Raw genomic sequence first — 57671 nt, forward strand, 5'->3', positions numbered from 1 at the left:
TGATCCTATCTCTTATCGTTGTCAGGTCAACGTGATTCTGGGTATTGGCGATACCAATACGCATTACGATAAAAATCTGCCGGGTAATGGCAGCAATCTCACTGGCGAGCCAAGTAAGCCGCCGGAAGTGGCGAGCGACACCTCGGTCGACGTGCTGGCACGTATGCGCCAGATATGGCGCAAGGAAGGCTTCAACGCGACTGATGCTGCGAGCCGGGCGGTTACCAGTTCGTTCAACGGTAACGGCAATTCCGCCTATATCGCGGCACTCGCCTACGATGCGCACACCAAGGATTTGCGTCCCGACACTGCTAGCGACGGATTGCCTGGCAAGCAGACCCTGTCTACGCACTGGGTCGACGTGGTGGAGTATGGTGATTACAAGGCGCCAAATACTAATCAGTACTGGTTGACTGCGAAATATGGCGGTTTTCAGGTGCCAGAAGGTTACGATCCGGATACCAATCTTGATGCTTTAGCTGACTCCACCTGGTGGGACGGTAACTCCTACGTCAATGGCAGTGCCAGCTACAAGCAGCCGAACAATTATTACATCGCTGCCGACGCGGAAAAGATGGTGGCCAGCCTGCGCCAGGCGTTCGAGCGCATCCTGGAGGAGATGAAGGGGTCTGCGGCGTCCCTCGCCAGCAACACGACCAAGCTGGAAGCGGGCGCGCGGACGTACCAGTCGGTGTTCTACAGCGGTACCTGGCGTGGCGACGTGGTGGCGTACGACGTCAACCAGACCACCGGCGCCCTGACGCAAGCGTGGAGCGCGAGCGCGCAGTTCCCGGCCTGGGATGCCCGGACGATCAAGTTCGTCAACTCGAGCGGGAATCTGGACAATTTCGCTTACGGAAGGCTTTCCGGAACACCGTTGTCGTCCGCGACGCAGAACCAGATCAACTATCTGCGTGGCGACCGTTCGCAGGAGAAGGCCAACGGTGGCATTCTGCGTACCCGTACCGGCATCCTGGGCGACATCGTCAATTCGCAGCCGGTCTACGTGGGAGCGCCCAACCCGCGCCTGTACACGACCGCGACGTTCAACGGTGCCAGCACCTACGCCTCCTTCGCCGCGGCCAAGTCGACGCGCGCGCCGATGATCTATGTCGGTGCCAATGACGGCATGCTGCATGGGTTCGATGCCAGCACCGGTGCGGAAAAGTTCGCCTTCGTGCCGAAGGCGGCGATGACCGGGTTGCTCGACTACACCGATCCGAACTACCAGCACCGCTATTACGTGGACGGCGAGCTCACCGTGTCGGACGTCTACTCCGGGAGCGGCTGGCGCTCGGTGCTGGTCGGCACCATGGGGCGGGGCGGCAAGGGCATGTTCGCGCTGGATGTCACCGACCCCAACAACATCACCGTGCTGTGGGACAAGACCTCCACGACCACCGACCTCGTCGGGCTGGGCAACAATCTCGGCAAGCCGATCATCGGGCAGCTCGCCAACGGCCAGTGGTACGCGATGCTCGGCAATGGCCCCAACAGCACTGGCGATTCGGCCGATCTCATCCTGGTGAATGCCATGACCGGCGTGTCGAGCCGCATCCAGACCGGGTCGAGCGGCAACAATGGCCTGTCCGGTGTATTGGCCTGGTCGTCCAACAACGATTTCATCGTCGATCGTCTGTATGCAGGCGATCTCAACGGCAATCTTTGGCGGTTCGACATGACCGGCGCGAACGGGACGCCGCGCAGGCTGTTCTCCGCCAGCTATGGGGCCAAGGCGCAGCCGATCACCGCTGCGCCCACGGCGGCGAAGGATCCCGCGACGGGATTGACCTGGGTGTTCTTCGGGACCGGCAAATACCTGTCCAGCGGCGATCTTGGCAACAAGGACGTGCAGAGCTGGTATGGCCTGATCGATCGCGGCAACACCATTCCCTCCAATCGCGCCAGCCTGAACAAGGTGAACATCCTGCAGGAAGGCACGGTCAATGGCTTTGCCGTGCGCGTCATCGAGGACAAGCCCAGCGCCGGGACGGACGGCTGGTACATGGACCTGGTGTCGCCGCCAGGCACGACGCCGCAGGGCGAGCGCATGGTGGTCTCCAACTTCTTCCAGGGCACGGCGTTGATCGGCACGACGCGCATCCCGGATTCGGGCGACGTGTGCAGCCCCAGCGGCAAGGGCTTCGTGATGGCGATCAATCCGTTCACCGGTGGCCGGCTGTCGCAATCCTTCTTCGATTTGGACGGCAGCGGCGGATCCAGCACCGGCGATACACTGAATGGCACCCCCGTCTCCGGCATCGGCCTGGACAGCAGCCCCAACAGCCCGATCTTCATCGGCAACCAGATGCAGATCGCATTGGACAACGCCAGTACGACCACACTCGGTACCAACAGCAGCGCGCTCAGCATGAAGCGTGTGTCCTGGCGTGAACTCCTGAGGAACAATTGATGCGACATTTCTCCTTTCCGGCCCGCCGGCAGCGCGGCTTCACCCTGATCGAGCTGATGATCGTGGTCGCGATCGTGGGCGTTCTGGCGGCGATCGCCTTCGCCAGCTATCAGTCGCATATCGTCAAATCGCGCCGCTCCGCCGCGTCCGTGTGCCTGCAGCAAGGCGCGCAGGTGATCGAGCGTTACTACACGACCAACATGACCTACGTGGGCGTCCCCAGGCCTCAATGCGGAACCGATGCCGTGCAGTTCTACAACGTCGATTTCACCGGGACGCCAACCGCCAATGCGTTCAAGCTGACCGCAACGCCGACCGGTCCGCAGTTGGCCAAGGACACACAGTGCGGTTCGCTGAGCATCGACCAGAAGGGTGCGCGTACTACATCCACCGGTGCGGGCGAGGGCACCTGCTGGTAAGCCGGTCGGCGCGGGGGCCAAGGCGGTGAAGATCTGGCCCCAGGCCCTTGCCATGCCCGACAGGCCTCTATACAATGCGCCTCCCCGCCCGAATAGCTCAGCCGGTTAGAGCACTTGACTGTTAATCAGGGGGTCGTTGGTTCGAGTCCAACTTCGGGCGCCAAATCCGCAAAGGCCGCGAGCAATCGCGGCCTTTGCTTTTGTGCGTCAGTCCGGCGTCCGGCAGGGCATCGGTTCCGTCGCTTTTCGCGTGCGGATACGTCCAGTGTTGTTCACCACCACCGCGGCGCGTAGCCAGCCCCGCTCGCAGATGTTGACGGTCAGGTTGCTGCCGGCGCTGCGGCCATCGGGGAGGAAGCGGATCGAGGGCCGGCCTTGGTTGGAGCGCAGGACCAGGTCGCCGGCGCCCGGTGCGCTGCCTTCGCTGAGGATGCTGTCCGGCGCGGTGGGCTGGCCTTGCCGTTCCGGGTCGCGGAACACCAGCCAGCCGTGGCTCCAGTCGCTGTCGCTGCGGCAACTGCCGTCTCCATTGGACGGGCAGGCGCTGACCGGGACGCCGAAACTGATGGCGCTGCTGCGTGCCAGGGCGAAGTGCGCGCTCAGTTGGTGCGTGGCGGCCGTCAAGCGCTGGTTCGCCAACAGTTCGCGGAATGCCGGCAGGCCGATGCCCGCGACCAGGCAGATCACCACCATCACGATCATCGCCTCGAGCAATGTGTAGCCTTTGACCGCAGCGTTCCGCATGTCCGTCGTCTCCCAGTGCGAGGCCGCCAGTCTCGCGGCGGGGCGTCAGGGCTTGAATGAGGGGGTTGTGCGTTCCCATGTAGGAAATCTCCCTGGCGCGGGGTCGGCCGACACTGTCGGCCTCGCTCTTCACCTTGAGGCTTGTGCATGTCCGACCGTTTCCAACTCGTATCGCCGTATTCGCCGGCCGGTGACCAGCCGCAGGCGATCGAGAAGCTGGTGGCCGGTTTCGAGGCCGGCCTGGCCAAGCAGACCCTGCTCGGCGTGACCGGCTCGGGCAAGACCTACACCATCGCCAACGTGGTCCAGGCGATCCAGAAGCCGACCCTGGTGATGGCGCCGAACAAGACCCTGGCCGCGCAGCTGTACGGCGAGTTCAAGGCGTTCTTCCCCAACAATGCGGTCGAGTATTTCGTCAGCTACTACGACTACTACCAGCCAGAGGCCTACGTGCCGTCTTCGGACACCTTCATCGAGAAGGACAGTTCGATCAACGAGCACATCGAGCAGATGCGCCTGGCCGCGACCAAGACCCTGCTGTCGCGGCGCGATGCGCTGGTGGTGGCCACGGTCTCGGCGATCTACGGCCTCGGCGCGCCGGAGGACTACCTGTCGCTGCGGCTGATCCTGTCGATCGGCGAGCACGTCGAGCAGCGCCAGCTGATCCGCCACCTGACCGACCTGCAGTACACCCGCAACGAGTACGAACTGCACCGCGGCAGCTTCCGCGTGCGTGGCGAGGTGATCGACGTGTTCCCGGCCGAATCCGACAGCGAAGCCTTGCGCATCGAGCTGTTCGACGGCGACGTGGAGCAGCTGACCCTGTTCGATCCGCTGACTGGCGAGACCCTGCGCAAGCTGCAGCGCTACACGATCTACCCCAAGACCCACTACGCCACCACCCGTGAGCGCACCCTCAGCGCGGTGGACACGATCAAGCAGGAGTTGAAGGACCGGCTCGAGCAGCTGTATGCGCAGAACAAGCTGGTCGAGGCGCAGCGGCTGGCGCAGCGCACCCAGTTCGATCTGGAAATGATGGCCGAGGTGGGCTTCTGCAACGGCATCGAGAACTACTCGCGGCACCTCACCGGCAAGGCGCCGGGCGAGCCGCCGCCGACCCTGTTCGACTACCTGCCGCCGGACGCGTTGCTGGTGGTGGACGAATCGCATGTCACCGTGCCGCAGATCGGCGCGATGTACAAAGGCGACCGCTCGCGCAAGGAAACCCTGGTGGAGTTCGGCTTCCGTCTGCCGTCGGCGCTGGACAACCGGCCGCTGCGCTTCGAGGAATGGGAGGCGCGCTCGCCGCGCAGCATCTACGTCTCGGCCACGCCGGGGCCCTACGAATTGCGCGAATCGGCCGGGGAGATCACCGAGCTGGTGGTGCGCCCGACCGGGCTGATCGACCCGGAAGTGGAGATCCGCCCGGTGGCCACCCAGGTCGACGACCTGCTCTCGGAGATCAACCTGCGCGTGGCCGATGGCGACCGCGTGCTGGTCACCACGCTGACCAAGCGCATGGCCGAGAACCTCACCGAGTACCTGGGCGAGCACGGGGTGAAGGTGCGCTACCTGCACTCGGACATCGACACGGTCGAGCGCGTGGAGATCATCCGCGACCTGCGCCTGGGCAAGTTCGACGTGCTGGTCGGCATCAACCTGCTGCGCGAGGGCCTGGACATGCCCGAGGTTTCGCTGGTCGCGATCCTGGATGCCGACAAGGAGGGCTTTCTGCGCTCCACCGGCTCGCTGATCCAGACCATCGGTCGCGCCGCGCGCAACCTGCGCGGCAAGGCGATCCTCTACGCGGACAAGATGACGCGTTCGATGCAGGCCGCGATCGACGAGACCGGGCGCCGCCGCGAGAAGCAGGTGGAGTACAACCTGGAGCATGGGATCGTCCCGAAGTCGGTGGCGCGCCCGATCGTGGACATCCTGGAGGGCGCGCGCGAGGATGCAGCCGAGGCCAAGTCGGGCAAGGGCAAAGGCAAGGGCAAGACGCGCCGGGTCGCGGAAGAGCCGGCCGACTACCGGACGTTGGCGCCGGCGGAGATCGCCACGCGGCTCAAGGCGCTGGAGCAGGAGATGTACCAGCACGCGCGCGATCTGGAGTTCGAGGACGCGGCGCGGGTACGCGACCAGATCAAGAAGCTGCGCGACGCCAGCCTGGTCGGCTAGGCGAGCCGCAGCGGCCGATACGTGGACGGGTATTGTTCTTGTGCGCCAGGTGGGCTAAGATTCGCGCCCCTGCAGCGGTGCGCCGCGGCAGAGAAGGGCGGTTAGCTCAGCGGTAGAGCACTACCTTGACATGGTAGGGGTCACAGGTTCGAACCCTGTACCGCCCACCACTTGAAACCCATGAAGCACAGCGGTTTCGGTGGATAGATCATCACTTCGCACATTCTTGATTGACCCCGCACTGACCTCAAGTCACGCAGTGGGTCAATTCGTGAGCTAGGCGTTTTACAAGGTAGGTTAATTCGACCCTGCACCGCTCGCTACAACGCGAGAAGCGAACGTGGACACGACGAAGCCGGCGCAAGCCGGCTTTTTTGTGCCTGAGGCGCGGCCACGAGTGGCCCGGAGGCAGGCCGCTGGCCGCGCGGCCGGGCTTGCTTTAGCATCCGAGCGAATGATCAGGCGAGGAGGCCAGGCGCATGGTGGAATACCATCATACGGTGCAAGTCAAAGGACGCTACCAGCTCGTGGCGTTGACCCGGGAGCCGGAATACAGCCCGGCCAACGTGGTGGGCTATGCGGTGACCACCGACGGCGGCGCGCGCGTGGATCCGCACGACATGTCCTGGGACGAGGCGCGGGTCTTCCTGGATACCCTGGTCGAGCGCGATCGGGACGCGGTCAGCGCGGAAAAGAAGCCGTCGCGGAACAAGCCGAGCACGCGGCAGCGCCGATAGAACGCAAGATGCGCGTCGAGGCAAGGGCGCCGCCCGTCTGGGTCATGGACGAGGCGGGCCGGAGCCATGGTGGTGCCCAGCCCCATCGGGGCCATGGCATCCGTGGCGGCGCAGCCCGCCAATCGTGGGCCGGCTCCGGGCCGAGGCTGCACCCCACACCCGATCTCGCCATGCAGACTGCCTGCGCAGGTCGTCGCAAAGTGCGGAACTCGCTCTAGAATATTCGCCAGGATGGATCAGGGAGGATAGGGCTTGTCGAATCGTAAACTCGTTGCGGCGGCGCTCGTCGTCGTGCTCACGGCCGTCTGCGGCTATTTCCTGTCCGGCTATCTGGTCCTGCTGTTGCTGAAGCTGGACACGCGGATGTTCGGGCTCGGCACCTACTACCAGTACGTCCACGCCATTGGCTTGCCGGAGGTGGCCCCTTACGTCGGCAAGATCAAATGGGCCGGCTATCTCGGCTTCGGCTTGCCCGGCTTGCTGGCCCTGCTGATCCTGGTGCTGATGTTCAAGCCGCCCAAGCGCAGCCTGCATGGCGACGCGCGCTTCGCCGGCGCGGCCGACCTGTCCAAGCATGGGCTGTTCAAGACCAGCGGCGACGGCATCGTGGTCGGCAAGTTCCGCGGCAAGCTGGTACGCCTCAGCGGCCAGCAGTTCGTGATCCTCGCGGCCCCGACCCGGTCGGGCAAGGGTGTCGGCGTGGTCATTCCGAACCTGCTCGAGTACCAGGAATCGGTGGTGGTGCTGGATATCAAGCAGGAGAACTTCGATCTGACCAGCGGCTGGCGCGCCAGCCAGGGCCAGGAGGTGTTCCTGTTCAATCCCTTCGCCGAGGACCGCCGTACCCATCGCTGGAACCCGCTCAGCTACGTCTCCGATGATCCGGCGTTCCGCGTCTCGGACCTGATGAGCATCGCCGCCATGCTGTACCCGGACGGCTCCGACGACCAGAAGTTCTGGGTCAGCCAGGCGCGCAACGCGTTCATGGCGTTCTCGCTGTACCTGTTCGAGAACTGGGACGACGAGCGCAACATCGGTTTCCCCGGCGGTCTCGGCACGCCGACACTGGGTGCGATCTACCGCCTGTCTTCCGGCGACGGCACCGATCTGAAGAAGTACCTGAAGTCGCTGTCGGAGCGGCGCTTCCTCAGCGGCAACGCCAAGTCGGCGTTCTCCAACATGCTGTCGCAGGCGGACGAAACCTTCGCCTCGATCATGGGCACGCTCAAGGAGCCGCTCAACGCCTGGATCAACCCGGTGCTGGATGCGGCCACCAGCGACAACGACTTCCTGCTGACCGACCTGCGCAAGAAGAAGATGACCATCTACATCGGCATCCAGCCCAACAAGCTGGCCGAGAGCCGCCTGATCATCAACCTGTTCTTCAGCCAGATCATCAACCTCAACACCAAGGAACTGCCCAAGAGCAATCCGGCGTTGAAGTACCAGTGCCTGCTGTTGATGGACGAGTTCACCGCGATCGGCAAGGTCGACATCATCGCCTCGGCAGTGTCATATATGGCGGGCTACAATGTTCGCCTTCTGCCGATCATCCAGAGCATGGCCCAGCTCGATGCCACCTATGGCAAAGACGTCTCGCGGACCATCATCACGAATCATGCACTGCAGATTCTCTACGCTCCGCGCGAGCAGCAGGACGCCAACGACTACTCCGAGATGCTCGGCTACACCACCTTCCGCAAGAAGAACGTCACCCGCGGCAAGGATGTGACCCGCAGCGTGTCGGAGGAGAAGCGGGCGCTGATGCTGCCGCAGGAGTTGAAGGCAATGGGGAACGATCAGGAAGTGTTCTTGTACGAGGGCATTCCGCATCCGGTGAAGTGCGACAAGATCAAGTACTACAAGGATCGCCACTTCACTGCGCGGCTGCTGCCGAAAGTCGATATTCCGACACTCTCGATCTGAAAGTGTGACGAAAAACACCTATTTTTTGGGCGTACTTATCAGTTGAACGTTTTTTTGCCAAATGCTTGACGTGAGCATGCCCCTGCGGCACATTCTCGCGAGTATGGCGGTGCATTGGTAACAGAAACAGGAACAGGGGCGTGGGTCGAACAGACGCACGTAAGGGGTGACATGGAAGGTTTGCTGTCAAATTCCGTTTTCTTCGGCGCTGATCGCGCGGCCTCGGGTGCCTTCCGTCGCCCGCCGCAGGTCTGCGTCCGCGCCGTTCCCGGCGCCTTCCTGGCCGCGACGCACCTGTCGCGTCGTCGTGTCGAACTCCGCCATCCAGCAGTGGGCTGCCTGCGTGCCGCCCGCTCTCAATACGTTTCCGTAATTCAGAGGCTCGCGTGAAAAGAACGCATATGTTTCGGCTGATCGCTACGTTGAGTGCCGTCGCGCTGTTGAGCGCCTGTGCAACCCGGCCGGCACCCGATTTCCGCGGCAAGTGGAAGCCGGTCAATCGTTTCTCCGAGTCGACCATGGAGATCCCGCTGTACTCGTCGTACGTGTACCAGGCGATCCCGATGGACGGCACGCTGAAGACGATGCTCGAGCGCTGGGCCAAGGATTCGAACATGCAGCTGTCCTACAGCATCCAGTCCGATTACACGCTGTATGCGCCGGTCGCCAAGATCAACACCACCAGCATCCAGCAGGCGGTCGCCGAGTTGAGTGTGGTCTATGCGCAGGAGGGGCTGAGCGTGACTGCAGCAGGCAATCGCATTCTGGTGCAGCCGTCGTCGTCGCTGAGCGGTGCGCCTGCGGCCAGCGGCAGCACGAAGTGACGTCACCGTCGGCGTGCACGCTGTACGCCGGCAGCCACATTACGAAACCTGGTGAAGTCTGATGTTCGGTAAAAAGCCGGTCGAAAGCGAAAACGTCAACAAAGCGGTAGCGAAGGCGGTCAACTACGAAATCAGCATCGCTGATCTGGCGCGCCGCAGCGAGCGCCGTGCGTGGTGGGTCGCGTTCGGCGCCATCATCATGTGCCTGCTGCTCGGCGGCGGGTACTACTACATGCTGCCGTTGAAGGAGAAAGTGCCGTACCTGGTGATGGCGGATGCGTATACCGGCAACTCCTCGGTGACGGTATTGCGCAACAGCGGCGATGTGCAGAGTGTCACCAACAGCGAAGCGCTGGCCAAGAGCAACGTTGCGCGCTTCATTACCGCACGTGAGTCCTACGATTCGGAGATGATGGGGCTCAACGACTGGAATACGGTGTTCTCGATGGCGCCCAGGAATACCGCGGTGGGAGCCGAGTATTTCAATCTGCACGCGCCGAACAACCCCTCGGCTCCGTATTACACCTACGGCAAGGCGCGCTCGATTCGGGTCAAGATTCTGAGCATCAACCTGCTTGGCGGCGGCGGTAAGCCCTATACCGGTGCCAATGTGCGCTTCCAGCGCAGCATCTACGACAAGAAGACGGGGCAATCCACGTTTCTCGACAACAAGTTCGCCATTCTTGGCTTCAAGTACAACAGCAATCTAGCCATGGAAGACGATCTGCGGGTGCAGAACCCGTTGGGGTTCCTGGTGACTGATTACCGGGTCGACAACGACTACTCGGCCATGCCGGTTCCGCCGTCGTCCGCCGTGCAAACCCCTGCAACCGGCACGGTTCAGCAACCGGCCGCCGCACAGATGCAGGGAGCTGCGGGACAAATGCCCGTGCAGCAGCAGGTGCCGGGTCAGCCGATGATGCCGGGTGCGAACGGCACGATGCCGGTCCCGCAGCAGGAGCCGATGTCCAATCCGGTAAACGCGCCGGTCTATCCGGGAGCGCAGCCCGCCGCAGCGCCTCCCGCACCCAACGTTGCACCTCAGCACAATGGTAATGGAGCGAACGTTCGATGAGTTTCCTGACGAAAACCGGTGCGGCGCATGTCGCGTTGCTGGCTCTGGGCCTGTTCGCGCCGATCGCGTCGGCGCAGGTGGTCCAGCAGTACGAGTACGAGCCTGACAAGATCTATCAGGTGCGTACCGGCCTGGGTATCACCACCCAGATCGAACTGAGCCCGAACGAGAAGATCCTCGATTACAGCACCGGCTTCACCAGTGGCTGGGAACTCAGCCGTCGCGAGAACGTCTTCTACCTGAAGCCGAAGAACGTCGACGTCGATACCAACATGATGATCCGCACCGCCACCCATTCCTACATCCTGGAATTGAAGGTGGTGGCGACGGATTGGCAGCGGCTGGAGCAGGCCAAGCAGGCCGGCGTGCAGTACAAGGTGACCTTCACGTATCCGAAGGACACCAGCTTTGCCGCGGCGAGCGACGAGGTGAAGGATGAGTCGCAGCTCGATACGCGGCTGACCAAGGACCGCCATTACTACTTCGATTACGACTATTCCACCCGTTCCAAGCAGATGTGGATCGTGCCGAGCAGCGTCTACGACGATGGCAAGTTCACCTACATCAAAATGGATCTGACGCGTTTCCCGACGGGCAATTTCCCGGCCGTGTTCGGTCGCGAGAAGGAAAGCGATGAGGATTTCCTGGTCAATACCACAGTCGAGGGCAATACCCTGATTGTCCACGGGACCTATCCCTTCCTGGTCATCCGCCACGGCAAGAATGTTGTCGGCTTGCGTAGGAACAAGCAAAAGTGAACTCGAATCTACCTCCGTCTGACGAAAACTACGGCCGCGACAACGGTCAGCCGCGCAATCCGCAAGCGGACGACGCGCCGCGCGAGAATCCCTATTTCGCTCGCCAGCAGCAGACCGCCGATCCGGATCTGGACGCCAACGAGCCGGTGCTGCGTTCCAGCGACCTGAAGAAGCTCAATCGCAAGGCGCTGGTGTTCCTGGCCGGTATTGCGGCGCTGCTGATCCTGGCGATCTTCTGGCTGGTGAGCGGCAACAGCACGCCCGAACCGGCGCCGAAGCCGCGCCAGGAAGCGGTGGTGGCGCCTGCGTTGCCGCAGACCGCCGCGCCGCCACCGGTGCAACCGGCCGAACCGGTGCAACTGGCCGAGCAGCCGAGCCTGCCGCCGTTGCCGCCGATGCCCACCGATGCCGACGCGCAGATGCAGTCGGCGCCGCGACAGGAGCGTGGGCCGTCCCTGCTGGAGCGGCGCATGGCCGGCCTGCAACAGGACGCCGGCGGCCAGGGCCTTGGCGGCATGATGCCGGGACAGGAGCAGGGTGGGGCGCCGATGCAGCAGGAGCAGGAGACCTCCGCCAAGCCGATCGCCAATCCGGACGGTCTGCTGGTGCGCGGTACCTATATCCGCTGCGTGCTGGAGACCCGGATCATCACCGATTTCCCGGGCTTCACCTCCTGCATCATCACCGAGCCGGTCTACTCCATCAACGGCCGCCGCCTGTTGCTGCCGAAGGGGTCGAAGATCCTCGGCCAGTACGGTTCCGCGGAGCCGACCGGCCCGCGCATGCAGGTGGTCTGGGATCGCATTACCACGCCGACCGGCATCGACGTGACCCTGCTTGGCCCTGGCGTCGACAACCTCGGCAGCGCCGGCCATCCGGGCCAATACAATGCGCACTGGGCGAGCCGTATTTCGTCCGCGCTGATGATCAGCATGCTCAGCGACGCCTTCAAGTGGGCGGCAGCCGAGCACGGCCCGAAGACCACGACCACCGGCCTCAACTCCGGCGTGGTCACCGAGCAGCCGTTCGAGAGCAACACGGCGCAGTCCATCCAGCGTCTGGCCGACCAGGCACTGGATCGCCGGCGTCCCGCCACCGTGACCATCAACCAGGGCACCATCGTGAACGTCTACGTCGCCAAGGACGTCGACTTCACGGCCGTGTTGCCGCGTTGACCGAGATCGAGACAGCGACGTGACGTTCGACGACTCTCCGACCGCGCAGATCTCCACGGATTTCCTGGATTACCAGTACTCGGTACTGGGCATCCTGGATTACCTGAACTCGCCCGAAGTGACGGAAATCTGCATCAACCGTCCCGGCGAGCTGTACCTGGAGACGCTGCGCGGCTGGCAGCGGATGGACATTCCGTCGCTGACCTTCGACCGTGCGCGGCAGTTCTGCACGGCGGTGGTCAACGAGAGCAATACCGGTCAGCGCATCACCGATGCCGACCCGGTGGTGTCGCTGACGTTTCCGACAGGTCAGCGCGCGCAGTTCGTCATCCCGCCGGCCTGCGATGCCGGCAAGGTGTCGATCACCATCCGACTGCCGTCCAAGCACACCAAGACGCTGGAGCAGTACAAGGAAGACGGCTTCTTCCAGGAGATCCTGGAAGTACAGTCGGGCCTCAGCGAACAGGATCGCGAGTTGCTCGAGCTGCGGCGGCAGCGCGATTACGCCGAGTTCTTCAAGAAGGCGGTGCTGTTCAAGAAGAACGTCGTCGTTGCGGGCGCCACCGGTAGCGGCAAGACCACCTTCATGAAGTCGCTGGTGAATCACATCCCGCACGAAGAGCGCCTGGTGACCATCGAGGACGCGCGCGAGCTTTTCATTAGCCAGCCCAATTCCGTGCATTTGCTCTATTCGAAAGGTGGACAAAGCACGAGCAACGTCACCGCGAAGAGCTGCATGGAAGCCTGCCTGCGCATGAAGCCCGATCGCATCATCCTGGCCGAGCTGCGCGGCGACGAGTCGTTCTACTTCATTCGCAACTGCGCCTCCGGTCATCCGGGTTCCATCACCAGCTGCCACGCTGGCAGCATCGGGCAGACCTGGGACCAGCTCGCGTTGATGGTCAAGGCATCGGCCGAAGGCTCAGGCCTTGAGTTCGCCGTCATCAAACGGTTGCTGATGATGACCATCGACATCGTTGTCCATATCAAATCGCATGCGGGCCGGCGCTATATCACCGGGATCGATTTCGATCCGGAGCGCACGCACTCGGGCGGAGGGTGAATATGTTCATTGAAGTGATAAGGCGGAACGACGCCGATTGACTTTGAATTTTTCTTCCAACACGATTGATTTGCGACATCTGCGGCGTTTCGGACCAGTTGCCGGGAAGCCGATGCATAAGGAGTAACCACGGCATGTTGCCAGGCATGGAACTACTGAGCTGTCCCGAAATGGCGGTTCCGGCTGAAGTCATGCAGCACGTTGTGCGCGTCGAGTCGTCGCACAATCCGTTCGCGATCGGCGTGGTCGGCGGCCGCCTGGTGCGCCAGCCGCAGAACCTGCCCGAAGCGGTCGCCACCGCGCGGATGCTGGAAGAGAAGGGCTACAACTTCTCCCTTGGTCTGGGGCAGGTCAATCGCTACAACCTGATCAAGTACGGTCTGGATACCTACGAGAAAGCGTTCAAGACCTGTCCGAATCTGCAGGCCGCGTCCAAGATCCTGGCCGAGTGCTACAGCCGTTCCGGTGGCAATTGGGGCAAGTCGTTCAGTTGCTACTACTCCGGCAACTTCGAGACCGGGTATCGGCATGGCTACGTGCAGAAGGTCTATGCGTCGATCAACCAGGGCAGGGCGCTCGCCGCGTCCACCGCGGGTGCGATTCCGGTGATCCCGGCAGGCGGCGTGCGCCGCATGGTCGCCGACTCGGCGAAGGCCGCGGCGGTGCGCGAGGTCGATTCGATCGTGTCGCGGCGTATCGATGCTGCGGCAGGCCAGCTCGCCAGCGGCCTCGCCGCGCAAAGCCAGTTGTCGGTGCGTCCCCAGGCTGCCGTTGCGGCGCCGGCGCCGCAGACCGCTGGCGCAGTAGCGGCCGCATCGGCACAGCCGACCGCGGCAGATTCCGATCTCTTTGTGATACGACCTACAGGCGCCGGCAAAGGAGTGGCGGTTCCTGCAGGTGGCGGAGCGCCCCCAGCTCCGCACGTTGCCGCACACGCGCCGCAGGCCGTGGCGGGAGCGGCCGTTCCTGGCACAAGTACGCCGCCGCCGACGTCTGGCGACGGGGCCTTCGTATTCTAGCCAGATGCAGTAGCGCGGCCATGCAAGTGGCTTTTTGATCACCCCCTGTTTTCCAGTCAAGGAGATACTCACGATGTTCAAGAACAATCAATTGAAGTCGAATGCCAAGGTCGTCGGTACGGCGGCGCTGCAGGCGGCGGTGTTCACCGTGGCCCTGCTCGCGTCCAGCTTTGCGATGGCGCAGGACTATGCCGGTGCCGACCAGAAGGTGTGCGGTTTCCTCGGCAAGACCAACAACATCCTGAACATGGCGTCGGTCGTCGTGGTGACCATCGCGGTCGTTTTCGCCGGCTACCAGATCGCGTTCGCGCACAAGCGCGTGGCCGAAGTGGCGCCGGTGCTGCTGGGCGGCGTGCTGATCGGCGCGGCCGGTCAGTTGGCCAAGATGCTGATCGGCGATACCGGCCAGACCGAGTGCAAGGCCACCGCAGCGATTCAGATGATCCAGCACGTTCTGCACTATGCATAAGAATGTACTTTTCCGGGGCTGCACCCGGCCGGCGATGTTTTTCGGGGTGCCGTACATCCCGTTCTTCATCGGCGCGGGCGGCGGCTTCCTGATGGGTATCTATTTCGATATGTGGCTGCTGCTGCTCATTCCGGTCATCGTCTTCGTCATGCAACAGATGACCAAGCGGGACGAGATGATCTTCCGCATGCTCGGGTTGCGCTGGATGATGAGGATGCGCGTGCGCAACCTGCAGCGCTATTCCGGCATGTGGGTGTTCTCGCCGAATGAGTACAGGAAAGAGGTGCCGGGCGCCAAGCGTTAGCTTGGAACCTGTCGCCGGGTCTCGACCCCATGCACGGCGTCTCTGTCGTGCATGGGGTTGTTCGGTTTTTCGTGTCGGCGCGGTGCTGGTGTGAGCGCGGTCGACGGTTCCCGGGGCATGTGCGCCGGGCCTTGGCAAGACGAAACGGATTCTGAGTTATTCCCTTATGTTCATCCCGGATACTTCAATCAGCGAATTCATCTCCATCTCCACGCATGTGGCGCCGTCCGTGCTGAAGACGACGGGAGGAGATTTCATGCTGATCTGGCACTTGGGCGGGCTTCCGTTCGTGGGCCGCGAAGAGTGGGAGATCGAACACCGGCACAACACCTTCAACCGCATGCTGCAGACGCTGCGCGCCCCGGATTTCGCCAACGTGGCGTTCTGGGTACACGACGTGCGTCGCCGCCGCCGCATCAAGAACGCAGGCAAGTTCAAGCAGGCGTTCAACCAGGAGCTGTCGGACCAGTACTACGGCACCTTGTCCTCGCAGAAGATCATGCAGAACGAGCTGTACATGACCATGATCTATCGCCCGGTGGTGACGGGTAAGCGGCTCATGGACAAGTCGTCGAGCATTCCGCAGTTGCAGTCCGAACAGGACCAGGCGATCGCCAAGGTGCTCGAACTCGCCGGCAACGTCGAAGCCGTACTCAAGGACTACTCGCCTTACCGGCTGAGCATGTACGAAGCCAGCAATGGCGTGGTGTTCTCCGAGGCGCTGGAGTTCTTCGGCTATCTCATCAACCGCATCGATGAGCCGGTGCCGGTGCTGCAGGCCCCGGTGCCGGCCTATCTGCCGGTCAGCAAGCACATGTTCGCCAACAAGACCGGCGACTTCGTGATCAAGACCCCGGAGGGCGTCAATCATTTCGGCGCCATCCTGAACATCAAGGAATACACCGACGGGACCTATCCCGGCATTCTCAATGGTTTGAAGTATCTCGACTTCGAGTACGTGGTGACCCACTCCTTCAGTCCGATGGGGCGGCACGATGCGCTGAAGGTGCTCGACCGCACCAAGGGCATGATGGTGTCCTCCGGCGACAAGGCGGTGAGCCAGATCCACGAGCTCGACCTGGCGATGGATCAGCTGTCGTCGGGCAATTTCGTGTTGGGCGAGTACCACTTCACCATTGCGGTCTACGCCGAGACCCAGGAAAAGCTCTCACAGCAGGTGGCGACCACGCGCGCGGAACTGTCCAATGCCGGTTTCGTCTCGACCAAGGAGGATCTGGCGGTTGCGTCCTCCTTCTATGCCCAGTTGCCAGGCAACTGGCGTTATCGCACGCGCATCGCCAGTGTCAGCTCGCTGAACTTCCTCGGCCTGTCGCCGCTGCACAACTTCGCCCAGGGCAAGCGCGAGAACAATCCTTGGGGCGAATGCGTCACCACCTTGCAGACCACCAACGGCAAGCCGTACTACTTCAATTTCCACGCCACGCATCCGGCGGAGAACTCGCTGGGCGAGAAGGCGATCGCCAACACCATGGTGATCGGCAAGTCGGGTACCGGTAAGACCGCGTTGATCAACTTCCTGCTCAGCCAGGTGCAGAAGTTCGATCCGATCCCGACCATCTTCTTCTTCGACAAGGATCGCGGCGCCGAGATCTTCGTGCGCGCCTGCGGCGGCAACTACCTGGCGCTGGAGAACGGCAAGCCCACCGGCTTCAACCCCTTCCAGTGCGAGCGCACCGAGGCGAACGTGCAGTTCCTGGCCGACCTGATCAAGGTCCTGGCCGGCAAGATCGAGTACACCTCGCGCGAGGAGGAGGACATCTTCCGCGGCGTGGAAGGCATGCTCGATACGCCCATGCATCTGCGCAGCATGACCAACTTCCGCAAGAGCCTGCCCAACATGGGCGACGACGGCCTGTACGCGCGCATGCGCAAGTGGACCGCAGGCAATTCGCATGGTTGGGTGTTCGACAACCCGGTCGATACGATCGACCTGGAGAAGGCGAGCATCATCGGCTTCGACTACACCGACGTCATCGACAACCCGGAAGTGCGCGTTCCGGTCATCAACTACTTGCTGCATCGGCTGGAGGCCCTGATCGACGGCCGGCCGCTGATCTACGTGATGGACGAGTTCTGGAAGATCCTCGATGGCAAGGGTGGCCTGAAGGAATTCGCCAAGAACAAGCAGAAGACCATCCGTAAGCAGAACGGCCTGGGCATCTTCGCCACCCAGAGCCCGGAGGATGCGCTCGCCAGCGACATCTCCGCGGCGTTGGTCGAACAGACCGCGACCATGATCCTGCTGCCCAATCCCAATGCCAGCAAGGAAGACTACATGGACGGCCTCAAGCTCACCGAGGCCGAGTACCAGGTCGTGGTCAGTCTGGACGAGCGCTCGCGCTGCTTCCTGGTCAAGCAGGGCCACGGGTCGTCGGTGTGCCAGCTGAATCTGCGCGGCATGGACGATGCGCTGTCGGTCATTTCGGCGTCGACCGACAATATCGAAATCATGCACCAGGTGCTGGAGCGCAAGGCCAAGGAGCATGGCGTCGCGCCGGACGATCTGACGCCCGAGCAGTGGTTGAACGAGTTCTACGCACGGCGCAAGGGTTCCGGAAAATCGGGCCCGGCGAGGGCGGTGTCTTCGGATAATCGGGGGGCGGCGGCGGTCAACTGACCGCTTCGCCCAGTCACGCGTGGCAATGTTTCTACAAGATCTGTGTTGAGGTGTTTATGGACAAGACGATGAAATCCTCCAATCGCGTTCGTGTCGTTGCTGTAGCTGCGCTGCTCATGCTGGTGCCAGCGACTGCTTTTGCGCAGTGGAAAGTGATCGACAATAAACAAATTGACGAGAACAAAACCAATACCAATACGCTGGATAAGAAGCTCGACAAGATCCGTGAAGACCACCAGGTCGGCAAGGCCGAGAAGGAAAAGTCCAGCGGCGATGAGGTCGACAAGCCGAAGGAGAAGTTGGTCAAGGTCGATGACAACTATGGCGTCTCCGATTGCGCCGCCAAGACCTCGGGAACGCCGGTGTCGCAGGAACAGCAGCAGACCTGCGAATTGATCCAGCGCACGCGCAATTCGCAGTTCAATTACATGGTGGCGATGTACGACATCACCGAGAAGCGGTTGCAGCGCCTGCGCGACCTGGAACAGCAGCGTGCGAAAATCAGCACGAACCAGATCGGCTTGCTGGAAGACAACACCAACAAGCTGATTGCCCTGCGGGCGCTGATGGACATCGATCGGCAGCAGACCGAAGCGGCGATGTTCGCCTACGAGAAGCGCCTGTCCTATCTCACGCAGGTGCAGTCCGCTGGTGCCTGGGCCGCGATGCGCGGCAAAAAGGCGCCGTCGGCGACCGATACCGGAAGCAGTGGCAGCCTGTTCGACGGTTTCTCCGGATTGAGCGACTTTGCGAGCAAGATCGCTGCAGGCGCGGCCATGGGCGTCGCGCTGGAAGCGGTCAAGTCGTCTCGTCCCCAGAATCTCGAGCGTTTGAGCATCGCGAAGTAATACCCACGTGTCGCCGCTTCCGCCTGATCGGAGCGGCGACACCTGCTAGAGCTCAGTGATGAGCGTGCGCGTTATGGAGCAGTCATGGATTTTTTGCAGAACTACGCCAATTACCAGTTCTTCATCCTCATCAACAATTTCTTGCGCGATGAGATCGACTATTTTCAGTGGGCCTTGTTGATCCGCATGTCGTGGTGGGTGACGGTGACGGCGATGAGCGCGCTGACGCTGTGGATCCTGCTCAAGGGGTACCGCGTCGCCACCGGCCAATCGCGTGAATCGGCAATGGAACTGGTGGTGAGCTCGCTGCGCTCCGCGCTCATCATTGGCGTGGCCATGAGCATGGTGTCCGCCGCCAGGCCTGGGGCCACCACGGGCGATCAGCAGATGAACGGCCTCTATTGGCGGCTCACCGACGGGCTCAGCAGCGCCATCGTGGAGACCGTGACAGGCGACTCGGAGAGCGCCTATCAGGCCATCGACAAGAATCTGGCGTTGATGCAGATCGCGATGACGAGCATCGATCAGATCGACACGGCGAGCAACCCGCAGCTGGAAGACGAAAAAAGCCGCGCGCGTTGGTTCACTGGCTTGGGGATGGCAGGCCCTGGCGTGGTGGGCGGATCGTTGTTGCTGCTGAACAAACTGGCGATGGCGCTGTTCGTCGGCTTTGGGCCGTTGTTCATCCTGTGTCTGCTATTTGATGCAACCAAGTCCTTGTTCCAGAAGTGGCTGATGTACGGGATCGGGACGGTCTTCTCGCTAGCCGTGCTGAGCTTCACGGTCGGCCTGGCGACGAAGGTGGTCGCGGCAGTGGCGGCCGGGTTCCTGGCCAAGTGGGCGCTTCCCGGCGGCTCGACCGAGGGTGTCAGCAGCATGGCATTGCAGCAAGGAGGAATCGGCTTGGTGTTGAGTACGCTGATCATCACGGCACCACCAATGGCGGCCTCGTTCTTCCAGGGCACGCTGGGCCAGTTCTCGCCGTACTCTGGATTCGGTGCGGTTGGCAAGGATCCGGCGACTGGTAGGCCTTACACGCCACAGGCTCCGAACCCTACGAACGTGTCGAAGAACGAGCTATCTACCACCACCAATGCCACTGGTAATTTCGTCGGTAGTCAGGGAACTGGCGCTCAACAGCAACCGGGTTGGCTTGGCAAGGCGAATACCCCTAATGCTTGATGAGCTTGTTTTGAGAGTAGCTTGAGATCAGTTAAATGAGATTATCAAATTTGCCATTTTTGACGCTAATCATGGGGCTGGCTGCAAACCCATCTGCATCTTTGGCTCAAACCGCTTGCCCAGTTGGCACTGCGGCTGGTTCGGCGACTTGTGGTCCATCTAGTGCTGATGAAATTTCTGCGCCACCTCGTCCTACTGGCGAATGGATAAAAACGTGGGGCGCTATTGCAACGTCTCCTAGTGGAAATGGTGGAGTAAGTTCTGGTAGAGCTTCGAAAAAAGAAGCTGAGGATGTCGCCTTCAAGAATTGTCAGAGTGCGGGTGCGCAAAGCTGCAAGGTTGAGTTTGTATATCACAATCAATGTGTAGCCTTGGCGCATCCAGTTGGTGCTAGCGGTGCTGCCTTTAGTACAGCTGCTACCGTAAGTGATGCAGTAGCACGAGCAAAGTCCCAGTGCAGCGGTTTGGGTAAGGGCGAATGTCAAATTGCTATCGCAGAGTGCTCTGAGCCAATTTTCAGGAAATATTGAGACTTTCCTGCCGAGCTTGTTTTTTTGAATTTTATGTTGTCGTTAAATTTTTGTAATTTCACTATTAAAAATAAAGATGCATTTATAGACTCTTTTTTGGTTATGAGTGCGGCTGATTTAAGTTGGTGCTTGTGAATACGTATGCAAGCATGACTCACATTCCTGCATCAACGCTACTCTAACGCAGCGTTTCGCGTGCCCGTCGCACGCGCGATCTCTGCCCGAAGGGGGGCGTTGCATGTCTCAGGCTCCATGGTGGCGCGGTGCCGTCATCTATCAGATCTATCCGCGTAGCTTTCTCGACGCCAACGGCGACGGTATCGGCGACTTGCCGGGCATCGTGCGCAAGCTGGACTACATCGCGGCATTGGGCGTCGATGCGATCTGGATCTCGCCGTTCTTCAAGTCGCCGATGGCCGATTTCGGCTATGACATCGCCGACTATCGCGAGGTCGATCCGCTGTTCGGCACGATGGCCGACTTCGATACCCTGCTGGCCAAGGCGCATGCGCTGGGCCTGAAGGTGATGATCGACCAGGTGCTCAGCCACACCTCGGTGGCGCACGACTGGTTCAAGGAGAGCCGGCAGAGCCGCGATAATCCGAAGGCCGATTGGTACGTATGGGCCGATGCGCGTGAGGATGGCGCTCCGCCGAACAACTGGCTGTCGATCTTCGGGGGCGTGGCGTGGCAGTGGGAGCCGCGCCGTGGGCAGTACTATCTGCACAACTTCCTGGCGTCGCAGCCGGATCTGAACTTCCACAATCCGCAGGTGCAGCAGGCGACGCTGGACAACGTGGAGTTCTGGCTGGCGCGCGGCGTCGACGGCTTCCGGCTGGATGCGATCAATTTCTGCTTCCACGATCCGCAGCTGCGCGACAACCCGCCCAAGCCCCCGGAAAAGCGAGTCGGCCGCGGCTTCAGCCCGGACAATCCGTACGCGTTCCAGTACCACTACTACAACAACACGCAGGCGGAGAATCTGCCGTTCCTGCAGCAGCTGCGCGGCCTGCTCGACCGCTATCCGGGCACGGTGAGCCTGGGCGAGATCTCGTCGGAGGATTCCCTGGCGACCACGGCCGAGTACACGCGCGCCGGGCACCTGCACATGGGCTACAGCTTCGAACTGCTGACCGACGATTTCAGCGCCGGCTACATCCGTGAGACGGTCTCGCGCCTGGAAGCGGCGATGACCGAAGGCTGGCCGTGCTGGGCGATTTCCAATCATGACGTGCAGCGCGCGGTGACGCGCTGGGGGCAGGGCGCGGAGACGCCGGCGTTCGCGCGCCTGCTGATCGCGATGCTGTGCTCGCTGCGCGGCTCGGTTTGCGTCTACCAGGGCGAGGAGTTGGGCCTGGGTGAGGCGGAGGTGCCGTTCGAGGCGCTGCAGGATCCCTATGGCATTGCGTTCTGGCCGAACTTCAAGGGCCGCGATGGATGCCGGACACCGCTGCCGTGGGATGCCGGCGCGCAAGCCGGTTTCAGCACTGGCACGCCCTGGCTACCGGTCGCACCCGCGCACCGCGCGCAGTCGGTGGCCGCGCAGGAGGCCGATCCACAGTCGGTCCTGCATGCGATCCGCCAGTTCCTGGCCTGGCGCAAGCAGCATCCGGCGCTGCGCGAGGGCGACATCGTGTTCCACGAGACCGCCGAGCCCGTGCTGATGTTCGAGCGTCGCCATGCCGGGCAAACGCTGTTGCTGGCGTTCAATCTGTCGGCCGAGTCTGTGGACGTGGCGGTGCCGGAGGGCGCCTGGCAAGCGCTGGAGGTACCAGGCGTGCAGCCTGGCACGCTCGGCGAGCGCTTGCGTTTGCCTGGCCATGCGATGGCTTGCCTGCAGAGTGCCTGAGCGCCGGCTGGGTGATTGCTGTCGATGGATCTGCCGCATCGCTGCTGATGCGGCTGCGGCACTGCAGAAGGTGCCGATCGTTGAAGATGCAGTCCGACCTGCATCGTGCCGGCTAGCGTCGCGTACGCCGATGGCGCTCGATTGGACGGTGGCGATCGAGCGACAGTGACCGCGCCCATCAGTGGCCTGTTGCGGTGACCACGACGTCACGACGTCTTGGCAGTTGGTGCGCCCGCTAATCAGTGCATGTGTGGTCGCCGACACGAATCCCGTCCTGAAATCAGAAGGGCGGGGCGTGGACTTTGCCGTGCTGGTCCACACCACAGACAGTTCCATTCCTCCGCCTTCTCGAGCCGGCGACGCGGCCACGCATCCGCCATGCGCGCTGCGCTGGCGTGCATTGCCATGATCGCGACGCCCGTGCGTGTGCCAACCTCGGCGATCTGGAACGCTGGCTTTTCGCTTGCTGGCAGCTCCGTGCTCTCGCGGCCTTCAGGCTGAAAGCCGTTGTCGACTATGGTCGAGCCGGTCTCGATCCATCGCGGCCGGACCGCTTTGTCGCGGCTCCATCTCCCGCAATACGCCCGGATGGGGCGGTTCGGGGGAGCGAATCGGATGCGCTGGCGTGGCTCTTCCTCGTATGCGGGAAGGTGGGCATGCGCTCTCCAAATCGCTCGTTTTCATCCCGATCGAAAAAGACCAGCGGCGCTGCACGCTCCTGATCCCATCGTTTTGTTGCCCGGCTTCCTGCATCCGGCATTCCGGCACTCGCCACTGCCGGATGCTGCAATCGCCTCAACGAAAACGCCCGCCGGTTGCGCCGGCGGGCGTGTCGTCTGAATCCGTTACGCGTGGCTCAGAACTTGTAGTTCACGCCCAGCATGTAGGTGCGTCCCCATTCGATGTATTCCAGCGGACGGTCCTTGGTGCCGGCGTACGTGCGGTAGGGCGAGTTGGTCAGGTTGCTCGCCTGCAACAGCAGGCTCAGCCCCGCCAGGGTGCTGCCGTCGGCGAAGGTGTAGCTGACCTGGGCATCGGTGACGTTCTCGCCGACCACATAGCGCAGCGTGCGGTTGCCGTTGAAGTTGCCGATCTCGCCGATGAAGTCCGAACGCCGCCGCTGGCTGACGCGCGCTTCGAAACCGTTGCGCTCGTAGTAGGCGGTGAAGTTGTACACGCGCTTGGACAGGCCGGGCAGGTCGATCGGCGCCGAGCCGACGCTGGAGGCGCTTTCGGGATCGACGACCTTGATGTCGCTGTCGTTGAACGTGGCGCTGGCCTGGATGCCGAAGCCGCGCAGGCTGTCGGTGAACATGTCCAGTGGCAGCGAGGCGGTCAGCTCCAGGCCGCGCAGGGTGCCGCCCTTGCCGTTCTGCGGCGAGGAGAAGGTACCGGTGGTCTGCACCGGCACGGTCATGTTGGGCGGGCGCACGTAGCTGGCGAGCAGGGCGGAGAAATCGTAGTCGTCGCGCGATTGCGTGTAGATGTAGCTCTTCAGGTCCTTGTAGAACACCGCGGCGGCCACATACGCCTTCTCGCCGAAATATTTCTCGTACGACAGGTCCAGCGCGTTGGCCCGCCACGGGTCGAGCAGGGGATTGCCGCCACTGCCGCCGGGCTTGCCGGTGGACGTGTCGACGCCGAAGTCCAGGCCGGCGCGCATCTGGTCCACGCGCGGCCGCGCCACCTGCTTGGCCGCGGCGAAGCGCAGGGTCTGCTGGTGCGGGAACAGGAAGGCCAGGTTGAGGCTGGGAAGCCAGTCGTTGTAGGTCTTGCCGGCATCGATCGGCAGCACGTTCTGGCCTGCAGGACGGGACTGGTCGAAGTAGCTGGACTGCGAGCTCTGGTCGGCATGCTGCAGCTGCACGCCGATGTTGCCGCGCACGCCGACCTCTCCGATGTCGGTGTTGATGTTGGCGCGGACCCAGGCCGTGGTGATCTTCTCCTGCACGGTCCACGATTTCGGGATCAGGTAGTCCAGGTTGGTGACCGGATTGAAGGTCATGTAGCGCGAGACCGCCGCCGGCACGTTCCAGGCCGGGATCGTGCCGATGCCGGCGAAGCCGAGGTTGACCGGGTCGTACTGCAGGTCGCTGGCAATGCTGGTATCGCCCTGCGCGCCGAGCAGGATGTTGCCTTCGGCCTGAGTCTTCTGCTTGCGGCGGTCGGCGTAGTTGACGCCCACGTCGATGTCCGAGAACCAGGTCAGCGCTTGCGGCGCCGGCAGCGTCGCCGCCAGGCGGCCACCCTTCAGACGGTCCTCGACCTCAGGCACCTTGCCGTAGCCGGAGCCGTAGATGGTGTTGGTCAGGAACAGGTTGTTCGGGTCGGAGTAGTCGCGGCCGGGCGTGATCTGCGAGAAGTCGTTGGGCCTGATCACGAGGCCGACCGTGTCCAGCTGCGGCATCGGCACCAGTTGCAGGTTGTTCTCCAGGTTCAGCTCCTTGCGGGTGGCCTTGGAGTAGTTGAGGTCGGCCATCAGGCGCACGCTGCCGAGGTTGAACTCGTTGTTCCAGCCGAACGCGTCGATCTTGTCCTTGCGCTTGTTGTACATGCCGCGTACCAGCGGATACACGCCGCTGGCGGTGCCGCCGGTGAAGCTGCCGCTGGCGTCGACCTGCGGATTGGTGATCAGCAGGCCCGGCGTGTAGCCGCCGTTGTAGTTGCTGAGATTGACCTCGAACTGATTGGCGGTGTCGATCTGCTCGGCTTCGGTATGGAACGCGTCGAAGGTGCTGGTCCAACTGCTGGACGGGCGGAACTGCACGGTGGCCATCACGCCGTCGCGCTTGTTGTTGCCGGTGCGGCGCAGCGCCTTGATGCCGTCGGAGAAGTAGGTGCCCGCGGCCACGCCGGGACGGCTGCCGCTGTCGGTGTTCTGCGTGGTCCACGGCTCGTACAGGCCGACCTGGTTCTCCTGGATCGGCATGTCGCTGTGGGCATAGCCGATCGACACGCCCAGGGTGTTGTCCAGAAACTGGTCGATGTAGCTGGCGCTGAAGCGATTGCCGAAGGCGTCGACATCGGCGGCCTTGCCGAGCGAGCTCTTCTGCAGGCGGCCGCTGATGGCGATCACCCGGTCCGGGAAGCTCAGCGGACGCGCGGTCTGCATGTCGATGGTGCCGGACAGGCCCTGGCCGACCAGGCCTGCATCGGGCGTCTTGTACACGGTCACGCCGTTGACCAGTTCCGAGGGGTACTGGTCGAACTCGACGCTGCGGTTGTCGCCGGTGCTGACCACTTCGCGGCCGTTGAGCAGGGTGGTGGCGAAGTCGGGCGACAGGCCGCGCACGCTGATCACCTGGGCGCGGCCGGCGACGCGCTGCGCGGCCAGGCCGGGCAGGCGGCCGAGCGATTCGGCGATGCTCACGTCCGGCAGCTTGCCGATGTCCTCGGCCGAGATCGCCTCGACGATGGACGTGGAATCCTGCTTGATCGCGATGGCGTTCTCGATGCCGCGGCGGATGCCGGTCACCTGGACCTTGTCCAGTTCGGTGACCGGATCCTTGGACGTGGTGGCGGTGGTATCGGACTGTGCGGCGGCCAGCATCGGCGTCATCGCGACGGCCAGCGCCAGCGTCAGCGCGTTGCGCTTGTGGTTCAACATTTTCCCCTCCCAGGCAATGTTGTCTTGCGAATGTCTGAACCGGCGAAGCGGCCGGATGTGCGTGTCGCGCAGCCGCAGGGCGGTGTCGCGATTGCGCTGTATGGTAGACACGCGGCTTCGTCGCGAACGCCCGCTGCATACGTATTCACTGGAACGCATCGCATTGGAAGCGCTTTCAGGATCGCAATGTCGTGTGCGGATGGCTACGCCGGCGGCTCTTTGAACATGCGAGTCGATGCTGCCGAGCTTGTCCGTCACGAACGCTCGGCGCTACGGGCTGCGGCGATGTGGTTGCGCATAGGTCTGCGCGTTCCTGGTCGCGCTGCCGAGGCGTGGCGCAGTCCCTGGCCGAGACAGTGCCGATGCCGTGCGCAGCGGTGCCGCCTTCACGCACGCTGGCGCGGCGGCGGATACGCGAGGTCAGTGACCAGATACCGAGCGCCTCCGCCGCCGGTGCTGCCGGCGGAACAGTGCCGCGTTAGCGCGATGCAGCCGAGCCAGCGGCGGCCGGCGCCGGGTCCAGCGGGACGAAGCGGATCGCCTGGCCGCCACCGGGGGCCAGCTTCAGCTGCAGCTGATCGCGGCTGGTGACCTCGCGCTGTTCGCGCACGAAGTCGAACGGATTGTGCTGGTAGTCGGCGGCGTCGCCGTCGCGGTAGATCTCGGCGCGGTAGCGTACGCCCGGTTCGAGGAAGCCCAGCGCGATCGGCAGCACGCGGCCGTGCGCGTCGGTGATGCTGCCGAGGAACCAGTCGCGGCTGTGGCGGTCCTTGCGCACGATGGTCACGTACTCGCCGATCTCGCCGTCGAGCACGCGGCTGTCGTCCCAGTCCACTGCCACGTCCTCGATGAAGCGGAAGGCGTCGCGGTGCTGCAGATAGTGTTCGGGCAGGTCGGCCGCCATCTGGATCGGGCTGTACAAGGTCACGTACAGCGCCAGTTGCCGCGCCAGCGTGCTGGGAATCGCGCGTCCGCCGCGGCCCTTGAGGCTGAGGATGCCGGGGGTGTAGTCCATCGGCCCGGCCAGCATCCGCGTGAACACCAGGTTCACTTCGTGCTCCGGCGGGTTCGGCGGCTCGCCCCAGGCGTTGTACTCCATGCCGCGCGCACCCTCGCGCGAGAGCCAGTTCGGGTAGGTGCGGCGCAGGCCGGTGTCCTTGATCGGCTCGTGGGCGTTGACCGACAGGTGGCGCTTGGCCGCTTCCTGCACCACCTTCAGATGGTGGCGGGCCATGAACTGGCCGTCGTGCCATTCGCGCCACAGCGGGCCGCCGGCCGGATTACGCCGGTCCACCTGGCCGTCGTCGCAGACGTAGCCGGTCTTGAAGGTGTCCACGCCCAGCCGCGCGTACAGATCCAGGGCCGCATCGAGCTGGTCTTCATAGTGCTCCACCGCGCAGCCGGTCTCGTGGTGGCCGATCAGGTGCACACCTTTCTTCGCCGCGTAGGCACTCAGGGCTTGGATGTCGAAGTCCGCGGTGGCGCGGGTGAAGTCGAAGTCGTTTCCATTGCCGACCCAGTTGCCGTCCCAGCCGGGGTTCCAGCCTTCGACCAGCACGCCACGGAAGCCGTGCGCCGCGGCGAAGTCGATGTAGCGGCGGGTGTTGGCGGTAGTGGCGGCATGCTTGGGGCCGCGCGCCCAGGTTTCCTGGTTTAGGTGCATCGACCACCACACGCCGACGTACTTGGCCGGGTGCACCCAGCTCACGTCGCCCAGCGCATTGGGCTCGTTGAGGTTGAGGATCAGGTTGGAATCGACCAGGCCGCCGGCGGTGTCGCTGATCTGCAGCGTGCGCCACGGCGTGTCAAAGGGCAGGGAACGACGCACCTTTCCGCCTTCCGCCGACGGCGACAGTTGCGCGTGCAGGCGCTGGCCTTCGCCCCGGCGCAGCCACATCCCGGCGTAATCGACCAGGGCGGCTTCGTGGATGGCCAGGTGCAGGCCGTCCTGGCTGCGCAGGATGAACGGCGTGTGCGCCAGCGGCACTTCGCGCAACGGCGTGCGCCGGTACAGGTACTCGTAGTGGATGGGGGCGCCAGCGGGAATCCACCAGGCGGTCGCCTCGGGGACGATGTCGAACTCGGTGAGCTCTTCGTCGATGACGGCCTCCTGCATGCCGGCTTGTTGCGGAAAGCTGTAGCGGAAGCCGAGCCCGTCGTCGTAGACGCGAAATACCACGGCGAAGCGACGCTGACGGCCGCCGCGCTCGCCCAGGTCCACGCGCAGCTCGTTGTAGTGGTTGCGCACGTAGCGGCGCTCGCCCCATGGCTGTTCCCAGGTCTCGTCGACGCTGCGGCTGCGCTGGTCGAGCAGCGTCAGGTCGCGATCCAGGCTGCGGTCGCGCAACTGGAAGCCGAGCCGCGATTCGCCGATCACCGGCTCGCCCAGGCGCAGCACGCGATAGCTGGGGCGGCCGTCGTCCAGTTGCACGGACACGCGCAGGATCTTGCCCGGCGAGTCCACACTTGCCACCATCTGCGGAGCGGCGTGCAGGCATGGCGCAACGCACCACAACACGCTCGCCAGCAACGACGGCAGACGCAGGCGCGACAAGACATCAAACAGCGGCATATCCCCTCCCAGGGCGACCGTGGCAGCGCATCGACTATAGCGACGCGGTCCGGGGCCGCCGTGGCGCATGCGATGAATACGTATGCACCTGTACGCGCCACAGTGCCGTCCGTCTACCATGTCCACAGCGCCCCGCGATGCGGAGGCGGCGACCGCAGCGCCGACATGCCGGCCTGCGCTTCCACCATGCAGGCAAAGAGGGAGGGAGGTCGATCGGTGCGAGCCGGTCTGCCGCTTCGATGCTGAAGATGATCTGCTTGGCCGCCACCTTGGGTGCTGCGGCGTCGGCGTCTGCTGGACAGACGTCATTGCAATGGCGCGGCCAGACCGCGCAGGCCGAGGCCAGCGCCGACGGCGGCTTCGTGCTGCGCGCGGCGTCGGGCACGCATACCGTGCCGGCGCAGCCGCTGCGCAGCGAGACCGACAGCCCGCTGTTCGATGCGCTGTTCGCGCTGGCGCAGCAGGAACTGCGCGACGACCAGGTGCAGGCGATCCGCGACCCGGCGTTCGATCACGGCAAACCGTTGCCGTGCGATTGCTACCAGACCGGCGAGCGCTGGCCGTACGTGTGGACCCGCGATGTCAGCTACGCCGCCGACCTGGCCCTGGCGCGGCTGGATCCGGAGCGCACGCGCCGCTCGCTGCGCTTCAAGCTGTCGCCGATGCGCGGCGCCGACGCGCTGCCGGGGCTGTTCGTGGCCCAGGACACCGGGTCGGGCGGCAGCTGGCCGGTGAGCAGCGACCGCGTGGTGTGGTTCCTGGCCGCGCGCCACCTGCTGGACGACCCAGGCTTCGCCGCCGACACACGCGCCGCACTCACCGCCACGCTGGCGCAGGATCGCGCATTCGCGTTCGACCCGCGCATCGGCCTGTACCGCGGCGAGACCTCGTTCCTGGATTGGCGCGAGCAGACCTATCCGGCCTGGACTCGCGAGGATGTCGGCTTCATCGCCAGTTCCTTCGCGCTCTCCACCAACGTGCTGCACTACCAGGCGCTGCGCCTGGGCGAGCGCCTGGCCCGTGCGCAGGGCGACACGCAGGCGGCCGCGCGCTACGCTGGCTGGGCCGATGCGCTGCGCCAGGCGATCGCGCAGCGTTTCTGGCGCGAGGACCGCGGCACCTATGTCGGCTACATCGGCACCGCCGAGCATCCGGTGCGCTACGAAAGCTACGATCTGCTGGGCCTGTCGCTGGCGGTGCTGGCCGACGTGTTGCCTGCCGAGCGCGCGCGCCAGGCGCTGGCGCGCTATCCGGCGGTGGAGGCGGGCAGCCCGGTGGTATGGCCGCAGCAGCGCGACGTGCCGATCTACCACAATCGGGCGATCTGGCCGTTCGTCAGCGCCTATGCGCTGCGTGCGGCGCGGCAGACCGACGACAGTGCGCGCATCGATCTGGAAGTGCGCTCGCTGCTGCGCGGTGCCGCGCTGGCCGGCTCGAACATGGAGAACTACGAGTTCCTGAGCCAGGCCGTGCAAGTCGACGACGGCCCGCTCAGCGGCCCGGTGGTCAATTCGCCGCGGCAGCTGTGGTCGGTCGCCGGCTACCTGGCGATGGTGATCGAGGGCGTGTTCGGCGTGGAGGACGACGGCCGCGTGCTACCCAAGCTGCCGACCAGCCTGGTGCCGCTGCTGTTCGGCGAGCGCCAGGAGATCGCATTGCAACTGCAGGACCGGCGCATCGTGCTGCGGCGTCCGGCGCAACTGCAGGGCGATCTGCTGGTTGCTGGCAAGACCCACAGCCAGGACGGCGTGACCACCGTCGATCTGGTGCCGCACCACAGCGGCAGTGCGCCCCTGGAAATGCTCACGGCCGCGGACGCCTTCGCACCGCTGGCACCGCCGGCGCCGCAGGTGCGGCGCGAGGCGCAGGGCTGGCGTGTGCAGGCGGATGCGGACACGGTGCTGTACGTCGATGGGCAGGCGCGACCCGGAAGCGCTGACCGCGCGCTGTTGCCGCTGGCCGAGCGCGTGCAATGCCTGAGCCTGACCCGGCAGGGCGCGCGTTGGGAGTCGTTGCATAGCCCCACCGTCTGCGTCGGCGACGTGGCGCGCGTGGACGGCGCCGATGACTGGGCCTGGACGGCGCCGCACGACGGCATGTACCGGCTGAGCCTGCGCTACGTCAATGCGCATGGCCCGATCAATACCGGCGTCACCGCGGCGGTGAAGCGCCTGCAGGTGCAGTGCGGTGCGGCGTTGCCGCAGTCGCAGCCGCTGGTGATGCCGCACAGCGTCGGCGAGCAGACCTCCACGGCGGCGGTGTTCGCGCTGCAGGCGGGGCAACGTTGCGTCGCGCGATTGCTGCCGGCGGCGAACATGAGCGCACTGCAACACTTCGCGCGCTATACCGGCGGGCAGGGCGGCGCCGATGGCGTGGGCAATGCCGCCGACGTCGCCGCGCTGCTGATCGCGCCGGCCGGCTCGATCGAGGAGCGCCCATGAGCGCCGTGCCACGCGCCAAGCCGGCGCTGTCGTTCTGGCAGATCTGGAACATGTGCTTCGGCTTCCTGGGCATCCAGTTCGGCTTCGCGCTGCAGAACGCCAACGCCAGCCGCATCTTCCAGACCCTGGGCGCGGACATGGAGCAGGTGCCGGGGCTGTGGATCGCCGCACCGCTGACCGGCCTGATCGTGCAGCCCATCGTCGGCTACCTGTCCGACCGCACCTGGAACCGTTTTGGGCGGCGCCGGCCGTACTTCATGGTCGGCGCGCTGTTCACCACGCTGGCATTGCTGGTGATGCCGAACTCGCCGGCGCTGTGGGTGGCGGCCGGGACGCTGTGGGTGCTGGATGCCTCGATCAACATCTCGATGGAGCCGTTCCGTGCCTTCGTCGGCGACCAGTTGCCGACGCGCCAGCGCGCCACTGGCTACGCCATGCAGAGCTTCTTCATCGGCGTCGGTGCGGTGGTGGCGAGCATGCTGCCGTGGCTGCTGGCGCACTGGGGGGTGAGCAACACCGCGGGACCCGGCGAGGTGCCGGCGACGGTGCGCTACGCGTTCTATCTCGGCGGCGCGGTGCTGTTCCTGTCCATCGGCTGGACCGTGCTGCGCACCCGCGAGTATCCGCCCGAGGATCTGCACGGCTTCGACGACGCCACGCCGGCCGTCACCGCCGCGCAGCCGCGTCGTGTCGATGGTGCCGCCGCGCTGTGGTGCGCGGTGGGCATTGCCGGGGCGGCGGCGATCGCCTTCAGTGGCGGCGACCGCATGCTGTATTTGCTGGCCGGGCTATGCATCGGCTACGGCATGCTGCAGGGCGTGGCGCCGCGCCTGCGCCGCGGGCATATGCTGGCGGCGATCGTGTGCGATCTGCAGACCATGCCGCGGGCGATGCGGCGCCTGGCTGGGGTGCAGTTCTTCTCGTGGTTCGCGTTGTTCGTGATGTGGATCAATACCACCGCCGCGGTGACCCAGACCCACTACGGCACCCAGGACGTCACCTCGGCCGCGTACAACGAGGGCGCCAACTGGGTCGGCGTGCTGTTCGCCGCCTACAACGGCTTCGCTGCACTGGCGGCGATCGCGATCCCGCTGCTGGTGCGCGCCTGCGGGCTGCGCGTGAGCCACCTGCTCAACCTGTGCCTGGGCGCGGCTGGCCTACTGTCGTTCCTGTGGATCCGCGATCCGCAATGGCTGCTGCTGTCGATGGTCGGGGTGGGCTTCGCCTGGGCCTCGATCCTGTCGCTGCCTTACGCCTTGCTGTCGGACAGCGTGCCGGCGGCGAAGATGGGCGTGTACATGGGCATCTTCAATTTCTTCATCGTGATCCCGCAGTTGGTCGCGGTCAGCTCGCTCGGCTTCGTGCTGACGCACTGGCTTGGCGGCCGGCCGCTGTATGCGCTGGCGATCGGCGGCGGCAGCCTGCTGGTCGCCGCGCTATGCGTGCTGTGGGTGCCGTCGGATTCGGGAGCGAACGCATGATCGATCGGATGTCGCTGTTGGCGCTGGCCCTGCTCGGTGCCTGTGCTGGGTCGGCGCAGGCCCAGGCGCCGGCGCAGGAGGAGTTCTACGGCACGCTGGAGCCGTTCGCCAGCGAGGCGGTGTACTTCGTGGTCACCGACCGCTTCGTCAACGGCGACCCGGGCAACGATCATCGTGACCAGGGCGGCGCGCATCGCACCTTCGACATCCCGATCCCGGCGCCGCCGGGCGAGAGCGACAACATCGGCTACCTCGGCGGCGACTTCAAGGGCGTGGTCGACAACGCCGGCTACATCCGCGACCTGGGCTTCGGCGCGGTGTGGATCACGCCGATCGTCGACAACCCGGACGAGGCCTTCACCGGCGGCAAGCCGATCACCTGGGGCAGCTCACTGAGCGACCGCGGCAAGACCGGCTACCACGGCTACTGGGGCGTCAACTTCTACAAGCTCGACGAGCATCTGCCGAGCCCAGGGCTGGATTTCGCCGGCTTCACCCAGTCCATGCACGCGCAGCAGCTGAAGGTGGTGCTGGACATCGTCGGCAATCACGGCTCGCCGGCCTGGACCATGCCCAAGCGGCAGCCGATGTTCGGCCAAGTGTTCGACCGCGACGGCAAGCTCATCGCCGACCACCAGAACCTGCCGCCCTCCAAGCTGGACCCGGCGCACAACCCGCTGCACGCGTTCTACAACACCGGCGGCAACCTGGCACAGCTGTCCGACTTCAACGAGCGCAATCCGGCGGTGATGGAGTACCTGGTCGGCGCCTATTCGCAATGGCTGGGGCAGGGCGCCGATGCGTTCCGCATCGACACCATCGGCTGGATGCCCGACAGCTTCTGGCACGAATTCGTGCGCCGCATCCGCGCGCAGCGCCCGGGCATGTTCATGTTCGGCGAGGACTTCGACTACAACGCGCGCAAGATCGCCGGCCACACCTGGGCCAGCAACGCCGGCGTCAGCGTGCTGGATTTCCCGCTCAAGCAGGCGCTGGCGTCGACGTTCGGCCACGCCCAGCGCGGCTACGAGACGCTGCAGCCGGCGCTGTACCTGGAGCGCGGCCCGTACGCCAATCCGTACGAGCTGATGACCTTCTACGACAACCACGACATGGCGCGGCTGGACGCCAGCGACGCCGGCTTCATCGACGCGCACAACTGGCTGTTCACCGCGCGCGGTATCCCGGTGATCTACTACGGCTCGGAAACCGGCTTCATGCGCGGCCGCGCCGAACACGCCGGCAACCGCAACTACTTCGGCCAGGAGCGGGTGAATGCTGCGCCGAGCAGCCCGATCTTCGCACCGCTGCGGCGCATCGCCACGCTGCGCCAACGCAGTCCGGCGCTGCAGCGCGGCCTGCAGCTGAACCTGCAGTTGTCCGGCGACGAGGCGGTGTTCTACCGGGTGTTCCAACACGCGGGCAGCACCCAGACCGCGCTGGTGCTGCTCAACAAGAGCGATGTGCCACGCACGCTGGAGGTGCGCCGCTACCTGCAGCCCGGCACCTGGCACGACGGCTTCGACGGCAGCGCCATCGAGGTGAGCGATGCGCTGCGCGCCGATGTGCCGGCGCACGGCGTGCGCGTGTTCCTGTCCGATGCGCCGATCGTGCGGCCAGACCTGCGTGCACGGCTGCGCTGGCTGATGGCGGCCAAGGACGGGGTGGCACCGGCGCCCTGAGCGTGGTGCGTGCGTGCCTGCGTCGGCTCTCTGAGGTCTAGGGCTGCCGACAGGCGGTTGTGCTGCCGTGACGCAGTCCGGCCCCGTCAGCTGCGCAGCGAGGAGCCGCGCAGCGCCAGCGTCACTGGCAGGGTGCGGCTGCTCACCGGCTGCCCGGCGATCTGCGCCAGCAAGGTGTCCACCAGCACCGCCCCGGCCAGTTTGGTGTCCTGCTGTACCGTCGACAGCGCCGGATCGACGCTGGCGGCCACCGGGATGTCGTCGAAGCCGGCCAGGGCCACGTCCTCGGGCACGCGCAGGCCCTGCTCGCGCAAGGCCTTGAGCGCGCCGATCGCGATCAGGTCGCTGGCCGCGAACAGCGCATCGAAGCGCTCGCCGCGGCCGAGCAAGGCCAGGGCGGCCTCGTAGCCGGACTGCTCGGTGGTGATCGCATCGACCTGCAGCGCCGGCGTGGCCTCGGCGCCGGCCGCGCGCAGCGCCTGCAGATGGCCGCGGTAGCGTTCCAGGAACTCGGGGTAATGGTTGGAGGCGTCGCCGAGGAAGGCGATGCGGCGGCGGCCCTGCGCCAGCAGGTGCGCGGTGATGTCATGGCCGCCCTGAAAGTTGTCGCTGCCGATCGACACCCCGGGCTGCCCGGGCAGCACCGCGCCCCAGCGCACGAAATGGGTGCCTTGGTCGACCAGGTGCTGCAGCCGCTGCTGCGCCTGCAGATAGTCGCCGTAGCCGAGCAGGATCAACCCGTCGGCCTTCTGGCTGTCGCCGTAGTCGGCGCGCCAGTTGTCCGACAGTTGCTGGAACGACACCAGCAGGTCGTAGCCATGGCGGGCGCACGCGCGGGTGATCGATCCCAGCATCGAGTGGAAGAACGGGTTGATCAGCGAGTCGTCCGTGGTCGGATCTTCGAAGAACAGCAGCGCCAGGGTGCCGGCATTGCGCAGGCGCAGGCTGGAGGCGTGCTTGTCGACCTTGTAGTTCAGCTCGCGCGCGATCGCCAGGATCTTGCGCCGGGTCTGCTCGTTGACCGCCGGGCTGCCGCGCAGCGCGCGCGAGACCGTGGGTTGCGATACGCCTGCCAGGTAGGCGATGTCCAGCGATGTGGCCTTGCCTTTGATGGCGGCGCGTCCGGTGCGGAGAAAACGTCGGCGAAGCATGCCATGGCGCCCGCCGCAGCTCTTGCTGCGGCGCAGCGTAGGCCTTGGAGGCGCATCAGGAATGACCGATTTGGTAAAAAACGCATTTACCGTTTTGGTAAAGATTGGTTTACCATCTTGCCCTACCACAAGATCCGGACATGGGTGGCCCGCGGCGACGCCGGCCGAGCGTGCGACATGAGCACTACCACCGCCCTCGCTTGATTTCCCGCCCAAGGCTGTCCGAGCAGGCGCCCTGGTGGCGCCTTCTTTCTGTCCCGCGCCCCGCCACGACTGCCACCACGGTGGCGTGGACGCCGTCCCCCCGTTTCCCTTTTCGCCGACTCCCATGATCACGATCACGCTCCCCGACGGCAGCCGCCGCGAATTCGAACACCCCGTCAGCCCCATGGACGTGGCCCAGTCCATCGGCCCCGGCCTGGCCAAGGCCACCATCGCCGGCCAGGTCGACGGCCGCCTGGTCGACGCCTGCGATGTCATCGACCACGACGCCAGCCTGCGCCTGATCACCGCCAAGGACGCCGAGGGTGTGGAGATCATCCGCCACTCCTGCGCGCACCTGGTCGGTCACGCGGTCAAGCAGCTGTATCCCGAGGTCAAGATGGTGATCGGCCCGGTCATCGCCGAGGGCTTCTACTACGACATCTACAGCGAGCGCCCGTTCACCCCCGAGGACATGGCGGCGATCGAGAAGCGCATGCAGGAACTGATCGCGCAGGACTACGACGTGATCAAGAAGGTCACTCCGCGCGCCGAGGTGATCGAACTGTTTAAGCAGCGCGGCGAGGACTACAAGCTGCGCCTGATCGAGGACATGCCCGACGACGTCACCGCGATGGGTCTGTACTACCACCAGGAATACGTGGACATGTGCCGCGGCCCGCACGTGCCGAACACGCGCTTCCTCAAGGCCTTCAAGCTGACCCGCATCTCCGGCGCCTACTGGCGCGGCGACGCCAAGAACGAACAGCTGCAGCGCATCTACGGCACCGCCTGGGCCGACAAGAAGCAGCTCGAGGCCTACATCCTGCGCATGGAGGAAGCCGACAAGCGCGACCACCGCAAGATCGGCAAGCAGCAGGACCTGTTCCACCTGCAGGAAGAGGGCCCGGGCCTGGTGTTCTGGCATCCCAAGGGTTGGTCGATCTGGCAGGTGGTCGAGCAGTACATGCGCAAGGTCTACCGCGACAGCGGCTACGGCGAGGTGCGCTGCCCGCAGATCCTGGACGTGTCGCTGTGGCAGAAGTCCGGCCACTGGGACAACTATCAGGACAACATGTTCTTCACCGAGTCGGAGAAGCGCACCTACGCGGTCAAGCCGATGAACTGCCCGGGCCACGTGCAGGTGTTCAACCAGGGCCTGCACAGCTACCGCGACCTGCCGATCCGCTACGGCGAGTTCGGCGCGTGCCATCGCAACGAGCCGTCCGGCGCGCTGCACGGCATCCTGCGCGTGCGCGGCTTCACCCAGGACGACGGCCACATCTTCTGCACCGAGCAGCAGATCGAGGCCGAGGTCACCGCCTTCCACCAGCAGGCGCTGAAGGTGTACGGCGACTTCGGCTTCGACGATATCCAGATCAAGATCGCCTTGCGCCCGGAAAAGCGCCTCGGCGACGACGCCACCTGGGACAAGGCCGAGGCCGCGCTGCGCGCCGCGCTCGGCGCCTGCGGGGTTGAGTGGCAGGAACTGCCGGGCGAGGGCGCCTTCTACGGCCCGAAGATCGAGTACCACCTGAAGGATGCGATCGGCCGCACCTGGCAGCTCGGCACCATGCAGGTGGATTTCATGATGCCCGGCCGCCTCGGCGCCGAGTACGTGGACGAACACAGCCAGAAGAAGCATCCGGTGATGCTGCACCGGGCCATCGTCGGCTCGATGGAGCGCTTCATCGGCATCCTGATCGAGCACCATGCCGGCATGTTCCCGGCCTGGCTGGCGCCGGTGCAGGCCGTGGTCATGAACATCACCGACGCGCAGGCAGACTATGTAGACAGCGTGCGGAAACTCCTTGCAAATCAAGGCTTCCGCATCGAGGCCGATTTGCGGAACGAAAAAATCGGTTATAAGATTCGCGAACACACGCTGCAGCGGGTGCCGTACCTGTTGGTCGCAGGTGACCGCGAGACGGAAAACGGCGCGATTGCGGTCCGTATGCGATCGGGGGAGGATCTGGGCACCATGTCGGTCGCCGCCTTCGCCGAACGGCTGCGCGCCGAGCAGTTGGCGTGACACCACCCTGGTACGGACGGAGCCTCCGTCCGCACCAGTCCGATTCCCCTGGGAGATTGCAACATCAGTACCCCTGACAACAAACAGAACCGCAAGAACCAAGAGATCCGCGTGCCGCGCGTGCGCGTGATCGGCGCGGACGGCGAGATGGTCGGCGTGTTGAGCCGCGACGAAGCGCTGGCGATGGCCGAGGAAGATGGTCTGGATCTGGTCGAGATCCAGCCGCAGGCCGATCCGCCGGTCTGCAAGATCATGGACTTCGGCAAGTTCAAGTTCGAGCAGCAGAAGAAGGCCAACGAAGCCAAGAAGAAGACCAAGCAGGTCGAGATCAAGGAAATCAAGTTCCGTCCGGTCACGGACGAAGGCGATTACCAGATCAAGCTGCGCAACATGCGCCGCTTCATCGAGGAAGGCGACAAGGTCAAGGTCAACATCCGCTTCCGCGGTCGCGAGATGAGCCATCAGGAGCTCGGTCGCGAAATGGCCGCGCGGATCGAAGCCGATCTGGGCGAGGATATCGTCATCGAATCGCGTCCGCGCCTGGAAGGCCGGCAGATGGTGATGATGATCGCGCCGAAGAAGCGCTGACCGCAGTAGGTCAGGATCGCGTCCCGCCATGTGCGGGCGCGACCGTCGGGCGCCTTGCTGGGGCCTTTCGCATGTCCCGACCGCGGCACCCGCCGCCGCGTGCTTGCGCCGTGGCCGCGTCCGGCACAGCCTTCCCGATTCCCGATTCCCGATTCCCGATTCCCGGCGCGCAAGCGCCCGATTTGCAAGGCATTCCAAGCCCTGGCATAATGCGCGGCCCAGTTCACCGGGTTTGCCGTTCGCGCGGCAACAGGACCCGCCCGGATCCTCAATGGATCAAGGGCTTACAAGCAGGTAAGGGCACGGACGGAAAGTGTGGCGCAGCCACCGCCCTGACCAGTGACAAAACACCATCAAGGACATTGCAATGCCCAAGATCAAGACCAACCGGGCGGCGGCCAAGCGTTTCCGCAAGACCGCCTCCGGCAAGTACAAGGCCGGCCACGCCAACCGTAGCCACATCCTCACCAAGAAAGCGACCAAGCGGAAGCGCAACCTGCGGCAGACGAACCACGTCCGTGCCGAGGACGCAGGCCGTCTGGACCGTATGCTTCCCTACCTCTGAGGACTGAACCATGGCTCGAGTCAAGCGTGGCGTCCAGGCGCGCCGTCGTCACAAGAAAGTTCTGAACCTCGCCAAGGGCTACTACAACGCCCGTCGCAAGGTCTTCCGCGTCGCCAAGCAGGCGGTGATCAAGGCGCAGCAGTACGCCTACATCGGCCGCAAGCAGAAGAAGCGCAATTTCCGTTCGCTGTGGATCACCCGCATCAACGCGGCGGCCCGCATCAACGGCATGAGCTACAGCCGTTTCATGAACGGCCTGCTCAAGGCCGGCATCACCCTCGACCGCAAGGTGCTGGCGGACATCGCCGTGCACGACGCGCAGGGCTTTGCCGCCCTGGCGGAGAAGGCCAAGGGCGCGCTGGCGGCATAAGTTTGCGAATCCCGCAGGAACCCGCGCGTCCATGTGCGGGTGTTCGGCGGGAGCCATCGCAGGCATGCAGGGGAAGGGCGCAAGTCCTTCCCCTTTTTGCGTTTTAGGCGTCCCGGCAACGGGGCGCCTGCCGGGTAGGTGAGGTTCCGCATCGGCGGGACACGGTGGCCACGGGTTCGGCCGGAGCAGTGAGGCGCGAGTGCAATGAGTGAGATCGATTCCCTGAGCGGGCAGGCGCTGGCGGACATCGCCGCGGCGCAGAGTCCGGAGGCGCTGGAGCAACTGCGGGTCGCGCTGCTCGGCAAGAGCGGCAGCATCACCGCCCAGCTCAAGCAGCTCGGTGCGCTGGCGCCGGAGCAGCGCAAGCTGGCCGGCGAGGCGATCAACCGCGCGCGCGACACGGTCTCCGCCGCGCTGGCCGAGCGCCGCACGCTGCTGGAAACCGCGGCGCTGGACGCACGCCTGGCCGAGGAGCGCATCGACGTGACCCTGCCGGGCCGGCGCGGCGAACGCGGCGGGCTGCATCCGGTCACCCGCACCCTGGAGCGCATCACCGAGATCTTCGCGCGGCTGGGCTACGAGCTGTCCGACGGCCCCGAGATCGAGGACGACTGGCACAACTTCGAGGCGCTGAACTTCCCGCCGCACCATCCGGCGCGGGCGATGCACGACACCTTCTATTTCGGCGATGGCCGCCTGCTGCGCACCCACACCTCGGGCGTGCAGGTGCGCTACATGGGAGAGCATGCGCCACCGCTGCGCATGATCGCCGCCGGCAAGGTCTACCGCAGCGACAGCGACCAGACCCATTCGCCGATGTTCCATCAGGTCGAAGGCCTGCTGGTCGACGAGCACGCGACCTTCGCCGACCTCAAGGGCACCCTGGCCGAGTTCGTGCGCGCGTTCTTCGAGCGCGATTTCCAGATGCGCTTCCGCCCCAGCTACTTCCCCTTCGTCGAACCCGGTGCCGAGGTCGACATCGCCTGGCAGCAGCCCGACGGCAGCACCCGCTGGCTGGAAGTGCTCGGCTGCGGCATGGTGCATCCGAACGTGCTGCGCAACGTCGGCATCGACCCGGAGCGCTACACCGGCTTCGCCTTCGGCATGGGCGTGGAGCGCTTCGCGATGCTGCGCTACGGCGTCAACGACCTGCGCGCCTTCTTCGAGAACGACGTGCGGTTCCTGCGGCAGTTCGCTTGAGGGCGGGGATTTGGGAGTGGGGATTGGGGATTCGTTGAAGCGAGTTCCCTTCCAATCTTCCGGTCCCACGCGTAACCGCTCCTGCGAATCCCCACTCCCAAATCCCCAATCCCGGCTCCCCAATGAAATTCAGCGAAAACTGGCTGCGCAGCCACGTTCCGACCCAGGCCACGCGTGAGCAGCTCACGGCGACCCTGACCGCCATCGGCCTGGAGGTCGAGGAGGTCGTGCCGCTCGGTGACGGCCTGCAGCAGGTGGTGGTGGCGCGGATCGTCGAGGCCGCGCCGCATCCCGAGGCCGACCGGTTGCAGGTGTGCCGGGTCGATGCCGGGCAGGGCGAGCTGCTGCAGATCGTCTGCGGCGCGCCCAATGCGCGCGCGGGACTGGTCGCGCCGCTGGCGCTGGTCGGCGCGCAGGTCGGCGGCCTCGCGATCAAGCCGGCCAAGCTGCGTGGGGTCGAATCGAACGGCATGCTGTGCTCGGCCAAGGAGCTGGGTCTGGACAGCGACGCGTCCGGCCTGTTCGAACTGCCCGACGATGCGCCGATCGGCCAGGCGCTGACCGAGTACCTGGGGCTGCCCGATGCCAGCATCGAGATCAAGCTCACCCCCAACCGCGCCGACTGCTTCGGCGTGCGCGGCATCGCCTACGACGTGGCAGCGGCCTGCGGCAGCGACGTGTTGCCGCTGGCGGTGACGCCAGCGGCGGTGAGCAGCGAGCGCACGCTGTCGGTCGCGCTGGACGCGGGCGCCGACGCGCCGCGCTACTGCGGCCGCGTGGTCGAGGACCTGGATCCGGCGGCGAAGACACCGTTGTGGATGGCCGAGCGCCTGCGCCGCAGCGGCGTGCGTCCGCTGTCGCTGCTGGTGGACATCACCCAGTACGTGATGCTGGAACTGGGTCAGCCGATGCATGCGTTCGACCTGGACACCTTGCAGGGTCCGGTCGGCGTGCGCCACGCCCGTGCCGGCGAGACCCTGACCCTGCTCGATGGCCGCGAGGCCACGCTGGAACCGACCTTCTTGCTGGTCACCGACGCCGATCGGCCGGTGGCGCTGGCCGGGCTGATGGGCGGCCACGCGACGCGCGTCACCGAGGCCACCCGCCACGTGTTCCTGGAGGCCGCGCATTTCGCCCCGGCGGCGATCATGGGCCGTGGGCGCAAGCTCGGCCTGCATACCGATGCAGGCCATCGTTTCGAGCGCGGCGTGGACCCGGCATTGCCGCGGCAGGCGCTGGAACTGGCCACGCGGCTGGTGCTGGAGCTGGCCGGCGGGCGTGCCGGGCCGGTGGTCGAGGCCGCGTTGCCGGAATTCCTGCCGGCGCCGGCACCGATCGCGCTGCGCCGCGCGCGTATCCTGCGCGTGCTCGGCATCGAGATCGCCGATGCCGACGTCGAGCGCATCCTGCGTGCGCTGGGCATGGAGGTCGTCGCCTCGGCCGATGGCTGGCAGGTCACCGCGCCCAGCCGTCGCTTCGACATCGCCATCGAAGAGGACCTGATCGAGGAACTGGCGCGTATCCACGGCTACGACCGCCTGCCGACCACCTTGCCCGGCGGCGCCACGCGCATCGCCATGGACAGCGAGACCCAGTTGGACGAGCGCAGCGTGCGCCGCCAGTTGCTGGCGCGCGATCTGCTGGAAACCATCAACTACGCCTTCGTCGATGCCGCGCTGCTGGACCAGTGGGGCCTGCACGACGGGCGCGTGGCCCTGGCCAATCCGCTCAGCGCCGAACTGGCGGTGATGCGTCCGTCGCTGCTGCCGGGGCTGGTCGCCGCGCTGGGCCGCAACGCCGCGCGCCAGGCCGGGCGCGTGCGCCTGTTCGAGCTGGGCAAGGTGTTCGCTGCCGCGGCGGAAGCCGGCGCGGCCCCGACCGAGGCCCAGCGGGCGGCGGCGGCGGTGTGCGGCGATGCCGACGCCCTGCAATGGGGCCTGCCGGCGCGCAAAGTCGATTTCCACGATCTCAAGGGCGACCTGGAGGCCCTGGCCGCCGCGTCCGGAGCGCGCCTGGACTACCGGCCGTCGGCGCACCCGTTCGCGCATCCGACCCGGTCGGCCGACGTCTATCGCGACGACGTGCGGATCGGCTGGATCGGCCAACTGCACCCGCGGCTGCTGCAGGCGATGCAGATCGACGTGGACGTGCTGGCGTTCGAGCTGGACCTAGCGCCGCTGGCCACGCGTGCCCTGCCGCGCGCCGCCGAGCTGTCGCGGTTCCCATCGGTGCGTCGCGACCTGGCCTTCGTGGTGCCGGACGCGGTGAGCTGGGCGGCGCTGGCGCGCAGCGTGCGTGCGGCGGTGGGCCCCTTGCTGCGCGAGGTGGTGCTGTTCGACCGCTACGTCGGCGCGGGGGTCGAGGCGGGTTGCAAGAGTCTCGCTATGGGCTTGATTTTGCAGGACAACACGCGCACTCTGACAGACCGCGACGTGGAGGCGGTGGTCGCCGATGCCGTGGCTGCGCTGGCGCGCGAACACGACGCGCGGATGCGTGGTTGAGAAGGACAGGGGATAGCAGGGCAATGGCGTTGACCAAAGCGGAAATGGCCGAGCGGTTGTTCGACGAAGTCGGGCTGAACAAGCGCGAAGCCAAGGAATTCGTCGATGCGTTCTTCGACGTGCTGCGCGATGCGCTCGAGCAGGGGCGTCAGGTGAAGCTGTCCGGTTTCGGCAACTTCGACCTGCGCCGTAAGAACCAACGGCCCGGCCGCAATCCCAAGACCGGCGAAGAGATCCCGATTTCGGCGCGGACGGTGGTGACCTTCCGTCCTGGACAGAAGCTCAAGGAGCGAGTGGAGGCATATGCTGGACCCGGGCAGTAACCGCGAACTTCCGCCGATTCCGGCCAAGCGCTACTTCACCATCGGTGAGGTCAGCGAGCTGTGCGACGTCAAGCCGCACGTGCTGCGCTACTGGGAGACCGAGTTCCCCAGCCTGGAACCGGTCAAGCGGCGCGGCAACCGCCGCTACTACCAGCGCCACGACGTGCTGATGGTGCGGCAGATCCGCAGCCTGCTGTACGAACAGGGCTATACCATCGGCGGCGCACGCGTGCGCCTGGACGGCGAGGGTGCCCGCCAGGAATCGGCGCTGAGCAACCAGATCATCAAGCAGGTGCGGCAGGAGCTGGAAGAAGTCCTGCAGTTGCTGCGGCGCTGAGCCGCCGCGGCGCTAGCGGACGCTAGGAATGGCCGCGGCAAACCCGCTATAATCGCCAGCTCGCCGAAAGGCGGGCCCGCCATGACGGCGGAGACGCAACACACCGGGGTATAGCGCAGCCTGGTAGCGCACTAGTCTGGGGGACTAGTGGTCGTCGGTTCGAATCCGGCTACCCCGACCATCTTTCGAAGGCCCATGCCCACGACATGGGCCTTTTTGTTTGGACGCGGGGGCTGACTGGCGGGCACCGGGAACGTGCCTTCTGAGCGTTCAGCGCGCATGCCGGCTGAGTGTCGGGGTCGCCACACAGGGCGATCTGTAACGCCGTGAGGGACGGCGGGCACATGCCGTAGACAAAAAGCGCGGGAGTGCGCCATTTCAGCGCGGCGTTGTCGCCCAGCCGAATCGGAAAGCCCCGCGAGAACTGGGAGCGATGCAGCGTCAATGCATTGACATTGGTCACGTTAACACCACGTCGATGGAACGTTCACTGGCCCTTGCTACGCTGAATCGCCGGACATGTAGTTGAACCCTCCCGTTACTGCGTCAAAAAAATGTCGGGTAACGCCTTGGTGACGGCAGATGCCTGTGCCATAGTGCGTTGCAACACGAAGCTTCGCTGTTGGCCAGGGCCGTTCGTCCTAGGCAGGAATTGACACCGTAATCATCCCCGGCCGGGACGGAACCCTGGCCGGCTGGACGAGTGCGGCGCTTCGAAAACCATCGACAGAGGGCATCAGCATCGCGCATGGGTAAACTTTCCGTGACCTTCCATTGGGCGCTGGCCCTTTTCTGCCTGGCGCTGCTGTCGGCATGCAACAGCGGGCCGGCGATGCGGTCGGACCTGCCGCCGGGCGATCCGCTTGCCGCGTCCATGGGCAAGCCGGAATACCTGCTCGGCCCGGGCGACCTGCTCACGGTCAAGGTGTTCCAGGTCGACGATCTGGAGCGCCAGGTGCGGGTCGACAACGAGGGCCGCATCTCGCTGCCGCTGATCGGTGACGTCAAGGCCGCCGGCTCCAGCGTCAACGCCCTGCAGAAGGAGATCGCCGATCGTTACCGCAACGGCTATCTGCAGAATCCGCAGGTGTCGGTGCTGGTCGATGAGTTCACCGGCAATCGGGTCACGGTTACCGGCGCGGTCAGCGAGCCGGGCATCTATCCCATCCAGGGCTCCGCGCTGACCCTGCAGCAGGCGTTGTCGCTGGGCAAGGGCGTCAGCGACGTGGCCAGCCGCGGCAACGTGGTGGTGTTCCGTACCGTCGGCGGGCAGAAGATGCTGGCCCGTTTCGATCTGCGCGATATCCAGAAGGGCGCCGCGCCCGATCCGGCGATCTACGGCGGCGACATCGTGGTGGTGTACCGCTCCGATGCGCTGGTGTTGCTGCGTACCGTGGTGCAACTGACCCCGTTCGTGATGGTCTGGAGGGCCTACCGATGAGCGCCTCCACCTTGCCTCCCGCCTCCGCGCCGCGTCCGCGCACCGCGCCGGCGCCACTGAGCCCGGCCGACATCGGCCTGCTGGATTACTGGAATGCGCTGTACCGCCAGCGTTGGCTGATCGTCGGCATCACTGCTGCGGTGGTGCTGCTGGCGCTGCTGGCGATGCTGCTGATGACGCCCAAGTACCGCGCCACCAGCGTGCTGCAGATCGAGCGCGAATCGCTCAACGTCGCCAACGTCGCCAACCTGATGCCGGTGGAATCGCCGCAGGATCGCGACTTCTACCAGACCCAGTACGAGCTGCTCGGCAGCCGTTCGCTGGCGCGGCAGGTGATCCGCGAGGCCAAGCTGACTGAGGCGGCGGCGTTCAAGCCGCTGGTCGACGAAGCCTTGGAGAAGCTGCAGGACAACGGCGACGGGCGGGCGCCGACGCCGCAGGCGCGCGCCGCGGCGGCAGAGAATGCGCTGGTCGGCCCGGTGTTGGATGCGTTGACCATCGAGCCGGTCCGCGATTCGCGCCTGGTGCGGATCAATTTCGATTCGCCCGATCGCGTGCTGGCCACGCGCGTGGCCAACACCTACGCCAAGATGTTCATCGCCTCGACCCAGGAGCGCCGCCTGCAGGCGTCCTCGTTCGCCGCGCGTTACCTGTCCGAACGCCTGGCGCAACTGCGCGACAAGGTCGAGGAGTCGGAGAAGAACGCGGTCGACTATTCCAGCCAGGAACAGATCGTGTCGATGGGCGAGGACAAGCCTTCCCTGCCGACGCAGAACATGAGCGAGCTGAATGTGCGCCTGGCCGCGGCGCAGGATGCGCGGATCAAGGCGGAGGCGGCCTGGCGCCAGGCCGGCATCGGCGACGGCATGGGCCTGCCGCAGGTGGTCAGCAGTCCGCTGATCCAGAGCCTGCGCACCGAACAGGCCAAGCTGACCGCCGACTACCAGCAGAAGCTGGCCACGTTCCAGCCCGGCTACCCGGAAATGCAGCGGCTGCAGAACCAGATCGCCGAGACCAAGCGGCAGATCGCCAACGAGATCGCCAATATCCGCAGCGCGCTGAAGAACGACTACGAGGCGGCGCGGCAGCAGGAGACCCTGCTCAGCGACCGCATCGCGGCCCTGAAGAACGACGAACTGGACCTGCAGACCCGCAGCATCCGCTACACCATGCTGCGCCGCGAGGCCGATACCAACCGCCAGCTCTACGACGCGCTGCTGCAGCGCTACAAGGAGATCGGCGTGGTCGGCAACGTGGGCACCAACAACATTTCGATCGTCGACCGCGCCGATGTGCCGGGCAAGCCGAGCTCGCCGAAGAAGCTGCTCGGCCTGGCGCTGGCCTTCGTGTTCGGCCTGTTCCTGGCGGTGGCGGTGGCGCTGGTGCGCTACTTCATCCGCGAGGCCGAAGCCGCGGCGGCGGCATCGGCGTGATGTCGCGGTGTCATGGCGCGCCGCACCGCGCGAGGCGCGGGTGCGTGCCGCACCGCACACAACGGCATCGGTTCGACGCACAGTCTTCAGTGAGGTGATACGTGGTTCAGCTAGGCAATGAGGTGCTCCATTATTTTCCAGCGCGGTTGTACGAAGACGTTGTTCTGTTGAAGTAATCACGGGCTGCCGTGGACCTGGGGTCGGCGAGGGAGGCGCCGCAGCGGTCCACAGGCAGGCGAAATCGAGGCCCGGCGGCGTCGCATGTTCCCCCGCATGCCGACCGACCGGGTTTGGATAGGAATCCCGATCATGCTTTTGGCAGACCTGAGTAGCGCCACCTATACGACCTCCTCGCCGCGCATGTTGTCCAAGTACGCGGCCGCGGCAGACATCCTGTTGCGCGTGTCCGACCTGACCGTCATGGTCGGCGGCGCGTTGCTCACCCACCGGTTGCTGTTCGGCACCTGGATGCCGGAACCGGCCTACCGGGTGGCGATCGGCACCACCCTGCTGTACGCGGTGATCTGCTTCGCGCTGTTCCCGCTGTACCGCAGTTGGCGCGGGCGTGGCCTGCTGCGCGAGATGATGGTGTTGAGCCTGGCCTGTGGCGGCGTGTTCGCCCTGTTCGCCATGCATGCCTTCGTGGTGCAGTTCGGCCAGCAGGTCTCGCGCCTGTGGATCGGCACCTGGTTCGTCACCAGCCTGGGAACGCTGCTGCTGTCGCGCACGCTGGTACGTGGCGTGCTCAACCGGCTGCGCTCGGAAGGCGTGGACGTGCAGCGCGTGGTCGTGGTTGGCCTGCGCCATCCGGTGGTGAAGATCCACAACTACCTGAGCCGCAATCCCTGGGTGGGCATGCAGGTGGTGGGCTACTTCAGCAGCGACTACGACCTGTCCGTGGCCGACCATCCGCAGAAGCTGCAGTGCCTGGGCGAGGGCACCGCCGACGCGCTGATCGACTACCTCGACGACCACCAGGTCGAGCAGGTGTGGATCTCGCTGCCGCTGGGCGAGCGCGACCACATCAAGCAGCTGCTGCAGCGCATGGACCGCTATCCGATCCAGGTCAGGCTCATCCCGGACCTGTTCGACTTCGGCATGCTCAACCAGTCCGGCGACCAGATCGGCAACGTGCCGGTGATCAACCTGCGCCAGGGCGGCGTGGACCGCAACACCTACTTCGTGGTCGCCAAGGCGCTGCAGGACAAGCTGGTGGCGCTGGCAGCGCTGGCCGTGCTGTGGCCGCTGATGCTGGCGATCGCGGTGGGCGTGAAGCTGAGCTCGCCGGGCCCGGTGTTCTTCCGCCAGCGCCGCCATGGCCTGGGCGGGCGCGAGTTCTACATGTACAAGTTCCGCTCCATGCGTGTGCAGCAGGAGCCCAGCGACGTGGTGGTGCAGGCCACGCGCGGCGACAGCCGGGTGACCCGCTTCGGCGCGTTCCTGCGCCGCACCAGCCTGGACGAGCTGCCGCAGCTGTTCAACGTGCTCGGCGGCAGCATGTCGGTGGTGGGGCCGCGTCCGCACGCGGCGCAGCACAACACCCACTACGAGAAGCTGATCCACCATTACATGCAGCGGCACTACGTCAAGCCGGGCATTACCGGCTGGGCGCAGGTCAACGGCTTCCGCGGCGAGACGCCGGAACTGCGCACGATGAAGAAGCGCATCCAGTACGACCTGGACTACATCCGCCGCTGGTCGTTGTGGCTGGACACGCGGATCATCGTGCTGACCGCGTTCAAGGTGCTTGGGCAGAAGACCGCCTACTGATGCGCCCGATGCGTCTTCTTCCCGCCGACCGTGAACAGCGCCGGCGTCGCTTCCGCGTCGCCGTCGTTCCCGTCCTGCCTGCGCCGAACGGCGTGGCGCGCGACACGTTGCTGCCGCACGTGACGGCAGCGCATCGCCGCGTTGGCGTGCAACGCGGCGCCGCCGCAGCGAGGTGCGCATGCTGAGCGTGCCGGACATGCCGCTGCGCGAGCAGCGCCGCAACCTGCTGATCGAACTGGTGCTGCTGTTCGCGGTCGGCTACAACTTCGTGCTGGCGGTGATCAACGCAAAAGTGTTCCGGGTCAGCCCGGCGATGACCTATGCGGTGGAGCTGGCGGTGTACGCCGCCTGCTTCCTGCTCGGCCTGCGCGCGCTGGACCGCAAGCGCATGGCGATGGTGTTCACCGGCATCGCGCTGCTGGCGCTGCTGATGCTGGTGCGGCTGTTCATGGCGTGGACGCTGGATCCGAAGTTCTTCCGCGATGCGCTGATTCCGTTCGCCTTCCTGCTGCTGGGCGCGGCCTACACCGGCTCGCTGCCGCGCATGTTCGTGCGCATGGCGCTGCTGGTCTCGCTGGTGGCGGTGTTCGAACTGGCGCTGCCCAAGGTCTACGGCGACGTGGTCAACCCCAAGAGCTATTTCGTCAACGCGCGCGGCGCCAGCGCGTCGAGCTTCTGGAACCAGGACAGCAACCTGTTCGTCAGTGCGACACGCCCGGGGGCGCGCAACTTCCTCCCGTCCTCGAACTTGCCGCGCGCCTCCTCGGTGTTCATCGAGCCGGTGACGATGGGCAACTTCATCATCTTCTTCACCGCGATCCTGCTGACGTTCTGGCGCTGGATGCGGCCGATCGCGATCGTTGCCTCGGTGGCGATGATCGGCTTCCTGATCGTGGCCTCGGACGGGCGCCTGGCCGCCGGTACCTGCGTGATGATGGCGCTGCTGAGTCCGTTGCTGCTGCGCATGGACCAGCGCCTGGGCTTCTTGATCTTCTTCGCGGTGATGGGCGGAGCGTGGCTGCTGGTGTGGGCCTCCGGCATCCAGAGCTATGAGGACACCACGCTGGGGCGGGTGTTCTTCACCGTCGATTCGATCCGCAGGATGAGCGCCGATGCGTGGATGGGGCTGGACGTGGACCAGCCGTACCGCTACTTCGACAGCGGCATCGCCTACTTCATCTCCTCGCAGTCGGTGCTGCTAGTGCTGGCGTTCCTGCTGGCGTACTCGTTCGCGATGCTGATGCGCACCATCGAAGGGCAGTTGTTCAAGAACCTGCTGATCTTCGCCTTCTCGCTGAGCCTGCTGGTCTCCAACGGCTATTTCTCGATCAAGACCGCGGCGCTGTGGTGGTTCGTGTGCGGGTGCCTGTGGCAGATGGCGCCGCGCCTGCGCGATGCGTCCGCGCTGCCTGCGGGGCCGGGCCCGGTCTCGCGGATTCCGGCGGTGCCGGCATGAGTGCGCCCGCCACGGCCGTCTCCGCATCCGTGCCCGCGCAGGGCCGCACCGCGCGAGCGAGCGCGGTGCGCGACATGCGCATCGATGCGGCCAAGGCGATCGCGATCCTGCTGGTGGTGTTCGGGCATGCCAAGGGCATTCCGCACGCCTACGTGATCCTGGCCTACAGCTTCCACGTGCCGATGTTCTTCCTGTTGTCGGGCTGGGTCGGCGAGGCCTTCGGCAACCGCCCGCTGACCCTGGCCACGGTCGGCAAGCTGGCGCGCAGCCTGTTGCTGCCGTACGTGGCGTTCTTCTTCGTCGCCTACGCGTACTGGATGCTGACCCGGCATATCGGCAGCAAGGCGCAACTGTGGGGCGACCGGCCGTGGTGGGAGCCGCTGCTGGGCCTGGCCAGCGGCATCGGGCCCAAGCTCTACGTGATGCCTGCGCTGTGGTTCCTGCCGGCGCTGTTCGTGACCACGCTGGCCTATCTGGCGCTGCGCCGGACGCTGTCGTTGCCGGTGCTGGCCGGGCTTTCGTTGCCGCTGGCCTGGGGCTGGGCGTGCTGGTTCCCGGGGCAGGACATGCGCCTGCCGTTCTCGCTGGACGTGCTGCCGGTGGCGTTGTGCTTCTTCGCGATCGGCGCGCTCGCCGCGACGCGGGCGCAGTGGTGGCCTGCACGGCCGGCCGGCAATGCGCTGGCGGCGGTGCTGCTGGGCGCGGCCTGGTTCGCGATCGCCTGGCACAACGGCCGCGTGGACGTGAACATGCTCAAGTTCGGCGATTCCCCGCTGGGGTTCCTCGCCGCCAGCCTGCTCGGCAGCGCCATGGCCTTGTGCGTCGCCGGGCTGGTGCGGCACTGGGGCTGGCTGCAGTGGATCGGGCGCAACACCCTGCTGATCCTGTGCACGCACACCTTGCTGTTCTCGGTGATGGCCGGCGTCGCCGCCCGCACCGGCCTGGTCCGCGGCGATGCCTGGGGACCGGCCTGGGCGGTGTCGGTGAGTGTGCTGGCGGTACTGGCCAGCGTGCCGATCCGCGCGGTGCTGGTGCGGGTCGCGCCGTGGATGATCGGCGTGCGCCGCAGTGCGGTCGCGGGAGCGACGGCATGACGGCGGCGCTGCGGGCCGCGCACGGGCGCGATGGAGGCCGGGCATGAAGGTGGTGCATGTGGTGCGCCAGTTCCATCCGTCGGTGGGCGGCATGGAGGAGGTGGTGCTGAACATCGCGCGCCGCCATCTGCAGCAGGGCCGCGACCAGGTCGAGGTGGTGAGCCTGGACCGGGTGTTCACCGATCCGCAGCAGCGCCTGGCACCGCGCGACAGCCACCAGGGCGTGCCGATCGTGCGCTTGCCGTACCGCGGCTCCTCGCGCTATCCGCTGGCGCCGTCGGTGCTGGCGGCGGTGCGCGGCGCCGATCTGCTGCACGTGCACGGCATCGACTTCTTCTACGACTTCCTGGCCCTGACCCGGCCGCTGCACCGTGTGCCGATGATCGTGTCCACCCATGGCGGTTTCTTCCATACCACCTATGCCTCGCGCCTGAAGATGCTCTGGTTCAAGACCCTCACCCGCGCCTCGGCACTCGCCTACGCGCGGGTGGTGGCGACCAGCGAGAACGACGGCCAACTGTTCTCGCAGGTGGTCGCGCCGCAGCGGCTGCGGGTGATCGAGAACGGTGTGGACGTGGACAAGTTCGCCGGGCAGGGCAGTGCTGCGCCGGGGCGCACGCTGATCTACTTCGGGCGCTGGTCGGTCAACAAGGGCCTGCTGGAGACGTTGGACCTTTTGCGCGCGCTGACCGCGCAGGATCCGGCCTGGCAGCTGATCGTGGCCGGGCGCGAATACGACTTCAGCGTGGCCGACCTGCAGCAGGCGATCGCCGAGCGCGGCCTGCAGCAGCGGGTGCGCCTGCAGGTGGCGCCGACCCAGGCGCAACTGGCGCAGCTGCTCGGCAGCGCGCAGTACTTCGTGTGCCTGTCGCGGCACGAGGGCTTCGGTCTGGCCGCGGTGGAAGCGATGAGCGCGGGGCTGCTGCCGATCCTCAGCGACATCCCGCCGTTCGCGCGCCTGCACCGCGAGTCGGGGCAGGGCGTGCTGGTCGACCCGGCCGATGCGCAGGCGGCCGCGGCCACGGTGCGTGCCTTCGCCGCCGGCACCGATGCGGACTTTGCCGCGCAGCGCGCAGCGGCGATGGCCTACGCGCATCGCTACGACTGGGACCGCGTGGTCGGCGCCTACCTGGACGAATACCGCCTGGCGCTGGGCGGCGCGGAGGGCGGCCGATGAGCGGCGAACGCCAGCGCCACGGCACGTCGCAGCAGGCCGCGCCGGCAGTCACCGTGCTGCTGTCCACCGAGCGCCCGACCGCGACCACCAATCCCTATCTGACCCAGCTCTACGCGGCGCTGCCGCCGCAGGTGCAGCTGCGCTTCTTCTCCATGCGCGCGGCACTGCTGTCGCGCTACGACGTGCTGCACCTGCACTGGCCGGAGTACCTGCTGCGGCATCGCACGGCGCTCGGCACCCTCGCCAAGCAGCTCTGTGTCGCCGTGCTGCTGCTGCGCCTGCGCCTGGCCGGCGTGCCGCTGGTGCGCACCCTGCACAACGTGGCGCCGCACGAGGACAAGGGCTGGCGCGAACGCCTGTTGCTGCGCTGGATCGACCGCCAGACCGCGCGCTGGATCCGCATCAACGCGACCACGCCCGCACGCGCGCCGGCCACCGACACCATCCTGCACGGCCATTACCGCGACTGGTACGCGCCGCTGCCGCAACCGCCGCGCGTCCCCGGGCGCCTGCTGCATTTCGGGCTGCTGCGCCCGTACAAGGGCGTGGAGACGCTGATCGCGACGTTCGGCGCGCTGCCCGATCCGCAACTCAGCCTGCGCATCGCCGGCAATCCGATCGATGCGCAGATCCGCGGCGTGGTTGAGCGCGCCTGCGCCGAGGATCCGCGGATCAGCGCGCGCCTGCAGTACGTGGAGGACGCGGTGCTGGCGCAGGAGATCGGCGAGGCCGAACTGGTGGTGCTGCCGTACCGGCAGATGCACAACTCCGGCACCCTGCTGCTGGCGCTGTCGCTGGCGCGCCCGGTTCTGGCGCCGTGGAGCGAGGCCAATGCGGCCATCGCCGACGAGGTCGGTGCGCAGTGGGTGCAGCTGTACTGGGGCGAGCTGGATGCGGCGCAACTGGCGCAGGCCCTGGCGCAGGCGCAGCAGTTGCCGGCCGACGCCGTGCCGGACCTGTCGCGGCGCGACTGGAACGGCATCGGCCTGCAGCACTACCGCAGCTACCTGCAGGCGCTGACCGCGCGCCGCGGGGAGGGCGCATGAGCAGCGCCGAGACTCCGCGGCCGGCGGCGCCGCAACCCGGGCTGGGCGCGCGCGCGGCCGGCGGTGCGGCGGTGACTATGGCCGGGCAACTGGCCAAGATGGTGGTGCAGTTCGGCGGCATCATTCTGCTGGCGCGGCTGCTGACGCCCTACGACTACGGCCTGATGGCGATGGTGACGGCGATCGTCGGCATGGCCGAGATCCTGCGCGACTTCGGCCTGTCCTCCGCCGCGATCCAGGCCAAGCACGTCAGCCGCGAACAGCGCGACAACCTGTTCTGGATCAACAGCGGCATCGGCCTGGCGTTGGCGATCGTGGTGTTCCTGTCCTCGTCGTGGATCGCGCACTTCTACCGCGAGCCGGCCTTGCTCGGCATTTCGAAGGCGCTGGCGGTGACCTTCCTGTTCAACGGCATGACCACGCAATACCGCGCGCACCTGAGCCGCGCGCTGCGCTTCGGTCAGGTCTCGCTGAGCGATGTCGGCGCGCAGGTGCTGGGCCTGCTGGCCGGTGTCGGCGTGGCCCTGGCCGGCTACGGCTACTGGGCGCTGGTCTGGCAGCAGGTGGTGCAGGCGCTGGTCAATTTGCTGATCGCCGGCGCCTGCGCGCGCTGGCTGCCACGCGGCTATCGGCGCGACGCACCGATGCGCACCTTCCTGAGCTTCGGCTGGAACCTGATGGCGGCGCAGTTGCTCGGCTATGCCAGCCGCAACGTCGGCCAGGTGATCATCGGCCACCGCATCGGCGCCGAGGCGCTGGGCCTGTACAACCGCGCGTTCCAGCTGCTGATGATGCCGCTGAACCAGATCAACGCACCGGCCACCTCGGTGGCGCTGCCGGTGCTGTCGCAGCTGCAGGACGATCCGCCGCGCTTCGGCAACTTCCTGCTGCGCGGGCAGACGGTGATGGTGCACCTGATCGTCGCGCTGTTCTCCTTCGCCTGCGCGCTGGCGATGCCGTTGATCGTGCTGGTGCTCGGCGAACAGTGGCGGCCGGCGGTGCCGCTGTTCCAGGTACTGACGCTCGGCGGCATCTTCCAGACCGCCTCCTACGCCACGTACTGGGTGTTCCTGGCGCTGGGCCTGATGCGCCAGCAGCTGGTGTACTCGGTGGTGGGGCGGGTGATGCTGATCGCCTGCATCTTCGCCGGCTCGCTGTGGGGCGTGATGGGCGTGACCGTGGGCTACACGCTGGGCTTGCTGGTGATGTGGCCGCTGTCGGTGATCTGGATCGCGCGCATCGCGCCGCAGATCCCGGCCTGGGAGTTGTTCAACAACGCCCTGCGCGCGGTGCTCGGCTACGGCGTCTGCGGCGTTGCCGCGTACTTTGCCGCACAGCAGTGGGGCGGCGCGTCGTTGTGGCTGCAACTGATCGTCGGCGCGGTGGCGATGGCGCTGCGCTGCCTGCTCGTGTTCGCGCTGTGGCCGGCGTTCCGCCGCGACGTGCTGGCGATCCTGCAGATGCGCACGCTGCTGCGCCAGGCGCGGGGACCGCGATGAACGCCGGACTGCCGCGTCTTTCTTTCCCTTCCATCCGCCTAGGAGCGAGCGCATGAGCGATTCTTCCGCAGCGGCGCTGCCCACGTCAGCGCCGAGCGCAGCGGTCACCGGCCGGCCGCCGTGCTACCTGGTGCTGTCGGCGCACGACTACCGCACGCCGCGCCGCGCCAACATCCACTTCATTGCCGACGAGCTGGCCAAGCGCGGCCCCACGCGCTTCTTCTCGCTGCGCTACAGCCTGCTGTCGCGGCTCAAGGGCGACCTGCGCCTGCCGCTGGACGCCACCGCCAACCAGGTGGTTCGCCACAACGGCGTGGACTGCTATCTGTGGCGCGCGCTGCTGCATCCGTTCAACACCCGGCGGCGCTGGCTGCGGCCGCTGGAAGACCTGATGTTCAAGCTGTACGCGGCGCGCGCGCCGGCCACGCTGATCCGCTGGATGCGCGAGGCCGACGTGATCGTGTTCGAGAGCGGCATCGCGGTGGCCTTCATCGCGCTGGCGGCGCGGATCAACCCGACCGCACGCAAGGTGTACCGGGCCTCCGACGGCTTGAGCACGATCAACGTCGCCGACTACATCGAGCGCGAGTTCGACCGCGTGGCGCCGAGCCTGGACGTGATCGCGCTGGTGTCGCCGGCGATGGCCGAGGAGGTCGCCAGCCGTCACAACGTGTACCACGTCGGCCACGGCGTGGACCACGACCTGCACACGTTGGGCGACCCGTCGCCGTACGGCGAGGGCATCCACGCGGTGGCGGTAGGGTCGATGCTGTTCGATCCTGCGTTCTTCGTCGCTGCCAGCCGCGCCTTCCCGCAGGTCACCTTCCACGTGATCGGCTCGGGCATGGGGCGTGCGCCGGGCTATGGCGACAACGTGGTGGTGTACGGCGAGATGAAGCACGCCGAGACCATCCGCTACATCAAGCACGCCCGCTTCGGCATCGCCCCGTACGCGTCCGAGCAGGTGCCGGCGTATCTGGCCGACAGTTCGATGAAGCTGCTGCAGTACGACTTCTTCGGCCTGCCGGCCGTCTGCCCCAATGCCGTGGTCGGCCGCTATCCGTCGCGCTTCGGTTACACGCCCGGCGACGAGGCGTCGATCGTCACGGCGATCGGGCAGGCGCTGCAGGCGCCGCACGTGCGCCATCGGCAGTGCCTGAGCTGGTCCGACACCACCGACCGGGTGCTGGACCCGGCCGCCTACCCGGAGACCCGTCTGTTCGCCGACGGCGTGGCCTGAGTCCACGCCCCGGCTTGTCCGCCGTACACCCCGCGCAACCAAGGAGGACCGATGTCCGCATTGCAAAAATGGATCGATTACGAAGAGCGCCGGGCGCTGTTCTGGTGGAAGCCGAAGAACGGCGAGATCAACGTCGGCGATCACCTGTCCAAGATCATCGTCTCCAACGTGCTCGGCCAGCGCGACCGCACCTTGCTGGACAAGCGCGACAAGCGCACGCGGCTGATCGCGATCGGGTCGGTGCTGCATTTCGCCCGCGATGGCGACACCGTGTGGGGCAGCGGCGTCAACGGCAAGATTCCCGCCGACCGCCATACCTTCCGCCAGCTCGACGTGCGTGCGGTGCGCGGCCCCAAGACCCGCGCGTTCCTGCGCGAGCGCGGCCTGCAGGTGCCGGAGGTCTACGGTGACCCGGGTCTGCTGATGCCGTTGTTCTTCCCGCGCGAGGCGCTGTTGGCGCCATCGGCGCGGCAGCCGTTCCTGGTGGTGCCGCACTTCAACGAACCGTTGGACAAGTATGCGCAGTACAAGGACCACCTGGTGCTGCCGAACCGCCAGCCGGCCGCCTTCGTGCGGCAATTGCTCGGCGCCGACCTGGTCGTGTCCAGTTCCCTGCACGGACTGATCCTGGCCGAGGCCTACGGCGTGCCGTCGGTGTACCTGGACTGGGGCAACGGCGAGGACCGCTTCAAGTACGACGACTACTACGCCGGCACCGGCCGCGGCCGCTGGCATGCCGGGCACACGGTGGAGGAATGCGTGGCGCTGGGCGGCAACACCGTGTTCGACCTGGCCGCGGTGCAACGCGGCCTGCTGGAGAGCTTTCCGCATGACCTCTGGTGAGCGCGCGACCGGCGAGGTGCTGGCGCTGGGCGGTTATCCGATCCTGCGCAGCACCGAGACCGAGTTCGTTGCCGCGTTGTTGCAGGCGTTGGCGCGCGGCGAGCGCCGCCAGGTGTTCTTCGCCAACACCAATTTCGTGGTGCAGTGCCAGGCCTTGCGCGAACGCCTGGCCGCGGCGGACGTGTGCATCGTCAACGACGGCATCGGCATGGACCTGGGCGCGCTGCTGGTGCACGGCCGCCGCTTCGCCGGCAACCTCAACGGCACCGATCTGATTCCGGCGCTGTGCCGGCAGAGTCCGCGTCCGCTGCGCTTCTTCCTGCTCGGCGGCCGGCCCGGCGTAGCCGACGCCGCGGCGCAGACCTTGCGGCAGTCGCTGGGGCAGCAGGTGGTCGGTATCTGCGACGGCTATGCCGAGTTTGCCGCGGCCGGCGACGGGCTGGCCGCGCGCATCAACGCCAGTGGCGCCGACGTGCTCCTGGTGGCGTTCGGCAATCCGCTGCAGGAGCGCTGGCTGCTGCAGCAGGCGGGGCAACTGCAGGTGCCGCTGGCGTTCGGTGTGGGCGCGCTGCTGGACTTCCTGTCCGGCACCGCGCGGCGTGCCCCTGCCTGGGTGCGCCGGCTGCGCCTGGAATGGATCTACCGCCTGCTGCGCGAGCCGCGGCGCCTGCTCAAGCGGTACAGCTGGGATTTGCTGGTGTTCTTCGCGCTGTGCCTGCGGCATGGCAGGCGGCTGGGCGCCACGCCGCCTGCACGGGACTCGCTGCGCCCCTCGTGACGTCGAGCGGCCGCCGCCGCGGAAATGGCGCGGCCTGACATCCGCATGGCCACGCGCCGGATTAGACTGGACGCATGTCCAGCGCCGCCGCTTTCCGAATCGCCGCCTTGGTGCGCGACCTGTCGCTGCTGCCGCACCCGGAAGGCGGGCGCTACGCGCGCGTGCATACCTCGGCCTTGACCGTGCAGCACGAGCAGACGCTGCGCCCGGCCTGTACCGCCATCCGCTTCCTGCTGGCGCAGGGCGAAGTCAGCAATTGGCACCGCATCGATGCCGACGAGACCTGGCAATGGGAAGAGGGCGGGGCACTGGAACTGCTGGGCTTCGATCCGCAGCATGGCCTGCAGCGCTACCGCCTGGATGCCAGCGAGCGCGGTGGCATGCCGTCGGTAGTGATCGCGGCCGGCACCTGGCAGGCTGCGCGTCCGCTGGCCGACTACTGCCTGGTGCGCTGCGTGGTGGCGCCGGGGTTCCTGTGGGAGCGCTTCGAACTGCTGGCGGACACCGATCCGCTGGCCACGCACCTGCCGAAGCTGGCGGACTGATGCCGGGTTGGCGCGGGGTGCGCGCGGCGACCGCGCCGGGGACCGTGGCGCGCAGGCTCGGCTCGGCGTTGTGCCTGGCGGCGGCGTTGCTGGCGGCGGGCGTGCCCGCCGTGCAGGCGCAGACCGCGATGCCGGCCGCACCAGCTC

The 57671-nt window shown here is 65.9% G+C and carries 45 protein-coding genes, 3 tRNA genes and 2 pseudogenes (2 of these 50 running past the window's edge); 45 read left to right on the forward strand and 5 right to left on the reverse strand.

The features are described 5' to 3' along the window. From ACP93_RS06255 to ACP93_RS06265, 3 genes are all read left to right on the forward strand, one after another. Positions 1–2413, forward strand: partial view of a pilus assembly protein gene (locus ACP93_RS06255; protein WP_048489906.1) — the 3' portion only. It extends 1358 nt beyond the left edge of the window; only the last 2413 of its 3771 coding nucleotides appear in the window; its start codon lies beyond the left edge, outside the window; the stop codon is at positions 2411–2413. Next, positions 2413–2832, forward strand: coding sequence for a type IV pilin protein (locus tag ACP93_RS06260; protein ID WP_048489907.1), 420 nt, complete (start codon positions 2413–2415; stop codon positions 2830–2832). Before ACP93_RS06255 ends, ACP93_RS06260 begins: the two co-directional genes overlap by 1 nt. Before the next feature lie 86 nt (positions 2833–2918). Then, positions 2919–2995: transfer RNA gene (locus ACP93_RS06265), tRNA-Asn, on the forward strand. Between the two features lie 44 nt (positions 2996–3039). On the opposite strand, the gene ACP93_RS06270 is transcribed toward ACP93_RS06265, so the two are convergent. Beyond that, positions 3040–3576 (reverse strand): GspH/FimT family pseudopilin, encoded by a 537-nt coding sequence (locus ACP93_RS06270; RefSeq protein ID WP_048489908.1) that lies wholly within the window; start codon positions 3574–3576, stop codon positions 3040–3042. Between the two features lie 147 nt (positions 3577–3723). On the opposite strand from ACP93_RS06270, the gene uvrB reads away from it, so the two are divergent. From uvrB to ACP93_RS06350, 17 genes are all read left to right on the forward strand, one after another. Then, complete coding sequence (gene uvrB / locus ACP93_RS06275; RefSeq protein ID WP_048489909.1) at positions 3724–5754, forward strand: excinuclease ABC subunit UvrB; 2031 nt, start codon at positions 3724–3726, stop codon at positions 5752–5754. A gap of 95 nt (positions 5755–5849) precedes the next feature. Continuing rightward, positions 5850–5924 (forward strand) — tRNA-Val (locus tag ACP93_RS06280). A gap of 309 nt (positions 5925–6233) precedes the next feature. Continuing rightward, complete coding sequence (locus ACP93_RS06285) at positions 6234–6491, forward strand: hypothetical protein (RefSeq protein WP_048489910.1); 258 nt, start codon at positions 6234–6236, stop codon at positions 6489–6491. A gap of 252 nt (positions 6492–6743) precedes the next feature. Then, the gene (locus ACP93_RS06290; RefSeq protein ID WP_048489911.1) at positions 6744–8417 is read left to right on the forward strand and encodes a type IV secretory system conjugative DNA transfer family protein; all 1674 of its coding nucleotides are present in this window, start codon (positions 6744–6746) and stop codon (positions 8415–8417) included. Between the two features lie 401 nt (positions 8418–8818). Beyond that, positions 8819–9241: a hypothetical protein gene (locus ACP93_RS06295; protein WP_048489912.1), complete on the forward strand. Its 423-nt coding sequence runs from the start codon at positions 8819–8821 to the stop codon at positions 9239–9241. Between the two features lie 61 nt (positions 9242–9302). Further along, positions 9303–10316, forward strand: a complete 1014-nt coding sequence (locus tag ACP93_RS06300) for a VirB8 family type IV secretion system protein (RefSeq protein ID WP_048489913.1) — start codon at positions 9303–9305, stop codon at positions 10314–10316. After that, positions 10313–11074, forward strand: coding sequence for a TrbG/VirB9 family P-type conjugative transfer protein (locus ACP93_RS06305; RefSeq protein ID WP_048489914.1), 762 nt, complete (start codon positions 10313–10315; stop codon positions 11072–11074). The genes ACP93_RS06300 and ACP93_RS06305 overlap by 4 nt, the downstream gene beginning before the upstream one ends. Then, positions 11071–12249: a TraB/TrbI/VirB10 family type IV secretion system protein gene (locus ACP93_RS06310; RefSeq protein ID WP_048489915.1), complete on the forward strand. Its 1179-nt coding sequence runs from the start codon at positions 11071–11073 to the stop codon at positions 12247–12249. Before ACP93_RS06305 ends, ACP93_RS06310 begins: the two co-directional genes overlap by 4 nt. Before the next feature lie 19 nt (positions 12250–12268). Continuing rightward, entirely contained in the window at positions 12269–13312 is a 1044-nt protein-coding gene (gene virB11, locus ACP93_RS06315; protein WP_048489916.1) for a P-type DNA transfer ATPase VirB11, read from the forward strand. A 146-nt stretch (positions 13313–13458) separates the two neighbouring features. After that, positions 13459–14331: a transglycosylase SLT domain-containing protein gene (locus ACP93_RS06320; protein WP_204243648.1), complete on the forward strand. Its 873-nt coding sequence runs from the start codon at positions 13459–13461 to the stop codon at positions 14329–14331. Positions 14332–14404: 73 nt separating this feature from the next. Further along, a complete protein-coding gene (locus ACP93_RS06325) occupies positions 14405–14800 on the forward strand; it encodes a TrbC/VirB2 family protein (protein WP_048489918.1) in 396 nt (131 codons plus the stop codon). Beyond that, on the forward strand, positions 14793–15104 hold the full coding sequence (locus tag ACP93_RS06330) for a VirB3 family type IV secretion system protein (protein ID WP_010340363.1): 312 nt from the start codon (positions 14793–14795) through the stop codon (positions 15102–15104). The genes ACP93_RS06325 and ACP93_RS06330 overlap by 8 nt, the downstream gene beginning before the upstream one ends. Positions 15105–15270: 166 nt before the next feature. Continuing rightward, positions 15271–17742 carry a VirB4 family type IV secretion/conjugal transfer ATPase gene (locus ACP93_RS06335; RefSeq protein ID WP_048489919.1) on the forward strand — a complete coding sequence of 824 codons (2472 nt, stop codon included), beginning with the start codon at positions 15271–15273 and terminating at the stop codon, positions 17740–17742. 56 nt (positions 17743–17798) lie between these two features. Further along, the gene (locus ACP93_RS06340) at positions 17799–18590 is read left to right on the forward strand and encodes a hypothetical protein (protein ID WP_228135968.1); all 792 of its coding nucleotides are present in this window, start codon (positions 17799–17801) and stop codon (positions 18588–18590) included. A gap of 84 nt (positions 18591–18674) precedes the next feature. Continuing rightward, positions 18675–19772: a TrbL/VirB6 family protein gene (locus ACP93_RS06345; RefSeq protein ID WP_048489920.1), complete on the forward strand. Its 1098-nt coding sequence runs from the start codon at positions 18675–18677 to the stop codon at positions 19770–19772. A gap of 35 nt (positions 19773–19807) precedes the next feature. Further along, positions 19808–20302: a DUF4189 domain-containing protein gene (locus tag ACP93_RS21045; protein WP_082143384.1), complete on the forward strand. Its 495-nt coding sequence runs from the start codon at positions 19808–19810 to the stop codon at positions 20300–20302. Between the two features lie 238 nt (positions 20303–20540). Then, on the forward strand, positions 20541–22151 hold the full coding sequence (locus ACP93_RS06350) for an alpha-glucosidase (RefSeq protein WP_048489921.1): 1611 nt from the start codon (positions 20541–20543) through the stop codon (positions 22149–22151). 422 nt (positions 22152–22573) lie between these two features. Here ACP93_RS06350 and ACP93_RS22250 read toward each other — a convergent pair. The 3 genes and pseudogenes from ACP93_RS22250 to ACP93_RS06360 form a co-directional block, all read right to left on the reverse strand. Next, positions 22574–22714: pseudogene (locus ACP93_RS22250) on the reverse strand (replicative DNA helicase); the annotation flags it as partial. Positions 22715–23007: 293 nt separating this feature from the next. Next, positions 23008–25758 (reverse strand): TonB-dependent receptor, encoded by a 2751-nt coding sequence (locus ACP93_RS06355; RefSeq protein WP_048489922.1) that lies wholly within the window; start codon positions 25756–25758, stop codon positions 23008–23010. Between the two features lie 478 nt (positions 25759–26236). After that, a complete protein-coding gene (locus tag ACP93_RS06360) occupies positions 26237–28234 on the reverse strand; it encodes a glycoside hydrolase family 97 protein (RefSeq protein WP_228135970.1) in 1998 nt (665 codons plus the stop codon). Positions 28235–28569: 335 nt separating this feature from the next. Here ACP93_RS06360 and ACP93_RS06365 point away from each other — a divergent pair, with 335 nt between their 5' ends. Genes ACP93_RS06365 through ACP93_RS06375 form a run of 3 tightly spaced genes read left to right on the forward strand, consistent with a single transcriptional unit; the run spans position 28570 to position 33934 of the window. Continuing rightward, entirely contained in the window at positions 28570–30771 is a 2202-nt protein-coding gene (locus ACP93_RS06365) for an alpha-L-rhamnosidase-related protein (protein ID WP_048489924.1), read from the forward strand. Continuing rightward, positions 30768–32252: an MFS transporter gene (locus ACP93_RS06370; RefSeq protein ID WP_048489925.1), complete on the forward strand. Its 1485-nt coding sequence runs from the start codon at positions 30768–30770 to the stop codon at positions 32250–32252. The genes ACP93_RS06365 and ACP93_RS06370 overlap by 4 nt, the downstream gene beginning before the upstream one ends. 8 nt (positions 32253–32260) lie before the next feature. Beyond that, on the forward strand, positions 32261–33934 hold the full coding sequence (locus tag ACP93_RS06375; RefSeq protein ID WP_204243650.1) for an alpha-amylase family glycosyl hydrolase: 1674 nt from the start codon (positions 32261–32263) through the stop codon (positions 33932–33934). Between the two features lie 15 nt (positions 33935–33949). On the opposite strand, the pseudogene ACP93_RS06380 reads toward ACP93_RS06375, so the two are convergent. Further along, positions 33950–35090, reverse strand: a pseudogene (locus tag ACP93_RS06380) (LacI family DNA-binding transcriptional regulator); the annotation flags it as partial. Positions 35091–35413: 323 nt separating this feature from the next. On the opposite strand from ACP93_RS06380, the gene thrS reads away from it, so the two are divergent. The 22 genes from thrS to ACP93_RS06490 form a co-directional block, all read left to right on the forward strand. After that, entirely contained in the window at positions 35414–37318 is a 1905-nt protein-coding gene (gene thrS / locus ACP93_RS06385; protein WP_048489928.1) for a threonine--tRNA ligase, read from the forward strand. 63 nt (positions 37319–37381) lie between these two features. Continuing rightward, entirely contained in the window at positions 37382–37906 is a 525-nt protein-coding gene (gene infC, locus ACP93_RS06390) for a translation initiation factor IF-3 (RefSeq protein ID WP_316685644.1), read from the forward strand. Between the two features lie 367 nt (positions 37907–38273). Next, positions 38274–38471 carry a 50S ribosomal protein L35 gene (gene rpmI, locus ACP93_RS06395; RefSeq protein WP_010342861.1) on the forward strand — a complete coding sequence of 66 codons (198 nt, stop codon included), beginning with the start codon at positions 38274–38276 and terminating at the stop codon, positions 38469–38471. Positions 38472–38481: 10 nt separating this feature from the next. Further along, on the forward strand, positions 38482–38841 hold the full coding sequence (gene rplT, locus ACP93_RS06400; protein ID WP_010342859.1) for a 50S ribosomal protein L20: 360 nt from the start codon (positions 38482–38484) through the stop codon (positions 38839–38841). A gap of 204 nt (positions 38842–39045) precedes the next feature. After that, positions 39046–40041 carry a phenylalanine--tRNA ligase subunit alpha gene (gene pheS, locus ACP93_RS06405; protein WP_048489929.1) on the forward strand — a complete coding sequence of 332 codons (996 nt, stop codon included), beginning with the start codon at positions 39046–39048 and terminating at the stop codon, positions 40039–40041. Positions 40042–40163: 122 nt separating this feature from the next. Continuing rightward, the gene (gene pheT, locus ACP93_RS06410) at positions 40164–42542 is read left to right on the forward strand and encodes a phenylalanine--tRNA ligase subunit beta (RefSeq protein ID WP_048489930.1); all 2379 of its coding nucleotides are present in this window, start codon (positions 40164–40166) and stop codon (positions 42540–42542) included. 23 nt (positions 42543–42565) lie between these two features. Then, on the forward strand, positions 42566–42865 hold the full coding sequence (locus tag ACP93_RS06415; protein ID WP_003466661.1) for an integration host factor subunit alpha: 300 nt from the start codon (positions 42566–42568) through the stop codon (positions 42863–42865). Beyond that, the gene (locus ACP93_RS06420; protein WP_048489931.1) at positions 42846–43202 is read left to right on the forward strand and encodes a MerR family transcriptional regulator; all 357 of its coding nucleotides are present in this window, start codon (positions 42846–42848) and stop codon (positions 43200–43202) included. The genes ACP93_RS06415 and ACP93_RS06420 overlap by 20 nt, the downstream gene beginning before the upstream one ends. 104 nt (positions 43203–43306) lie before the next feature. Further along, positions 43307–43383, forward strand: a tRNA-Pro gene (locus ACP93_RS06425). 567 nt (positions 43384–43950) lie between these two features. After that, complete coding sequence (locus ACP93_RS06430) at positions 43951–44643, forward strand: polysaccharide biosynthesis/export family protein (protein ID WP_048489932.1); 693 nt, start codon at positions 43951–43953, stop codon at positions 44641–44643. Then, positions 44640–46076: a GumC family protein gene (locus ACP93_RS06435; RefSeq protein WP_048489933.1), complete on the forward strand. Its 1437-nt coding sequence runs from the start codon at positions 44640–44642 to the stop codon at positions 46074–46076. The genes ACP93_RS06430 and ACP93_RS06435 overlap by 4 nt, the downstream gene beginning before the upstream one ends. 309 nt (positions 46077–46385) lie before the next feature. Continuing rightward, on the forward strand, positions 46386–47846 hold the full coding sequence (locus tag ACP93_RS06440) for an undecaprenyl-phosphate glucose phosphotransferase (RefSeq protein ID WP_017916111.1): 1461 nt from the start codon (positions 46386–46388) through the stop codon (positions 47844–47846). 178 nt (positions 47847–48024) lie between these two features. Continuing rightward, positions 48025–49302 (forward strand): hypothetical protein, encoded by a 1278-nt coding sequence (locus ACP93_RS06445; protein WP_048489934.1) that lies wholly within the window; start codon positions 48025–48027, stop codon positions 49300–49302. Continuing rightward, positions 49299–50396: an acyltransferase family protein gene (locus ACP93_RS06450; RefSeq protein ID WP_048489935.1), complete on the forward strand. Its 1098-nt coding sequence runs from the start codon at positions 49299–49301 to the stop codon at positions 50394–50396. Before ACP93_RS06445 ends, ACP93_RS06450 begins: the two co-directional genes overlap by 4 nt. Positions 50397–50439: 43 nt before the next feature. Then, a complete protein-coding gene (locus ACP93_RS06455; RefSeq protein ID WP_048489936.1) occupies positions 50440–51573 on the forward strand; it encodes a glycosyltransferase family 4 protein in 1134 nt (377 codons plus the stop codon). Beyond that, positions 51570–52619, forward strand: a complete 1050-nt coding sequence (locus ACP93_RS06460) for a GDP-mannose--glycolipid 4-beta-D-mannosyltransferase (protein WP_048489937.1) — start codon at positions 51570–51572, stop codon at positions 52617–52619. The genes ACP93_RS06455 and ACP93_RS06460 overlap by 4 nt, the downstream gene beginning before the upstream one ends. Next, positions 52616–54118 carry a lipopolysaccharide biosynthesis protein gene (locus tag ACP93_RS06465; protein WP_048489938.1) on the forward strand — a complete coding sequence of 501 codons (1503 nt, stop codon included), beginning with the start codon at positions 52616–52618 and terminating at the stop codon, positions 54116–54118. The genes ACP93_RS06460 and ACP93_RS06465 overlap by 4 nt, the downstream gene beginning before the upstream one ends. A gap of 52 nt (positions 54119–54170) precedes the next feature. Beyond that, complete coding sequence (locus ACP93_RS06470) at positions 54171–55358, forward strand: GumK N-terminal domain-containing glycosyltransferase (protein WP_048489939.1); 1188 nt, start codon at positions 54171–54173, stop codon at positions 55356–55358. Between the two features lie 51 nt (positions 55359–55409). Beyond that, on the forward strand, positions 55410–56201 hold the full coding sequence (locus ACP93_RS06475) for a polysaccharide pyruvyl transferase family protein (RefSeq protein WP_017910240.1): 792 nt from the start codon (positions 55410–55412) through the stop codon (positions 56199–56201). After that, positions 56188–56979, forward strand: a complete 792-nt coding sequence (locus ACP93_RS06480) for a WecB/TagA/CpsF family glycosyltransferase (protein WP_048489940.1) — start codon at positions 56188–56190, stop codon at positions 56977–56979. The genes ACP93_RS06475 and ACP93_RS06480 overlap by 14 nt, the downstream gene beginning before the upstream one ends. A 74-nt stretch (positions 56980–57053) precedes the next feature. Then, positions 57054–57524 carry a cupin domain-containing protein gene (locus ACP93_RS06485; protein ID WP_048489941.1) on the forward strand — a complete coding sequence of 157 codons (471 nt, stop codon included), beginning with the start codon at positions 57054–57056 and terminating at the stop codon, positions 57522–57524. Further along, positions 57524–57671, forward strand: the start of a protein-coding gene (locus ACP93_RS06490; protein ID WP_082143385.1) for a TraB/GumN family protein. 920 nt of this gene lie beyond the right edge of the window; the window shows 148 of its 1068 coding nt (coding positions 1–148); it begins with the start codon at positions 57524–57526; its stop codon lies beyond the right edge, outside the window. Before ACP93_RS06485 ends, ACP93_RS06490 begins: the two co-directional genes overlap by 1 nt.

The organism is Xanthomonas sp. NCPPB 1128 (assembly GCF_001043115.1).
Taxonomy (GTDB): domain Bacteria; phylum Pseudomonadota; class Gammaproteobacteria; order Xanthomonadales; family Xanthomonadaceae; genus Xanthomonas_A.

Bases quoted from the DNA above. Each gene is read 5' to 3' on its own strand.
- ACP93_RS06260 (WP_048489907.1), top strand. From the start codon at position 2,413: ATGCGACATTTCTCCTTTCCGGCCCGCCGGCAGCGCGGCTTCACCCTG.
- ACP93_RS06270 (WP_048489908.1), bottom strand. From the start codon at position 3,576: ATGCGGAACGCTGCGGTCAAAGGCTACACATTGCTCGAGGCGATGATC.
- uvrB (WP_048489909.1), top strand. From the start codon at position 3,724: ATGTCCGACCGTTTCCAACTCGTATCGCCGTATTCGCCGGCCGGTGAC.
- ACP93_RS06285 (WP_048489910.1), top strand. From the start codon at position 6,234: ATGGTGGAATACCATCATACGGTGCAAGTCAAAGGACGCTACCAGCTC.
- ACP93_RS06295 (WP_048489912.1), top strand. From the start codon at position 8,819: ATGTTTCGGCTGATCGCTACGTTGAGTGCCGTCGCGCTGTTGAGCGCC.
- ACP93_RS06300 (WP_048489913.1), top strand. From the start codon at position 9,303: ATGTTCGGTAAAAAGCCGGTCGAAAGCGAAAACGTCAACAAAGCGGTA.
- ACP93_RS06305 (WP_048489914.1), top strand. From the start codon at position 10,313: ATGAGTTTCCTGACGAAAACCGGTGCGGCGCATGTCGCGTTGCTGGCT.
- ACP93_RS06320 (WP_204243648.1), top strand. From the start codon at position 13,459: ATGGAACTACTGAGCTGTCCCGAAATGGCGGTTCCGGCTGAAGTCATG.
- ACP93_RS06325 (WP_048489918.1), top strand. From the start codon at position 14,405: ATGTTCAAGAACAATCAATTGAAGTCGAATGCCAAGGTCGTCGGTACG.
- ACP93_RS06330 (WP_010340363.1), top strand. From the start codon at position 14,793: ATGCATAAGAATGTACTTTTCCGGGGCTGCACCCGGCCGGCGATGTTT.
- ACP93_RS06335 (WP_048489919.1), top strand. From the start codon at position 15,271: ATGTTCATCCCGGATACTTCAATCAGCGAATTCATCTCCATCTCCACG.
- ACP93_RS06340 (WP_228135968.1), top strand. From the start codon at position 17,799: ATGGACAAGACGATGAAATCCTCCAATCGCGTTCGTGTCGTTGCTGTA.
- ACP93_RS06345 (WP_048489920.1), top strand. From the start codon at position 18,675: ATGGATTTTTTGCAGAACTACGCCAATTACCAGTTCTTCATCCTCATC.
- ACP93_RS21045 (WP_082143384.1), top strand. From the start codon at position 19,808: ATGAGATTATCAAATTTGCCATTTTTGACGCTAATCATGGGGCTGGCT.
- ACP93_RS06350 (WP_048489921.1), top strand. From the start codon at position 20,541: ATGTCTCAGGCTCCATGGTGGCGCGGTGCCGTCATCTATCAGATCTAT.
- ACP93_RS06355 (WP_048489922.1), bottom strand. From the start codon at position 25,758: ATGTTGAACCACAAGCGCAACGCGCTGACGCTGGCGCTGGCCGTCGCG.
- ACP93_RS06360 (WP_228135970.1), bottom strand. From the start codon at position 28,234: ATGGTGGCAAGTGTGGACTCGCCGGGCAAGATCCTGCGCGTGTCCGTG.
- ACP93_RS06365 (WP_048489924.1), top strand. From the start codon at position 28,570: ATGCTGAAGATGATCTGCTTGGCCGCCACCTTGGGTGCTGCGGCGTCG.
- ACP93_RS06370 (WP_048489925.1), top strand. From the start codon at position 30,768: ATGAGCGCCGTGCCACGCGCCAAGCCGGCGCTGTCGTTCTGGCAGATC.
- ACP93_RS06375 (WP_204243650.1), top strand. From the start codon at position 32,261: ATGTCGCTGTTGGCGCTGGCCCTGCTCGGTGCCTGTGCTGGGTCGGCG.
- thrS (WP_048489928.1), top strand. From the start codon at position 35,414: ATGATCACGATCACGCTCCCCGACGGCAGCCGCCGCGAATTCGAACAC.
- rpmI (WP_010342861.1), top strand. From the start codon at position 38,274: ATGCCCAAGATCAAGACCAACCGGGCGGCGGCCAAGCGTTTCCGCAAG.
- rplT (WP_010342859.1), top strand. From the start codon at position 38,482: ATGGCTCGAGTCAAGCGTGGCGTCCAGGCGCGCCGTCGTCACAAGAAA.
- pheS (WP_048489929.1), top strand. From the start codon at position 39,046: ATGAGTGAGATCGATTCCCTGAGCGGGCAGGCGCTGGCGGACATCGCC.
- pheT (WP_048489930.1), top strand. From the start codon at position 40,164: ATGAAATTCAGCGAAAACTGGCTGCGCAGCCACGTTCCGACCCAGGCC.
- ACP93_RS06415 (WP_003466661.1), top strand. From the start codon at position 42,566: ATGGCGTTGACCAAAGCGGAAATGGCCGAGCGGTTGTTCGACGAAGTC.
- ACP93_RS06420 (WP_048489931.1), top strand. From the start codon at position 42,846: ATGCTGGACCCGGGCAGTAACCGCGAACTTCCGCCGATTCCGGCCAAG.
- ACP93_RS06430 (WP_048489932.1), top strand. From the start codon at position 43,951: ATGGGTAAACTTTCCGTGACCTTCCATTGGGCGCTGGCCCTTTTCTGC.
- ACP93_RS06435 (WP_048489933.1), top strand. From the start codon at position 44,640: ATGAGCGCCTCCACCTTGCCTCCCGCCTCCGCGCCGCGTCCGCGCACC.
- ACP93_RS06440 (WP_017916111.1), top strand. From the start codon at position 46,386: ATGCTTTTGGCAGACCTGAGTAGCGCCACCTATACGACCTCCTCGCCG.
- ACP93_RS06445 (WP_048489934.1), top strand. From the start codon at position 48,025: ATGCTGAGCGTGCCGGACATGCCGCTGCGCGAGCAGCGCCGCAACCTG.
- ACP93_RS06450 (WP_048489935.1), top strand. From the start codon at position 49,299: ATGAGTGCGCCCGCCACGGCCGTCTCCGCATCCGTGCCCGCGCAGGGC.
- ACP93_RS06455 (WP_048489936.1), top strand. From the start codon at position 50,440: ATGAAGGTGGTGCATGTGGTGCGCCAGTTCCATCCGTCGGTGGGCGGC.
- ACP93_RS06460 (WP_048489937.1), top strand. From the start codon at position 51,570: ATGAGCGGCGAACGCCAGCGCCACGGCACGTCGCAGCAGGCCGCGCCG.
- ACP93_RS06465 (WP_048489938.1), top strand. From the start codon at position 52,616: ATGAGCAGCGCCGAGACTCCGCGGCCGGCGGCGCCGCAACCCGGGCTG.
- ACP93_RS06470 (WP_048489939.1), top strand. From the start codon at position 54,171: ATGAGCGATTCTTCCGCAGCGGCGCTGCCCACGTCAGCGCCGAGCGCA.
- ACP93_RS06475 (WP_017910240.1), top strand. From the start codon at position 55,410: ATGTCCGCATTGCAAAAATGGATCGATTACGAAGAGCGCCGGGCGCTG.
- ACP93_RS06480 (WP_048489940.1), top strand. From the start codon at position 56,188: ATGACCTCTGGTGAGCGCGCGACCGGCGAGGTGCTGGCGCTGGGCGGT.
- ACP93_RS06485 (WP_048489941.1), top strand. From the start codon at position 57,054: ATGTCCAGCGCCGCCGCTTTCCGAATCGCCGCCTTGGTGCGCGACCTG.